The sequence below is a fragment of the Streptomyces sp. NPDC030165 genome (assembly GCF_055573595.1).
The window spans coordinates 173015-228613 of record NZ_JBVIBD010000007.1; the positions used below are offsets into that span (position 1 = coordinate 173015).

The window sequence follows — 55599 nt, forward strand, 5'->3', positions numbered from 1 at the left end:
CATGTCGGGTTGTCCCCTCATGTTTCTTGCGGGTTCATTGCGTGTGTTGCGTCTGTCGCGTGCGCTGAGGCGTTGCGGGTGTTGCAGGGAGTGCGGGTGACGGGTCCGGGTGCGGGTGGTTCCGCCTGACAGGAGCAACTCCTGCCCGCTGGGCGGGAAAGCACCGGTCCGTAAGGCGTTTGATTTCAGAGGGACTTGAGCATGCCCGCGTCGATGAGCCAGTCGGCTCCCGTGGCGCCCGGGAGGCGGCCGGACGCCAGGAGGAGGACCATGTCGGCGACCTCCTCCGGGGCGATGAACGCGCCGGTGGTCAGGCCCATCCGGCGGGGCACCGCGGCCAGTTTGGTCTCGATGTCCGGATCCGGCCGGGCCGCGCGGCGCGGGTTGCGCCAGGTGTCCGTCAGGACGGGGCCCGGTGAGACCGCGTTCACCCGGACGCCCTGCGGGCCGAACTCCTCGGAGAGGGCCTTGGTCAGGTTGGCCAGGGCGGCCTTCGCCGCGCCGTACTCGGTCAGGCGTGGTGACGGCAGCCGTCCGTTGACCGAGCCGATGTTGACGATGGCGCCCCGGTTCTCGATCAGGGCGGGCAGCGCGGCCCGTACGGCCCGTACGGCACTGAGGAAGTTGAGGTCGAAGCCGGCCTGCCAGTCCTCGTCCGTCAGGTCCAGGAATCCGGTGGCGGGGGTCGCGCGGCCGCCGACGTTGTTGACCAGGATGTCCAGCCCGCCGAAGGTCTCGACGGCGCTCCCGACCAGACGCGCCGGCCCGTCGGGCGTGGCCAGGTCGACCTCCACGGTGTGCGGGGTGGCCGCGCGCAGGGCGGGGCTGTCGCTCCGCGAGCCGCCCATCACCAGGGCGCCTTCGGCGGTGAGCGCCTGGGTGACGGCCAGGCCGATGCCGCGGCCGGCACCCGTGACGACGGCCCGTTTGCCCTTCAGCTGCAGGTCCATGACGGCTCCTCGTGGTGCGCGTGGGGTGGCTGTGCGGGAGGTCCCGCCGGTCGGCGGTGCCGGTCGATGGTTGTCACGGGCTCTCGACTGCGGCTCGAACGGGAGTGGGGGTCGGGGGTGTAAGGGGCGGGGCGAGCCGCGCGCGACCTGTTTTCGAGCCGCCGCGCCGAGGCTCGTCGCCATGACGGTTCGGGGTGCGGGAGGCCGGGTCGGGCCGGGGGTGCGGGCGGGCCGGGCCGTCGGGTCAGGCGACGGTGAGCCGGTTGGCGCCGGAGTCGAGCGTGATGTCGTAGCAGCCGGGGGTCGCCTCGAACGGCTCGGCGCTGCGCCAGTCGACCTCGGTGCGGGTGCCGACCCATTCGCCGTCCAGCGAGAGGCCGGTGAAGCCGGTGTCGCCGCGCAGGGTGGCGCGTACGGAGGGCGGGCGCACGATCGTCGTCTTGCGGACACCGCTGCCGAAGTGCACGGCCACGGTGCGGTCGGTGTGCGGGAGCACGAAACGCGCCTGGGTGAGGCCGCCGGTGACGCACAGCGAGAGCAGCGGCAGTCCGGTCAGGTCGGCGTCGATGTGCGCGGCCGGGCCGCGGACCTCGACGTGCCAGGCGACGAGCGGGCTGAGGGTCACGTGCGCCGTACGCCGGGCCAGGTCGAAGGGGTGTACGGGGCCGCGCCGGCGGATGGTGATCGTGCCCTTGCCGTCGTCCTCGACCAGCGAGTCCCGGCCGCCGAACTCGGTGCTGCACAGCTCCGGGGCGGCACCGGCCGAGACGTCGGCGACGTCCAGCGTGAGGTGCTGGACCTGAGGGACGAAGACGAGCCGGCCGGTGGGAGTGGTGCTGACCATCGGAGCTCCTTTCACCGCACCAGACGTCCGTCTGGGCAAAAATCGTGTGAGTCGAAGTTCTAGTCGCTAGATTCTCTAGCGACTTACGGGATCGACTGTACGGAGCAAATCGCTAGAATGTCAAGAGAAACCGGGGAGAGGATCGGACGTGACCATGGAGCAGGCGAGCGGTCAGCAGGCTGAGCAAGCACCCGACAACGAGCGGCGAGAGCAGCTCATAGAGGAGTTCGGCCTGGTCATGCAGGAGTTCCAGCGTTCGGCCGACACCCTCGACCAGCAGGTCGCGGACCGGCTCGGGCTCAACCGCACCGACCTGCGCTGCCTCGACCTGCTCTTCGGGCCCTCCCCCATGAGCCCCAGCGAGCTGGCCACCGCCGCCGGTCTGACCACGGGCGGCGTCACCACCGCCATCGACCGCCTCGAACGCTCCGGCTACGCCACCCGCGCCCGCGACACCGCCGACCGGCGCCGGGTCATCGTGGAGCCCACCGAGAAGGGCTACGCGATGGTCGCCGAGATCTTCACGCCCATCGCGCGCGAAGGGGCGGAGTACCTGCGCGGGCTCGGCGCGGACACCCTGGGCGAGATGGTCGCCTTCCTGCGCTTCGCCACGCGCCAGCAGCGGGACCACGCGGCACGCCTCGCCAAGGGGGACTGAGGCTTCCCGCACACGGACCGAGGCAGCAGCACCGAGGCCCCCGCACCACGTGCGGGGGCCTCGGTGCTGTTCGTGAGGGAGTCGCGGCTCAGTCCTCCTCCGGGCCCTCGTCAAGGCCCTCGATACGGATCGACCGCGTCGGACAGCTGCGCCGGGCGCGCAGGAGTTCACGTCCCAGCTCCGTGGCCGGGTGGGGATCGAGGACGACGACACAGCCGTCCTCGTCCTGGCCGAACACCTGCGGGAGCCGGTTGACGCAGAGGTTGCTGGTCACGCACGTCTCGTTGTTCGCGGTGACGGTCAGGCGGGCTTCAGGATCCGAAGAGACGGTCAGGCGCGCTTCGGGGTCCGGGGTGCCGGGCATGGCGGCCTCACCACTTCACGGGGATCTCGGCGTAGCCGGCGAGGAAGCCGCCTTCGGGGCGGACCAGTTGTTCGCCGGGGACGGCGAGGGTGAGGCCGGGGAAGCGGCGCAGCAGGCCCGCGGTGGCTTCTTGGAGTTCCATACGGGCCAGGGCCGCGCCGGCGCAGAAGTGGATGCCGGCGCCGAAGGTCAGGTGGTGGTTGTCCGCGCGCCGGATGTCCAGGGTGGTGGGGTCGTCGAAGACCTCCTCGTCCATGTTGCTCTCGACGGAGAGCAGGACGGTGCTGCCCTTGGGGACGACCGTGCCGTCGAGGAGGGTGATGTCCTCCAGGGCGTAGCGCAGGGAGCCGAGCGAGGTGCCCATGATCTGGTAGCGCAGGAGTTCCTCGACGGCGGAGGGCACCAGCGACAGGTCGGCCTTCAGCTCGTCGGCGACCGCGGGCCGGTGCAGCAGGACGGCCATGCCGGTGCCGATCTGGGAGGCCGTGGTGACGTAACCGGCGATCAGCAGGGTCTTGACCCAGTGCTGGAGCTGGTAGTCGGTGAGCTTGCCGGGGTCCTCGGCGTTGACCTTGATCAGGTCGCTGATCAGGTCGTCGCCGGGATCGGTCCGCTTGGCGGCGATCAGCTCGGACAGGTAGTCCCAGTACTGCACGCGGCAGCGCTCGACCTCCTCGTCGGGCAGCCGGCTCACGGACAGGTAGCCGTCGATCAGGGAGCGGAACTTGTCGCGGTCCTGCGGCGGCACGCCCAGCATGTGGCAGATGACGAGGATGGGCAGCGGGAAGGCGAACGCCTCCATGAGTTCGGCCTCGTTGCGGCCGTCCGCCTCCATGGCGTCCAGCAGGTCGCCGGTGATCTGCCGGACCACGGGGCGCAGGGCCTCCAGCCGGCGGTGGCTGAAGGCGCGCATGACGATGCCGCGCTCGACGAGGTAGCGCGGCGGGTCGTTGTCGATCTCGGGGTCGGCGAAGAGGTCGTTGCTGGCGGAGATCCGGGACACCGGGTGCCGGGCCCAGTTGCGGCTGAGCCGCTCGTCGGCGTAGAGCCTGCGGACGTCCTTGTAGCGGGTGACCAGCACCGCGGGGTCGCCGCTGGGCAGGCTGATGTTCAGCAGCGGGCCCTCCCGCATGGAGCGCCAGTCCGCCGGGACATCAGGCGCGGGGGCCCACGGGAAGGGGTAGCTGACCGGGCACTTGGAGCTCACCTGACACCTCTCTCGGCTGCGGGGGCTGTCGTACGCAGTCTTCGTACGGGCGCTGGTGCCGGGCTCAACGCCCGGTGGAGCCGGGCCGCCGGGGGTCCGGCGCGGGACGACCGCGGATCGAGCGGTTCTCCATCCGCCGGTGCGAGATTCCGTTGCACACGGGGCCAGGACAGGTCGGCGAAAGGGAGTACCGGTCATGACGGGCAGCGCTTCGGACCTCGGCACGGCGGCGGGCATCCTGCGTCTGGGCAACCGGTTCTGCGACGCGAAGGCGCTGCTCACCGCCGTACGCCTGGATCTGTTCACCGCCTTGGACGACGGTCCTGCCACGGCGGAGGAGCTGCGCGTACGGCTCGGTCTGCACGGGCGGGGCCTCGGCGACTTCCTCGCCCTGCTCACCGCGCTGGGCCTGCTGCACCGGCAGGCCGACGGGCGCTACCGCAACAGCGAGAGCGCCGCGCGCCACCTCGTCACCGGCCGTCCCGAAGCGGTCGGCGGCTTCCTGCACGGTGCCGACCTCAATCTGTACCCCGTGTACGGCAGGCTCACGGAGGCGCTGCGCACCGGGCGGCCGCAGGCGGCGGGAGACTACCTGGGGATGCTCCGGGACCCGGTCGCCACCGGGCACTTCGTCCGCATGATGGACGGTGTGACCGCGGGTCTGGGCGAGACGGTGCTGGCGGCGCTGGACGGGGTGGACTTCACCTCGGTGCTCGATGTGGGCGGCTGCCGCGGGCACCTGCTGGGCCAGTTGCTGACCGCGCGGCCCGGCCTGCGGGGGCACCTCTTCGACCTGCCGCAGCTGGAGCCGTTCTTCAGCGAGTACATGGCCGAGAAGGGCTTCACGGAGCGGGCCGTCTTCCACGGCGGCGACTTCTTCCAGGACCCGCTGCCCCCGGCGGACGTCCTGATCTACGGCCACGTCCTGCACGACTGGGACGCGGCGCAGCGGCAGCAGCTGCTGGACGCGGCGTTCAAGGCCGTGCGCCCGGGCGGCGCGCTGGTGATCTACGACCGGATGCTCGGCGAGCGGGCGGACGACACGGAGAACCTGGTCGCCTCCCTGAACATGCTGCTGCTGACCGAGGGCGGCGGGGAGTACACCCTCGCCGAGCTGGCCGGGCAGGTCCGCGCCGCGGGCTTCGCCGCGCCGGTCCACCGGCCGCTCGCCGACTTCGACACGCTCGCCGTCTGCCGCAGACCCTGACCCGGGCCGCACCCCCGCGCCCTCCTTCCGGCGCCGCGGACCATCGCACCGACACCTCAAGGAGACGTACGTATGAGCCGTTCCCTCTCGGACCAGCCGACCTCGGCCGAGTACCTGCCCGTCATGTTCGGCTTCGCCCTCTTCCAGATCGGCGGGGCCGTCTCCCGGCTCGGCATCCCCGACGCGCTCGGCGACGCGGCGAAGACCGCCGCGGAGCTGACCGGCCACACGGGCGCGGACCCCGACTTCCTGCACCGGCTGCTGCGGGCCGCCGTTCCGGTCGGGCTGCTGTCCCAGGACGAGCAGGGGCGCTTCGCGCTGACCCGGCTCGGCAGCATGTACCGCAGCGACTCGCCGCTGCACGGCGGCCCGCTGGACGCGATGCACGGCGCACCCGAGGTCTGGCAGGCGTGGGGCGCGCTGGAGCAGTGTGTACGGACCGGCAGGCCCGCCTTCGACCTGGTGCACGGGCGCGGTCTCTTCGAGCACCTGAGCCGGACGCCCGAGCACGCCGGGGTGTTCCACGCCGCCATGGCGGCCGGCAGCGCGGTGCAGGTGCCCGCCATCGTCGAGGGGGTGGACTTCACGCGCTTCCGGCACGTGACGGATGTGGGCGGCGGCAACGGCACGCACCTCGCCGGGATCCTGCGCGCCAACCCCGGCGTGCGCGGGACGGTGTTCGACACGTCCGACGGTGTCCTCGACGCGCCCCGCGTGCTGAAGGAGGCCGCTCTGGAGGACCGTTGCGACGTCGTGTCCGGGTCGTTCTTCGACTCGGTGCCGGCCGGCGCGGACGCGTACCTGCTCAAGAACATCCTGCACGACTGGGACGACGGCTCCTGCCGCCGCATCCTCGGCAACTGCCGGGAGGGGCTGGCGCCGCGTGGCCGGATCATCGTCTTCTCGTCGGTGCTGGCCGAGGGCCGGCACGACGAGGATCCGGGTGACGCACTGGGCGCCGCGCTGATGGACATCGAGATGATGACGGTCACCACGGGGCGGGAGCGCACCCGCAGGGAGTTCGAGGAGCTGTTCGCGAGCGCCGGCCTGAAGCTGGCCGGGCTGACGCCGCTGAAGTGCCCGTTCCTGTACTACGCGCTGGAGGCCGTGCCGGTCTGACGTTCGGCGCCGGTACGGCGTGGTGGCCCGGAGGCCCGTGCCCCCGGGCCACCACGAAGGCGGTCTCCGGCCGCGCTCTCACAGCGGCACGTTGCCGTGCTTGCGCTCCGGGAGGTCGGCGTGCTTCCCGCGCAGCGCGGTCAGCGCGTTCACCAGCACCGCCCGCGTCTCGCCGGGGTCGATGACGTCGTCGACGAGGCCGCGCTCCGCCGCGTGGTAGGAGTGCATCAGTTCCGACTGGTACTCCTTGACCAGGCGGGCCCGCGTCGCGTCCGGGTCGGCGGCGGCCGCGATCTCGCGCCGGAAGATGACGTTCGCCGCGCCGTCCGCGCCCATCACCGCGATCTCGTTGGTCGGCCAGGCGAAGGACAGGTCGGCGCCGATCGAGCGGGAGTCCATCACGATGTACGCGCCGCCGTACGCCTTGCGCAGCACGACGGACACCCGCGGGACGGTCGCGTTACAGTACGCGTACAGCAGCTTGGCGCCGTGCCGGATGACGCCGCCGTGCTCCTGGTCGAGGCCGGGTAGGAAGCCGGGTACGTCCACCAGGGTCACCAGGGGGATGTTGAACGCGTCGCAGGTGGAGACGAAGCGGGCCGCCTTCTCGGACGCGTTGATGTCCAGCACACCGGCCAGCACGGCGGGCTGGTTGGCGACAAAGCCCACGGTCTGTCCGCCCAGCCGCGCCAGGCCGCACACCACGTTGCGCGCCCAGCCCTCGTGCACCTCGAAGAACTCGCCGTCGTCGACGATCTCCCCGATGACCTCGCGCATGTCGTAGGCCTGGGCGGGGTCGGCGGGGACCAGGTCGGTCAGCGCGTCGGTGCGGCGTCCGGGCGGGTCGGCGGCCGGGGCGTCCGGCGGCAGTTCGCGGTTGTTGGCGGGCAGCAGGGACAGCAGGAAGCGGACGTCCTCGATGCAGTCGGCCTCGTCGTCGTACGCGAAGCCGGCGACCCCGGAGACACCCGCGTGCACCCCGGCGCCGCCCAGTCCGTCCTGGCTGATCTCCTCGCCGGTGACGGCCTTCACCACGTCCGGGCCGGTGAGGAACATCTGGGACGTGCCGCGGACCATGAACACGAAGTCGGTCAAGGCGGGGCTGTAGGCCGCGCCGCCCGCGCACGGGCCGAGCATCACGCTGATCTGCGGGATGACGCCGGAAGCCCGGGTGTTGCGCTGGAAGATGCCGCCGTACCCGGCCAGGGCGGTGACGCCTTCCTGGATGCGGGCCCCGGCCCCGTCGTTGAGGCCGACGAGCGGGGCCCCGGCGGACAGCGCGAGGTCCATGATCTTGTGGATCTTCGCGGCGTGCGCCTCGCCCAGCGCGCCGCCGAAGACGCGGAAGTCGTGCGCGTAGGCGAAGACGGTCCGGCCGTGCACCCGGCCCCAGCCGGTCACCACCCCGTCGCCGTACGGCCTGCGGTCCGCCATGCCGAAGGCGGTGCTGCGGTGCCGCCGCAGCGGCTCGATCTCCGTGAACGTCTCCGGGTCGAAGAGGAGTTCCAGCCGCTCCCGTACGGTGAGTTTGCCCTTGGCGTGCTGCCGCTCGGTGGCTCCCGGGTCGGGGCCCCGGCTCACCTCCGTCTTCAGGCGGCGCAGTTCCGCGGTGGACCGGTGCAGGTCGGGCGGGGGCGCGGCGGCGAGGAGTTCGTCGAAGGTCGTCATTGCGCGACCGTAGGAGCGGTGCCTCGAAGGGAGCTGAAGTCAGGCTGGAAAACGCCCCGAGGGCCGGTCAGTCCGCGCCCACGGCCTGCAGGTCCGGGACCGGGTCGCCGGAGAGCACCGCCCGGTGGAGCTGTTGGAGGGACGGTGACGGTTCCAGTCCCAGTTCGGTGACGAGGACGCCGCGCAGCCGCTGGTACGCCTCCAGGGCGCGCCAGGATCCGCTCGACCGGTGGAGGGCGAGCATGAGCTGGGCGCAGAACCGCTCGTGCATGGGGTGTCGTGCCGTCAGGACGCGTAGCTCCGGTACGACTTCGGCGTGCCGCCCGAGGTGCAGGTCGGCGTCGATACGGCGCTCCAGGGCGGCCATGCGGCTCTCCTCCAGGCGCAGCGCCTCCAGTTCGAGGATGCTGCCGGCCCGTACGTCGACGAGTGCGGGCCCCTGCCAGAGGGCGAGGGCGCGGGAGAGGAGCCGGGAGGCGGTGTGGTAGTCGGTGGCGTGGAAGGCCGCGCGTCCGTCGGCCACCAGCTGCTCGAACTCCTGGGCGTCGATCCGGCCGGGCCGTACCCGCAGCAGATAGCCGCCGAAGCGGGTGACGAGCACGTCCTTGGCGTCGACGGCGGGGTTGCCGGCCAGCGCGGCGGTGATCTTCCGGCGGAGCTGGAGGATGTAGGTCTGCAGCGTGGTGGAGGCGCTGCGCGGGATGCGCTCGCCCCAGATCTCCGTCATCAGGGTCGGTACGGTGACGACGTGGTCGGCCTGCAGCGCCAGCATGGCCAGGATCTGCCGGGGCTTGGCCGCGCTGGGTACCACCGGGACGCCGTCCTCGTATGCGGTCAGCGGGCCCAGTAACGTGATGTCCATTGCGCGCTCTCCCCTTCCGGTTCACTCGCACGGTCCCGACCCGGGGAAACGTCACCCGGAGCCAGTGATCAGGGTGGCACCGGCCGCGGCGGGCGCCCAGTGACCGGGGCACGAACCCAGGCATGAAAATTTCACGGTGGCCCGGTGACGCCGGCATGTGCCGGCCGCGCCGCGCCGGTCTCACCGACGGTCCGGCCGTATGCGGCGGAGTACGGCCGCGTTTTCGTGAACAACCGGTGGCGCGCGGATGGACCGGAGCTTCCCGGCCTTTTATCCGGCTGACCAAGTTTGCACAACCAAAGCACCATTACTCCTCATTCTTTCAGCCATGTTCTCATCGTCCGAGTAACGTATGCGCGGGACTCCGGTCCCGGCCATCTAGCGAGGAGGCACCGCGTGGTTGACCCTTTTCGGCGTACGGCAATCGGAGTCGCCCCCCTCGATGTGGAGATCAACGCGAGGAGATACCAGGCTTCTTTAGGCCAGGGGGCGGACGACCAGCCGATCCGATCCGCCCCGGGGGGAGAAATTCCAGCCATCCACGTGGCCAGAATCATCACCATCATTGTTCTGTGCGGCTATACGGCCGTTCCTCTCCTTGACGTTCTCCGGGACGATCCGCCCCTGGACCTTCTGCTGATGTGCATCGGCTCGGCGTCGGCACTGCTCTTCCTCCAGCTGCTGCACAGTTCCCCGCGGGCCCGGCGCTGGCCGTTGCCGTGCAGAACGCTGACCCTCACCGCGCAGTCCGTCCTGACGTTCCTGCCGTTCCTCTGGCTGGGCATCACCTGGGCGGGCATGGGCGGGCTCCTCGGCGCCTCGCTCCTGCTCATGCTGCCCTCGCCGCTGTCCTGGTTCCTGTTCGCGCTGGTGGCGGCGGTCATCGACGGCTACGCGTTCGCCCTCCGGCTGCCGGCCGTCACCGAGCTGTACACCCCGCTCACCACGCTGCTCACCGGCCTCGTCCTGTACGGCCTGACCCGGCTGACCGACCTCGTGTACGAGGTCCACTCGGCGCGTACGGCGCTGGCGCGCATGGCCGTCGCCCAGGAACGGATGCGCTTCTCCCGGGACGTGCACGACCTGCTGGGGTACAGCCTGTCCGCGATCACGCTCAAGTGCGAACTGATCCACCGCCTGGTGGTGACCAACCCGGCCCGCGCCCAGGAAGAGGTGACCGCCGTCCTGGGGGTCTCACGGCAGGCGCTGGCCGACGCCCGCCTGGTGGCCCGGAGTTACCGCGAGATGTCGCTGGCGGACGAGGCCGAGTCGGCCGCGACGGTGCTGGCCGCGGCGGACATCCGGGTCACCCTGGACATCTCCTGCGGCCGGCTCCACCCGGCCGTGGACACGGCACTGGCGACCACCCTGCGCGAGGGGGTCACCAACATCCTCCGGCACAGCAAGGCCCAGTCCTGCACCATCACGGCGGTCCGCAAGGACGACACCGTCTGGCTGACGCTCGTCAACGACGGGGTGGACAAGGGCCGGCCGGCCGGCCCGGACGGCAGCGGCCTGAACAACCTGCGCACCCGGCTCGGCGCCATCGGCGGCCGCGTCACCTCGGGTTTACGCCGGGACGGGCGGTTCCACCTGGAAGCACATAGTCCGGTCCGACCCGGCGCGATATGCCCGGAGCACAGATAATCTTCACCGCACGACCGGAAGAACCGCACGTTCGATCGGGGGACATCCATGCTGTCGGTGAGGATCCTGCTTGCCGAGGACGTGCACATGATCCGGGGGGCTCTCGTCGCCCTGCTGGAACTGGAACCGGACCTCGAAGTGGTCGCCTCACTGGACCGCGGCGACACCATCGTGGAGACCGCGCTGCGCACCCGCCCCGACGTGGCCGTCATCGACATCGACCTGCCGGGCGCCGACGGCATCACCGCCGCCGCCGAACTGCACGAACAGCTGCCCAGCTGCCGGGCGCTCATTCTCACCAGCCTCGGCCGCCCCGGCACCGTACGCCGGGCCCTCACCGCGCACGTCGCCGGCTTCCTGCTGAAGGACGCCCCGCCCAGCCACCTCGCCCGGTCCGTCCGGTCGGTGGCCGCGGGCGAGCGGGTCGTCGACCCCCAACTGGCTCTGACCGCCTGGGAGGCGGCGGACTCGCCGCTGTCGCCCCGGGAGACCGAGGTGCTCCGGCTGGCGGCACGCGGCGCCGGCGTGGCCGACATCGCACGGTCGCTGTGCCTGACCCGGGGGACGGTCAGCAACTACCTCACGGCGATCGTCACGAAACTCAACGCCCGCAACCGGATCGACGCCATCCGCGCCGCCGAGGAGGCGGGCTGGATACCGTGACGGCGGCAGCGGCCGGGGCGGCCGGACCGTCACCACCGCGCCGCGCTCTCGGCGAGCGGCCAGGCGTCCAGCGCGGAGAGCGTTGCGGCCAGGTCCACCACGCCGGTCCCCGGCCCGTGGCACACCGGGAAGCAGCGCGGCCCGGCCGCCCCGCCGATACGGCGTACGAACGGGGTGAGTACGGCCCGTGGCGCGATCTCGACCACGTGGGTCGGCGCCTCCTGGGCGAGCATCCGCCGGACCGCCTCGGCGAACCGTACGGGTGAGGTGACCTGCTCGGCCCAGTAACCGGCGCCCAGCGGCTCCGTCCAGCGGCGGCCGTACACCGTCGAGTAGTACCCCGTCCGGGGGCGGTCCGAGCGGAGTCCGGCCGCCAGGGCCCGCAGCCCCGGGACCGCCGGGGCCATGAGCGGCGAGTGGTAGGCGTGCCCGGCGGTCAGGAACCGGCCGGCGACGCCTTCCGCCGACAGGGCGTCGCGCGCCCGGGCCAGGGCGTCGAGCCGGCCGGAGAGCACGGTGGCCCGGGCCGCGTTGACCGCGCCGACGTACACCCCCGGCTCCCCGGCGGCCGCCAGAGCCTCGTCGGGGCCCGCGCAGACGGCCAGCATGCCGCCCCCGTCCGGCAGCCGCCGCGTGCACGCGCCGTACAGCGCGACGAGCCGCGCCGCCTCGGCCAGCGGAAGCGCCTCGGCGATCACCGCCGCCGTCAGCTCCCCCACCCCGTGGCCGACCACCGCGACCGGCCGTACCCCGGCGTCCGTCAGGGTCCGGGCCAGGGCGTAACCGACGGCGAACACCACCGGCGGGGTCAGCTCCGCATGGTGAAGGGCCGGGCCGCCGCGGTGGATCAGGCCGACGACCGAGCGGCCGACGTGCGGCCGCAGCGCCTCGTCCGCCCGGGCCAGGGACGTCCGGTACAAGGCGGAGTCGCGGTGGAGGCCGGTCACAGCGCCGGGGTGCCGGGCGCCCTGCCCGCCGATCACGAACGCCGGGCGGGCCCGCCGGTCCGCGTCCCAGCGGGCCCGGCGCGCGGTGAGCTGGTGCGCCAGGTCGCCGACGGAGGGGTACACCCAGATGTCCTCCGGGTCGATCAGCGGGCCGAAGCCCTCCTCGATCTCGCCGAACAGGCCCAGCATCGCCACCGAGTCCAGCCCGCATTCCGTGAGCGGTGTCTGCGGGCCGATCTCCCGGGACGCGTAGCCGGAGATGCGCCGGATGAGCCAGTGCAGCAGGTCCGGCTCGTACGGTTCGCCGCGCGGTGGTGCCTCCACGTGTGCCCCCTTCGCTTCCCGCTCCCCACGGGCCTCACCCGGCCAGGGCGGCGGGTCCGGTGCTGAGGTCGCCGTCCAGCCGCTGGTGCAGCGGGCGGATCCGGCCGCGCAGGAACAGGTCGCGCATCGCCGAGCGCTCGACCTTGCCGCTGGTCGTGCGGCGCACCGTGCCCGGCCGGACCAGCAGCACCCCGCCGACCCGGACGTCGAACTCCTCGGTGAGACAGCGCTCGACCTGGGTGGCGAGGGATTCGAGGTTCACGTCGAAGCTGCTGCGGGTGCGCAGTTCCTGGACGACCACGACGCGCTCCCGCTCCCCCGGTACGCCGAACGCCGTGCCGGGCCCGAAGAGCGCGCTGACGCGTTGCACCGTGCGCTCGACGTCCTGCGGGTAGAGGTTGCGTCCGGCCACGACGATGACGTCCTTGAGCCGTCCGGTGACGTAGAGCCGGCCGTCGCGGACCGCGCCGAGGTCCCCGGTGCGCAGGTGGCCGCCCTCGCCGTCCGCCGTGACGGCCTGGAAGGTGCGGGCCGTCTGGCCCGGGTCGCGCCAGTAGCCGCGGGCCACGCCCGCGCCGCGTACCCAGATCTCGCCGATCCGGCCTTCCGGCAGTACGGTCCCGGTGTCCGGGGCGACGATCCGTACGTCGCAGCCCGCGGCGGTCCCGCAGGACGCCAGCCGGCGCGTCGGCCGGCCCGGTACCGGGTCGCGCCACAGGTTCCGCTCCAGTGCTTCGGCGTCCACGGTGCACCCGTCGTCCGGCCCGGTGTCCCGGCCGCCGGAGACGAACAGGGTGGCCTCGGCCAGCCCGTAGCAGGCCGAGAACGCGTCGGCGCGGAACCCGGCGGGGGCGAAGCGCTCGGTGAAGTCCCGCAGCGTGGCGGGCCGTACCGGCTCGCCACCGGAGACGGCGGTCCGCCAGCCGCTGAGGTCGAGTTCCGCCGCCTGCTCGTCGGTGACCCGGCTCACGCACAGGCCGTAGGCGAAGTCGGGGGCGCCGCTGACGGTGATGCCGTACCGGTCGATGGCCTGGAGCCAGCGGACCGGGTAGCGGACGAACGTTTCGGCAGGCAGCATCACCGAGGTGCTGCCCAGCCACAGCGGGTGCAGCAACTGGCCGACCAGGCCCAGGTCGTGGTGGAGGGGCAGCCAGCCGCCCAGCCGGGTCCCCGGCTCGGTGCCCAGCGCCTCGTGCATCGCCCGCTGGTTGGCCAGCAGGTTGGCGTGGGTGACCACCACGCCACGCGGGCGGCCGGTGGAGCCCGAGGTGTACTGGAGATAGGCGACCGTGTCGGACGACAGCGCCGGCGGCGTCCACGGGTCGGCGGCGGGCACCACGTCGGCGGGCAGGCAGAGTGTGCCGCCGTGCCCGCACTCCGCCAGCATCCGCGACATCTCGGGGGCCAGCGCGGCATCGGTGAGCGCCACGCACGGCGCGGTGTCCCGGACGATCCCGGCGATGCGTTCCGTGTGGTGGGCCCGGCCGCCGCCCGGCGGGGCCGGCACGGCGACGGCGCCGGCGTACAGGCAGGCCAGGAAGCTGACGGCGAAGCGGTGGCGGGACCGGTGCAGGAGCAGGACCCGCTCGCCCGCCGCGCCGTGGCTCTGCAGCCAGCCGGCGAGCCGGCGGGCGGCGGTGTCCAGGCTCCGGTAGGTGACCGTCTCCGGCTGCGACTGCTGCGCGCCGTCCGGCAGCAGGAGCAGTGCCTCCCGGCCCGGGTACGCCTCGGACCGGGCCAGCATGACGTCGGTGAAGGTGCGGTGTGCGGTCAATGCGTCGTCCCCCTCGCGGGTGTTGCCTCGGTGCTGTCCTCGTACGCGAACCGGCCGTGCGGGGGCGCGCATGCTCCTTCCTGGCCCGTGGCGCGGAGCGGGCCGCGCCGGCCGGTGGTGGAACGACGGCAGCTCATGGCGTGGACCAGGACACCGGGGACCGGCGGCGGGACCGCGCCCGGCCCCAGGAGGCGCGGCGCGGGGCCCCGGGGGCGCGGGCGGCGCCCGGGTGGGCGGGCGGCACCCCGGCGGGCTGCCCCGGGGCGCTCAGCAACGCCAGCAACACAGCGGTCAGGGCGGCCAGTTCGGCGTCGTCCGGGTGACCGCGGAGCACGGTGAAGAGCGCGCGTTCCGGCATGCCGCCAGTCTGTTGCCGGCGGCTCGAACGGCGGTGGAACTCCGCCTGCGGAACGCTTGAGCCGGTCCGCCCGCCTGGGTTCGGGCGGCTTCCGGGCCGCTTCCGTTCCGGCCTCGCTTTCCGCCTCAGGTCCGCCTCCCGACGGTCCGTACGCGCTCGAAGGCGAGGCCGGAGGCCAGGTGGTCCAGTGGCCGGCAGCAGTCGAGGAAGCGGGCACCGTTTGCCGCGGCGTCGCACGACCGGGCGCTGTTCCACCAGATGAGGCCGAGGTAGGCGCGCGGTTCGAGGGTGCACCGCAGCAGCAGGCAGCCCCTGCATCCGGGGTCGTACAGGAACTGGCCCGCCAGCGCACCGAACTGCGCCTCGAAGTCGGCCGCGGGGCCGGAGAGCGTGACCCGCACCAGCAGCGCGTGCGCGTCCTCGTCAGCGGTGGGCCCGTCCCCCAGGAGCCCGACGGCGACCGCCTGCCCGGGCTCGATGCCGGCCAGCCGGCCGAGCCGGTCCAGGCGCGCGCAGGCGGCGTCCGTGTGGAACGCGCCGAACAGGTCCTCAGGCGACCGCCAGAAGGCCAGGTGGAGGTAGGTGCCGCTACGGTCCAGCGACCGCAGGGCGACCTGGCCCTCCAGCCCTCTCAGCCGGCCCCACGCCCGTACCTGCCGGGCGAGTTCGCTCTCGAACCCGGCCGCACTCCGCTCGTCGGCGAGCGCGAACCGCTGTACGGAGGCGGTCTGCCGGCCCCGGTCTCCGCGTAAGCCGGCGAGGGGCGGCGTGCGTCCCTCCCCTCCTGGGACGTTCCGCATCACTGCTCATCTTCCCTTCGCAACCTGACGGCCACCGCGCCCGGGCCCCACCGCGAGAGTTCTTCGAGGTCCGGTCGAGCGCCGCTTGCCAGGCTGCCGCGCCCGACCCGAGCCGAAGGGACCCGATGCCATGCCACGTACCGACCGCTCCCCCGGACCGCGACCGGCCGGCGTACTGCGCAGCCTGCTGCGTCCGGTGGTGCGCGCCCTCGTCATGTTCGGCTGGATGTGGCTTCCGGGCGTGCCACCCCAGGAGTTGTTCGGCGCCGCCTGGCCGTACCGGCACGAGGATCCCGCGCGGCCGGTGCGCGCCGGCAAGTCCAGCAGGGCCGACTTGAGCGGCCCTTGACCGCCGGAGGAGGGCGGGCGCGGGGGCCGGAAGCCGTGTGACGGGTGCGTCACGGCAGCGAGGGGGAGGCGACGAGATGACCGTGGTGACCAGCGCCACCGGCCCGGGTCGGGTGGCGGAGGCCGGCCGCGTCCGGGCCGCGGAGACCACACAGGCCGCCGAGGCTGACGTGCGGGAGCGCGTCGCCCGGCTGGAGCGCGGTTTCGGGGACCTGGACGATCCGGGCAATCCCCTGGGCGCCGAGCAGTTCGTCCGGGCTGACGCCGAGCGGCGGCTGCTGCCGGCGGCCGAGGCGCTGCTCGACGGCTTCCGGCTCAACGCGGAGATCGTGCCGGCGGAACTGGGCGGCCGGCTGCGGCGGCTGGACGTGCTGGCGCGGGTGCTGCGGGCGGTGTTCCGTCGGGACGCGGCGCTGGGGCTGGCCTGCGGGACGGGTTCGTTCCTGGCCGCGGCGGCCGTGTGGTCGGGGGGCTCGGCGCGGCAGCAGCGTCGCACCGCGGACCTGCTGCTCTCCGGTGGCCGGATGGCCGGTGCCTATCCGCAGCCGGCCGAGGGCAACGCGTTCCTGCACAACGGTCTCACCGCGGTCCCGGACGGCACCGGACATCTCCTGGGCGGCCGGAAGGAAGCGCTCAACAATGCCGCGCGCGCGGCTTCCCTGCTGATCTTCGCGCGCGTGGACGAGGCCGGTGGAGGCGGCCACCGCGCGTTCCTGATCGACACCCCGCCGGCGGACGCCGCCGGGTTCCGGCTGCTGCCCCGGCGGGCCACCACGGGCGTACGCGGCTGTCTCGTCCACGGCCTGGAGTTCGACCGGTACCGGGTGACGGCGGACCAGCTGCTCGGCACCGAGGCCGACGGGACCGCCGGGACGGAGCCGGCCACGCGTGCCTTCCCCGTCATCCGCAGCACCGGCCCCTCGATGGCGCTGGGTTGCGCCGACACCGCGCTGCGCACGGCGGTCGCCTTCTCCCGCGCCCACCGGGCGCACAGCCGCGCTTCACCGCGGGCGCCACGTACCCGGCAGGCGCTCCTGGACGCGTTCAGCGACCTGCTGCTGTGTGACGCGCTGGCGCTGGTGGCCACCCGGGCGGCGCATCTGCTGCCACGGGAGAGCGGCACGCTGAGCGCGGTGGTGAAGTACCTCCTGCCGATGTTCCTGACCGAGACCGCCTACGACCTGTCCGTCGTCCTCGGGGCGGAGTCGTACGCGCGACAGGGCGCGTACGCCGTCTTCCAGAAGGCGCTGCGGGACCTGCCGATGATCGGTCTCGGCCCGGTGGGCAGCGCGGCGAGCCGGACGGCCGTCGCGGCGCATCTGCTCCGGCTGCCCACGCTGCGCCCCCCGGCCCGCGGGCCCGCCGAAGCCGCGCTCTTCCAGCCGTCCGAACCGCGGCTGCCCGCGCTGCGGCCGCCGGAGCTGGCCCTGCCGGCGGACGGGGATTCCCTGGTGGGCGGCCTGGAGGAGACCATCGAGCGGGCCCGCGCGGCAGGCGGCGGCGAACTGGAGCGGGCTCTCGCCGGATACGCCACGGCGCTCGGCCACGAGCTGGACCGGCTGCGGCGCGACTGCTCGCTGCCGGTCCGGTCCGACGCCCGCCCGCAGACCCGGGTGTACGCACTGGTGGACCGGTACGCCCTGATCGCCGCGGGCGCCGCCTGCCTGGGCGTGTGGCGGCACCGCACCGCACCGGACGACGGCCTGCCGGCCGGACCGGCCTGGGCGGTCATGGCGCTGGCGCGGGTGCTGCGCAGACTCGACCCGGCGACGCCCCGCCCTCCCGAGTCCGGCGAGGAACTGCTGCTCACCGAACTGCTGCACCGCTACGACGACGCCCGCAGCTTCGACCTGTACGCGACCCCGCTCGGCCGATGACGAGGAGAAGGCGATGCACCACCCGTCCCGAACGCCTCCACCGGTCCCCGTACGTCCCCGCGGCGGGCTGCCCGACGCCGCCTGGCAGCCGGTGCGCCACGAGGTCCGCTCCACGGGAGCGTCGGTGGTCTACGCGGCGGTCGCCGACTGGCTCCCCGCCGACCTCGGTGACCGGCGGCTGGCGGCGGCGCTGGGCCGGGACCACGCGCGGCTCCAGCGGATGACCAAGCCGCAGGCCCGGCGCCGGTTCGTGGCGTCCCGGCTGCTGCTGAAGTCGGCGGCCGGCGCGGTCCTCGGCGCCGCCCCGGAGGAGCTGGACCTGGCGTACAAGCCCGGCGGCCGCCCGTACCTGCGCGGCATCGACCAGCTCGACGTGAGCCTGAGCCACACCGAGGAACTCCTGGTGGTCGGGCTGACCCGGCACAGCCGCATCGGCGTGGACGTGGAGCGCGCCGACCGGCGGATGCTGGACCTGGGCACCGAGCGCCAGGTGTGCACGCCGTACGAGCTGGCGGCGCTGCGCCGGGTGGCGGAGGACCGGCGCAACGGCGAACTGGTGCGGCTGTGGACGCTGAAGGAGGCGTACAGCAAGGCGATCGGGCAGGGGCTGCGCTTCCGGTTCACCGAGTTCGGCTTCGGTGCCCGGGGCGGGCAGGTCCGGCTGCTGCGTCCGGACGGCTCGCCCGGTGTCGGCGGGGAGTGGAGTTTCCGAAGCTGGCAGGTGTCCGGCCGGTTCACGGTGAGCGCGGCCGTGCACGATCCCGGCTTCGGCGACCAGGCGCTCCTCGACGGCGCGTCGACCGGGCCGCTGCCGCTTCCCGACCGCGGTTCCAGCGCTTGTTGAGCGCCGTTCCAGGGGCTGCGGTGACGCTCGTTCCGTCTCACCTGCCGGCATCGCACGGAAAGGAGATACGGTGCGTCGTTTTCTCGCTGCGCGATGGCCCGACGACGGTTCGGCACGCAAACTGCTGTGCTTCCACCACGCCGGCGCGGGGGCCATGGCCTTCGCCGGGTGGCAGCAGCGGGTCGGGCCGGGTGTGACGGTACTGCCGGTGCGGCTGCCCGGCCGGGAGTCGCTGCGGCGCGAGGCCCCGCTCACCGAGGCGGCGGCACTCGTCCGGGCGCTCACGGACGATCTGGCGCCGCTGCTGGACGGGCCGTACGCCTTCTACGGGCACAGCCTGGGCGCCCTGGTGGCCTACCGGTTCGCCCGGCACCTGCTGGAGACCGGGCACCGGGGGCCGGAACTGCTGGCGGTCGGCGCCTGCCCGGCGCCGCAGCTGTCCCACCGGCTGCTGACGGGCGCGGCGGAGCGCGGCCCCACCGACGAGGAGCTGGTGGGCCTGCTCGTGGACGGCGCGAGCGTGCCCGAGGCGATGCTCGCCCGCCGCGAGTGGCTGCGCGCGACGCTCGCCACACTCCGCGCCGACCTGCGGCTGGCGGCCGGTCTGCGCGAGGCGGCGCCGACCGCCCTGCCCTGTCCGCTGTGGGCGTTCGCAGGGGCGGACGACCCGCTGGTCAATCTCGCGCAGGTCCGTGCGTGGGAGCACTGCACGAGCGCACCGTTCCGCCTGAGGACCGTGTCCGGCGGACATTTCTTCGTCCGCGGCCGGGAGGCGCCGCGGGCCGTGGGAGAGGCGCTGCACGCGGTCATGCCCGTGCCCCGCACTGGTTGAAAGGCTCGTCTACAGAAGGGGATTCCGCGGATGGACATCAGCGTACTGGGGCCGTTCAGAGCGGTTCAGTCGGGAGTGTCGGTGACACCCACCGCCGTCAAGCCCCGCAAGGTGCTCGCCCTGCTCGCACTGCAAGCCAACCAACTGGTCTCCACCTCCTCACTGGTGGAGGAGGTCTGGGGGGAGTCGCCGCCGCGCAGTGTGCAGACCACCCTGCAGACCTACATCCTCCAACTGCGCACCCTCATCTCCGCCGCCCTGGGCGAGGACCGCGCGGGTCTTCCGAACGGCGCGAAGAGCATTCTGGTCACCGAACCCGGCGGCTATCTCCTGGACACCCTGGGCGGGCTGGTCGACGTCCAGGAGTACGAAGCGCTGGCCACGGCCGGCCACCGGGCACTGGAACAGGGGGACTGGGGCGGCGCGGCCGGCTGTCTGGGCCGGGCGCTCGCGCTGTGGAACGGCCGGGCCCTGGTCGACGTGCAGTGCGGCCCGCTGCTGGAGGTGGAGGTGACGCGCCTGGAGGAGTCGCGGATGAGCGTCCTGCACGCGCGGATCGAGGCGGACCTGAAGCTGGGCCGCCACCATGAGGTGATCGGCGAGCTGTCCGGTCTGGCCGCCCGCTACCCGCTGCACGAAGGCGTCCACGGGCAGCTGATGGTGGCGCTGTACCGCGCGGGGCGCCGCGGTGACGCCCTCAACACCTACCGGCAGTTGCGCGCCGCGCTGGGCCAGCACCTCGGTCTCGACCCGTCGCCGGGCATCGAGGACCTCCAGCAGGCGGTGCTCGACTCCTCCCCCCTGCTCGGTCTGGACGGCTCGCTGCCGCCCGGACGCCTGGTCCGGGCGGGCTGACACCTGCCCGCGCCACCCGGGGCTCCCGCCCCTGTCCGGTCTTCCCGTCACCGTGTCCCCGGCCCTCGCCGGTATCTGCGAAAGGAACAAGGACGATGAGCGACATCACGCTGGCCGAACTCAACGAACTGCTGCTGGAATGCGTCGGAGCGCCGGAGGAGGGCATGAGCCTGGACGGTGACGACGCCCTCGACACGCCGTTCCTGGAGTTCGGTTACGACTCCCTGGCGCTGCTCCAGGTCACCGGCGTCATCGAGCGCCGCCACGGCATCGCGCTGAACGACGACGCGGTGGCCGAGGCGGAGACGCCGCGCCTGCTGCTGAACCTCATCAAGGAGGCGCCGCGCGCCGGAGCGGCCCGGTGAGCGCCCCCGCCTCCCACTCCCCCGACCCGCCCGCCCCCGCCACCGCTTTCGGCGGCCGCCGGGTGGTGGTCACGGGCGGGACCCGTGGCATCGGCCGGGCGATCGCGCTGGCCTTCGCCCGGGCCGGTGCCCGCCTCGCCGTCGTGCACCGCAGCGACGGTGAGGCGCCCCGGCGGCTCGCCGAGGAGCTGACCGCCCTCGCGGGCACGCCGCCCGTCATGGTGCGGGCGGACGTCACGCAGGCGGCCGGTGCCCGGGCGGTGGCGGACGCGGTACGCGAGCGCTTCGGTGGCGTCGACGTGCTGGTCAACAACGTCGGCGTGGACGGTCACGCGAAGTTCGAGGACCTCGCCGAGGCGGAGTGGCGACGGGTCCTGGACCACAACACCACCTCGGTCTACCAGGTCACCCACGCGCTGGTGGGGCAGCTCGCGGAGGGTGCGTCGGTGGTCAACGTCGGCGCCTCCGTGGGGCTGCGCGGGCGTCCCCTGGGCGTGCACTACAGCACGTCCAAGGCGGCCCTGGTCGGTTTCACCCGGGCGCTCGCCAAGGAGCTGGGCGGCCGGGGCGTCCGGGTCAACACGGTGGCCCCCGGCGTGACCGCGGCCGGGCCCGGCACGGGCCCGCCGCCCCCGGTCGCCGAGCGGATCGCCGCGATGACGGCGCTCGGCCGGCTCGGCCGTCCCGAGGACGTGGCCGGGGCGGTGCTGTTTCTCGCCGGTGACGCGGCCGCCTACGTCACCGGTGTCACCCTCGACGTCGACGGAGGAATCTGATGCCCTACGCCGCCATCACCTATCGCGTCAAGCCGGGTCACGAGGAGGAGATCGCGGAGATATTCGCGGGCTTCCAGCGGGTGGACCGGCCGGAGTTCGCCGGGGAGTCCGGCGAGCAGGCCGGCCGGCTGCTGGGCACGGCCGTCTTCCTCAAGGACGACGTGCTGGTACGGGTCATCCACTACGAGGGTGACTTCTCGGCCGTCGGGCGGCACATGGCCGCGCAGAAGGGCGTGCACGTCCTGGAGGAGAAGCTGGCCCCGTACCTGGCCGAGGGCCGGGACACCCGTTCCGCGCAGGACTTCGCCGCGTACTTCCGCGACGCGACGATGCGCTCGATCGCGCAGCTGACCGTGGACACGCACCCCGCCGCGACGCGGGCGTCATGACCGGTGTGCTCGGCGTCGTGGCGCTGCTCGGCGGCGGCATCACCGCGGGGGTGCTGTTCGCCGTGGCGTTGAGCGTGGTGCCCGCGCTCTTCGCCATGGACACGGGCACGTACGTGTACGCGCACCGGCTGCTGGGCCGGAACTGGGATCCGACCATGCCGGCCGTCGTGCTCGGCAGCGCGCTCGTCAACGGGGTGCTCGCCGCCTTGACGGGCGGTGCGGCCCGGGCGCTGTTCGCCCTCGCCGTCGTCCTGCTGGTGGGGGTGTCGGCCGTGTCCCACCTGTGCAACGTGCCCATCAACCGGCGGGTGAAGGCCGTCACCGACCCGGCGGCGCTGCCGGCGGACTGGCAGGACCCCCGGCCGTTGTGGCGCCGCTGGCACCTGCTGCGTACGGTGCTCGCCGTGCTGGCCCTGGTGGTGACGGCCGCCGCTGTCACGGCGGCCTGAATCCCGGTACGGCTCCGGGGCCCCCCCGCCCCCGGTGCCCCCGGGGGGAGGAGGAAGCCCTGAGCAGGGGGAGAGGTTCCGTTTCCCGCTGTTCGGTTTCCAGGCTACGGGGGAAACTCTCCCCCCCCCCCCCCCCCCCCCCCCCCCCCCCCCCCCCCCCCCCCCCCCCCCCCCCCCCCCCCCCCCCCCCCCCCCCCCCCCCCCTCCGCCGTATGTCCGAAGGACCCGTCAGCCCTTCTCCTCCAGGTCCCCCTCGGTCTCCAGGAACGCCTCCCGGAGCGCCGTCAGGGTCTCCTTGTCCGGCTCGGCCCACATGCCGCGCGACTCCGCCTCCAGGAGGCGTTCCGCGATGCCGTGCAGGGCCCAGGGGTTGGCCTCCTGGAGGAACGCGCGGTTCTCCGGGTCGAGGACGTACGTCTGCGCCAGCTTGTCGTACATCCAGTCGGCGACGACGCCGGTCGTGGCGTCGTACCCGAACAGGTAGTCGACGGTCGCGGCGAGTTCGAAGGCGCCCTTGTAGCCGTGGCGGCGCATCGCCTCGATCCAGCGCGGGTTGACCACGCGGGCGCGGAAGACGCGGGAGGTCTCCTCGACCAGCGTGCGGGTGCGCACCGTCTCCGGGCGCGTCGAGTCGCCGATGTACGCCTCGGGCGCGGTGCCCTTGAGCGCGCGGACGGTCGCGACCATGCCGCCGTGGTACTGGAAGTAGTCGTCCGAGTCGGCGATGTCGTGCTCGCGGGTGTCGGTGTTCTTCGCCGCCACCGCGATCCGCTTGTACGCGGTCTCCATCTCCTCGCGCGCCGGGCAGCCCTCCAGGCCGCGCCCGTACGCGTACCCGCCCCACACCGTGTAGACCTCGGCGAGGTCCGCGTCGGTGCGCCAGTCGCGGGAGTCGATCAGCTGGAGCAGGCCCGCGCCGTACGTGCCGGGGCGGGAGCCGAAGATGCGGGTGGTGGCGCGCCGCTCGTCGCCGTGCGCGGCCAGGTCGGCCTGGGCGTGGGCGCGGACGTAGTTGACGTCGGCGGGCTCGTCCAGGGAGGCGGCGAGCCGTACGGCATCGTCCAGCAGGCCGATGACGTGCGGGAACGCGTCACGGAAGAAGCCGGAGATACGCAGCGTCACATCGACGCGCGGGCGGCCCAGTTCGTCGGCCGGGATCGGCTCCAGGCCGGTCACGCGACGCGAGGCGTCGTCCCAGACGGGCCGGATGCCGAGCAGCGCGAGCGCTTCGGCCACGTCGTCGCCCGAGGTGCGCATCGCGCTCGTACCCCACAGGGACAGGCCCACCGAGGTCGGCCAGTCGCCGTGGTCGGTGCGGTAGCGCTCCAGAAGGCTGTCGGCGAGGGCCTGGCCGGTCTCCCAGGCCAGCTTGCTCGGCACGGCCTTGGGGTCGACGGAGTAGAAGTTGCGGCCGGTCGGCAGGACGTTGACCAGGCCGCGCAGCGGCGATCCGGACGGGCCCGCCGGGACGAAGCCACCGGCCAGGGCGTGCACGGCGTGGTCGATCTCGTCGGTGGTGGCGGCCAGGCGCGGTACGACCTCGCGGGCCGCGAAGGCGAGGATCGCCGCGACCGGCTCGCGCTGGTCCTCCGGCAGCTCCGCGGTGACCCGCTCGACGGCGGCCAGATCCCAGTCCGCGTCGTCCATGGCCTGCACCAGGCCGCGGGCGCGCTCCTCGACCGCGTCGGCGGTGGTACGGGTCGCGGCCGACTCGTCCAGGCCCAGCGCCTCGCGCAGGCCCGGCAGCGAGGACGTGCCGCCCCAGATCTGGCGGGCGCGCAGGATGGCGAGTACGAGGTTGACGCGGGCCTCACCGGCGGGCGCGCCGCCGAGGACGTGCAGCCCGTCGCGGATCTGCGCGTCCTTGACCTCGCACAGCCAGCCGTCGACGTGCAGCAGGAAGTCGTCGAAGCCCTCGTCGTCCGGGCGCTCCTCCAGGCCGAGGTCGTGGTGGAGCTTGGCGGCCTGGATCAGCGTCCAGATCTGGGCGCGGATGGCGGGCAGCTTGGCCGGGTCCATGGCGGAGATCGCCGCGTACTCGTCGAGCAGCTGCTCCAGGCGCGCGATGTCGCCGTACGACTCGGCGCGGGCCATCGGCGGCACGAGGTGGTCGACGAGCGTGGCGTGCACCCGGCGCTTGGCCTGGGTGCCCTCGCCCGGGTCGTTGACCAGGAAGGGGTAGATCAGCGGCAGGTCGCCGAGGGCCGCGTCCGGGCCGCAGGCGGCGGACAGGCCGGCGTTCTTGCCGGGCAGCCACTCCAGGTTGCCGTGCTTGCCGAGGTGGACCATGGCGTCGGCGCCGAAACCGCCGTCCTCCTGGGAGGCGGCGATCCAGCGGTAGGCGGCCAGGTAGTGGTGCGACGGCGGCAGATCGGGGTCGTGGTAGATCGCGATCGGGTTCTCGCCGAAGCCACGCGGCGGCTGGATGAGGATGAGCAGGTTGCCGCGGCGCAGCGCCGCCAGCACGATGTCGCCGTCCGGATTCCGGCTCCGGTCGACGAACATCTCGCCGGGCGGCGGTCCCCAGTGCTCCTCGACCTGCTCGCGCAGCTCCTGCGGAAGCGTGCCGTACCAGCGCTTGTAATCGGCGGCGGGGATGCGGACGGGGTTGCGGGCCAGCTGCTCCTCGGTGAGCCACTCCTGGTCGTGGCCGCCGGCCTCGATCAGCGCGTAGATCAGCTCGTCGCCGACGCCGGACTCCAGGCCCGGTACGGCCTCGTCACCGAAGTCGTACCCCTCCTCCTGGAGACGGCGCAGCAGCGCCACCGCACTCGCCGGGGTGTCCAGGCCCACCGCGTTGCCGATACGCGAGTGCTTGGTCGGGTACGCGGACAGCACCAGCGCCAGGCGCTTGTCGGCGGGCGCGATGTGGCGCAGCCGGGCGTGGCGTACGGCGATGCCGGCGACCCGGGCGGCGCGCTCGGGGTCGGCGACGTACACCGGCAGGCCGTCCTCGTCGGTCTCCTTGAAGGAGAACGGGACGGTGATCAGCCGGCCGTCGAACTCCGGCACCGCGATCTGGCTGGCGGCGTCCAGCGGGGACAGGCCCTCGTCGTTCTCCTCCCAGGCGCTGCGCGGCCCGGTCAGGCACAGGGCCTGGAGGATCGGCACGTCCAGCGCGGCCAGCGCGCCCGCGTCCCAGGACTCGTCGTCACCGCCGGCCGACGCCTCGGCGGGCTTGGTACCGCCCGCCGCCAGCACGGTCGTCACGATCGCGTCGGCGGCCCGCAGCTCTTCGATCAGCTCCGGCTCGGGCGCCCGCAGCGAGGCCACGAACAGCGGCATCGGGCGCCCGCCGGCCTCCTCGATCCGCTCGCACAGCGACTCGATGAAGCCGGTGTTGCCGCTCATGTGATGGGCGCGGTAGTAGAGCACGGCGACCAGCGGGCCGGTCGCGGCGCCCGTGTCGTCCGTACGGGCCACGACCTCCGCACCGGTACGCGCCTCCGCCGCCAGGTGCTTCGAGCGCTCCAGGTGGCCCCAGGAGGGCGCGGCGGCCGGCGGCTCGAAGCCGTGGCCGGTCAGCAGCACGGTGTCGGACAGGAAGCGGGCGAGCTGGTCCAGGTTGGCCGGGCCGCCGTGCGCCAGGTAGGCGTGAGCCTCGGCCGCGATGCCGATGGGGACGGTGGACGCCTCCATGAGCTGCGCGTCCGGCGCCTGTTCGCCGGTGAGCACCACGACGGGGCGGGGCTGGCCGGCGGCGAGGAGCTGGTCCAGGCCCTCCTGCCAGGCGCGCAGACCGCCGAGGAGCCGGACGACGACCAGGTCGGCGCCGTCCAGGAGCGCGGGCAGCTCCGCGAGGTCGAGCCGGGCGGGGTTGGCGAGCCGGTACGGCACGGGACCGGCGGCCGCGCGGGCGCTGAGCAGGTCGGTGTCGGACGTCGACAGCAGCAGGATCATTGCGGCGTCTGGCCTTCCTCGGGGTCCGCGCCCCGGGCGGTGTTCACGGACGGCGGGAGTTCCTGACTCGCCCGGCGGTGGCCGGGCTCACAGTGGCGGGACCGCGCCGGATTTCCACCGGGCTTCCTCCCTTGGCGCCGTCGCTGGCGTCCGATGGGCCAGCTGACCCACCGACCTGCATAGTAAGGGCTCCGCCCGAACGGCGGGCGGCGGACCGTCCAGCCATCGTCGGTATGCTCGCCGCCATGCCGCCCACCCCCGCGATACCCCCGCACCGGGACGAATCCCTCGTACGGGACAGCGGTGCCGCCTGCGTACGGGACCGCGGCGACGCCTGCCCCGGAGCGCTGCGGCTGCACTCCGCCGTCGACGGCGCCCTGGCCCGACTCCGGCTCCCCGCAGGTCTGCTGACGCCCCCTCAGTGCGAGATGCTGGCCGACGCCGCGGACCGCCTCGGCGACGGCCACCTCTCCCTCACCTCCCGCGGCAACGTGGAGCTGCGCGGCCTCGCCGAAGACAGCGCCGCCCCCCTCGCCGACCTGCTGCGCGCCGCCGGCCTGCTCCCCTCCGACCGCCACGAACGCGTACGCAACATCGTCGCCTCCCCGCTCGCCGGACTCGACGGACAGGGCGCGGACGGCGGCGCCGCCGTCCAGGAATGGGCCCGTGAACTGGACCTTCTCCTGTGCGCCAGCGACACGGCCCCCGCCCTGTCCGGCCGCTTCCTCTTCGCACTGGACGACGGCCGCGGCGACATGGCCGCGCTCGGCGGCGATGTGACGTTGATCGCAGAAGCCGGCGGCACGGCGCTGCTGCGCGTCGGCGACGACACCGAGGCACTGCGGCTCCCCGGCCCCGACGCGCCCCGCGCGGCCCTCGCCGCCGCGGAGGCGTTCCTCACCGTCGCCCAGGAGGCGGGCAACGGCTCCTGGCGCGTACGGGAACTCCCGCCCGGGTACGACGCCGCGGCCGTACGCGGCCTCCTCCGTACGCGCCTCCAGGAGCCGGACGCGCAGCCGTACCCGACGGCCCCGGTGCCCTCGGCAACAGCACCCGCCCCACCCCGCCCTGGAGTGACCGCCTCCCCCGACGGCACCCGCGCCCTCTCCCTCCTCGCGCCCCTCGGCCGCCTCACCACCGCGCAGCTCCGGCAACTGGCCGCCGGTGTCCCCACCGGCTCCGCCGAACTGCGTATGACACCCTGGCGCGGCGTGGTCGTCCCCGGCCTGTCTCCCGAGACGGCCGGAGCCCGGCTGCGCGAACTGGCCACGGCCGGTCTGGTCACCGACCCCGCCTCCCCCTGGTACGGACTCGGCGCCTGCACCGGCCGCCCCGGCTGCGCCAAGTCCCTGTCCGACGTACGGGCGGACGCCGTGGCCACCCTGCGCGAGGGCGGCACCGGGCTGCCGGTCCACTGGTCGGGCTGCGCCCGCCGCTGCGGCCACCCGCACGGCGCATGGGTCGATGTCGTGGCCACCGGCGACGGCTACGACGTATCCGTACGGGGCACCCGGGACGAGGCCGCCACCGCGACCACCATCCCCCTGACCGACACCGACCGCCTCGCCGACGCCGTCGCGTCGGCCCGCGCGGCCGACCGCACAACGACATGACCGAGGGCAACGAAGCACAGTGAGCGAGTTCGACTACGAGAAGGACGGCGCGGAGATCTACCGCCAGTCCTTCGCCACCATCCGCGCCGAGGCGGACCTCGCGGACCTGCCCGACGACGTCAGCAGGGTCGCGGTCCGGATGATCCACGCCTGCGGCATGACCGACCTCGTACGCGACCTGGCGTACTCCCCCGAGGTCGTCGCCCGCGCGAGCGAGGCCCTGCGCGGCGGCGCCCCCATCCTCTGCGACGCGAACATGGTCGCCAGCGGCGTCACCCGCAAGCGGCTGCCCGCCGGCAACGACGTGATCTGCACCCTCGCCGACCCGTCCGTACCGGACCTGGCCAAGCGCATGGGCACCACCCGCAGCGCCGCCGCCCTCGAACTGTGGCGCGACCGCCTGGACGGCGCGGTGGTCGCCGTCGGCAACGCCCCCACCGCCCTCTTCCGCCTCCTGGAGATGATCGAGGAGGGCGCGCCCCGCCCGGCCGCCGTCATCGGCATCCCGGTCGGCTTCATCGGCGCGGCCGAGTCCAAGGACGCACTGGCCCAGCACCCCTCCGGCCTGGAACACCTGGTGGTACGCGGACGCCGCGGCGGCAGCGCCATGGCCGCGGCCGCGATCAACGCGATAGCGAGCGTGGAAGAGTGACCGAGCAGCACACCACCGGCCGCACAGCCGAGCAGTCCTCCCCTGGCACCCGCGGCCGCCTGTACGGCGTCGGCCTCGGCCCCGGCGACCCGAACCTGATGACCCTGCGCGCCGTCGAGGTCATCGCGTCCGCCGACGTCATCGCGTACCACAGCGCCCGCCACGGCCGCTCGATCGCCCGCTCCATCGCCGAGCGCCACATCCGCCCGGACCACCACGAAGAACCCCTGATCTACCCGGTCACCACGGAGTCCACGGACCACCCCGACGGCTACCGGGGCGCCCTCAACGACTTCTACACCGAAGCCGCCGCCCGCCTCGCCGCGCACCTCGACGCGGGCCGCACCGTCGCCGTGCTCGCCGAGGGCGACCCGCTCTTCTACGGCTCGTACCAGCACATGCACCAGCGCCTGGCCGACCGGTACGAGACCGAGGTCATTCCCGGCGTCACCTCTGTCAGCGCGGCAGCGGCCCGCCTCGGCAAGCCGCTCTGCGAGGCGGACGAAGTCCTCACCATCCTCCCCGGCACCCTGCCCACCGAGGAACTGACCGCCCGCCTGGCCGCCACCGACGCCGCCGTCGTCATGAAGCTCGGCCGCACCTTCCCCTCCGTACACCAGGCCCTCACCGACTCCGGCCGCCTCCCCGAGGCCGACTACGTCGAACGCGCCACCATGCCCGGCGAACGCACGGCGCCCCTGTCGGAGGTGGACCCGTCCACCGTCCCCTACTTCTCCGTCGCCGTCGTCCCCAGCCGTATCGCCACCCCGCCCCCCGCTCCGGTCACCGGCTCGGTCGTGGTCGTCGGCACCGGCCCGGCCGGCCCCCTCTGGCTCACCCCCGAATCGCGCGGCGCCCTCGCCTCCGCCACCGACCTCGTCGGCTACACCACCTACCTGGACCGCGTGCCGGTACGCCCCGGCCAGGCCCGCCACGCCTCCGACAACAAGGTCGAGTCCGAACGCGCCGAACTCGCCCTCGACCTGGCCCGCCGCGGCCGCCGGGTCGCGGTCGTCTCCGGCGGCGACCCCGGCATCTTCGCCATGGCCACCGCCGTCCTCGAAGTCGCCGCCCAGCCCCCGTACGCATCCGTCCCCGTACAGGTCCTCCCCGGCGTCACCGCCGCCAACGCGGCAGCGGCCCGCGCCGGCGCGCCCCTCGGCCACGACTACGCGGTCATCTCCCTCTCCGACCGCCTCAAGCCCTGGGAAGTCATCGCCGACCGCCTCCACGCCGCCGCCTCCGCCGACCTGGCGATGGCCCTCTACAACCCCGGCTCCCGCACCCGCACCTGGCAGGTCGCCAAGGCCCGCGAACTCCTCCTGGAACACCGCTCCCCGGACACCCCGGTCGTCCTGGCCCGCGACGTCGGCGGCCCGACAGAGTCCGTACGCGTCGTCCCCCTCGCCGACCTGGACCCCGAGGAAGTCGACATGCGCACGATCCTGCTGATCGGCTCGTCGCAGACGGAGTCGGTACGCCGCACCGGCGACGACCGGGACACGGTGTGGACGCCACGGCGGTATCCGGAGAAGTGACGGTGTGACGGGTGGGCCGGGATGGTGATCGCGGCCCACCCCGCCGGGTCAGGCGCGGCTGGCCTCCTTCAGCCCGTCTATGAAGGTGCTCCACGCCTCGCGGGTGAATATCAGGGTCGGTCCGCCCGTGTCCTTGCTGTCGCGTACGCGCAGCGTTCCGGTGACCGCGCCGGCCACTTCTACACAGTTTCCGTCCCCGCCGTTGCTGTGACTGCTCTTCCGCCATGCTCCGATGCCTGAGTTCATGCCGTACTGCCCTCCAACAACCGCTTGATGTACGCGACCGAATCACACGGTGCCAGTGCCAGGTCCCACAACTGTTCGTAGGACAGGCGGTACTGCGCCACCTCCGCCGCGTCCTCGATCAGTTCCCCCGACTTGTTGCCTTCAAGGTAGGCAACAGCACTTCCGTCCGCCATCCACAGCAATGACAGCGAGCCCCCGAGCAGGTCATGCACTCCGGCGGCAAGGGGAAGCACTTGCAGGACGATGTTCGCCACGTGCTCCCTCCGTTACGTCCCCGTCCCCTGGCTGCTCCAGGGACGCGACGGCGGCAGCATCACCGCGACCGTCAGTGGCTGGATGCTCGCCGCCGCCATGGTCCGTCTCGTACTGGACGAGGATGGAGTGGCCCGGGGGCGGTTCCTCGCGTGCGGGGACGAGATCTCGTACATGCTCGCCCGTCCCCACGAACGCCCGCCCCGGCCCACCTTCCACCGGCGTCCGGGCGCGGAACGCGCCGCCCGCGTACCGCCCGACCTGCTTCAGCACCCGGTCGCCCGCTTCGTGGCCCAGCTCGCCGCCCCCTCCGCCGAACTGGTGCGGACCGGTGACGACTTCGTACTCGTGGACGTCGCGACCGGCTCCCAGGCGTGGACCGGGCCGCCCGGCCACGGCACCGGCCGGACCGTGCACCAGAGCGGGCCGCTCCGCCTGTGGGACCAGGTGGAGGAAGCACTGACGGCCTGGCAGGACGCGGGGCGGCCCGGTATCACCGCCTTCGGCATGAGCGCCACCCCGGACGAGCAGGTCGTCCGGCTGGGCGGCCGGGGCGGTCCGAGCTGGCGGCTGCCGGGTTGAGCGCCTCGCTCATCCCAGCGTGGCACGCACCCACGCGACCGCCTCGGCAGGTGCGGCGGCAACGGGGACGCCGGGAGGGGCGGGGGGACGCCGTACCACCACCACCGGCACCCCCGCCTCCCGCGCTGCCGTGAGTTTCGGGGCGGTGGCCGTTGCGCCGCTGTCCTTCGTCACGAGGACGTCGATGCGGTGGCGGCGGAGGAGGGCGCGTTCGTCTTCGAGGGTGAAGGGGCCTCGGGCGAGGAGCACGTCCATGTGGGGCGGGAACGGCGGCTCGGGGGCGTCCACGGAGCGGGCGAGGAACCAGAGATCGGTGAGGTGGGCGAAGGTGGCGAGGCCCATGCGGCCGGTGGTGAGGAAGACGCGGTGGCCGAGGGCGGGGAGGGCGGCTGCGGCCTCGGCGAGGGAGGCGACCGTGTGCCAGTCGTCGTCCGGGCCGGGGACCCAGCCGGGCCTGCGGAGGGCGAGCAGGGGAACATGGGCGGTGGCGGCCGCCTGCGCCGCGTTGAAACTGATCGTGCCGGCGAAGGGATGGGTGGCGTCGATGAGCGCGTCCACCGCGTGCTCGCGCAGCCAGTGTGCGAGGCCGTCCGGGCCTCCGAACCCGCCGATGCGGACCTCCCCGGCCGGCAGCCGGGGGGCCGCCACCCGGCCGGCGAGGGATGTGGTGACGCGCAGGCCGGGGAGCCGGTCCGCCAGGTCGGCGGCCAGCCGGCGGGCCTCGGTCGTGCCGCCGAGGATCAGGATGTGGGGGGCACGGACACGGGCGGCGGGGTCGGTCATGGCGGGCGGCTTTCTCCATGGCTGAGGCGGGTTCGGAGAGGAACGGTACGGGAGGCGCGGGAAGTGGCACCGGTGGCCGTACGGCGCAGCTCGCGCACACCGGGCTGCGGCACGGCTGGACGACCGGCGCCTGCGCCACCGCGGCGGCGACGGCCGCGTACACGGCACTGCTGACCGGGGACTTCCCCGACCCGGTGACGATCACGCTGCCCAAGGGGCAGACGCCCGCGTTCGCGTTGGCTGCCGAGGAGCTGGCGGCGGACGGCGGCAGGGCGATGGCGGCGGTCGTCAAGGACGCGGGTGACGATCCGGATGTGACGCACGGGGCGCTGGTCCGGGCGACGGTGCGGCGCCTTCCGGCGGGCAGTGGGGTGGTGTTCAAGGCGGGGCAGGGGGTCGGTACGGTCACCCGCCCCGGGCTGCCGTTGGACGTCGGCGAGCCGGCGGTCAATCCCGTGCCGCGGCAGATGATGCGGGAGCACGTGGCGGAGGTCGCGCGGCGGTACGGGGGCGGTGGGGACGTCGAGGTCGAGCTGTCGGTCGATCATGGTGAGGAGATCGCGCGGAGTACGTGGAATCCGCGGCTGGGGATCTTGGGCGGACTGTCGATCCTGGGAACGACCGGGATCGTGGTGCCGTACTCGTGCTCGGCGTGGATCGACTCCATCCGGCGCGGCGTGGACGTGGCGCGCGCGGCCGGGCGTACGCACGTGGCCGGGTGCACCGGCTCGACCTCGGAGAAGGTCGTGGTCGCCGAGCACGACCTGCCCGAGGACGCGCTGCTGGACATGGGGGACTTCGCGGGCGCGGTGCTGAAGTACGTACGGCGGCATCCCGTGCCCCGGCTGACGGTCTGCGGCGGCTTCGCGAAGCTGTCCAAGCTGGCGGCCGGCCACCTGGACCTGCACTCGGCGCGGTCGCAGGTGGACAAGGGTTTCCTGGCGGAACTCGCGCGGCAGGGCGGCGCGGACGGGGCGCTGGCGGCCGAGGTCGCCGGGGCCAACACGGGGCTGGCCGCCCTCCAGCTGTGCGCGGCGCGCGGCGTACCGCTCGGTGACCTGGTCGCCGCGACGGCCCGCGACGAGGCGCTGGCGGTGCTGCGGGGTGCGCCGGTCGCGGTGGATGTGATCTGCATCGACCGGGCGGGGGGTGTGGTGGGGCGGGCCGAACCCCGGGGGCCGCGGGACGGCGGGTGAGGCAGGACGGCGGGTGACGCGGGCCGTTACGAGACGGCGGGGCCCGTTACGAGGCAGCCGGGCCGGGTGGCGCCTCGAACGGTACATCCTTCGCGTACGCCACGATTTCGATCTCGTCGCCGAGGGCCCACTCCGCGACGCGCGAAGCCATCGCGGCCGGGACGCCCTCGGTCTCGCCGGGCGCCGGCGGCACGTCGTACGTGCCGTGCGCGTCGTGCGGCAGGACGACGCGGTACTGCCGTTCCAGGGCGGTACGGGCGGTCGCCAGGACGCACATCTCGGACATCACGCCGCAGACGACGAGGGACCGTACGCCGGACCCGGTGAGCAGGTCGCCCAGCGACGTCCCGGCGAAGCCGTCGTCCTCCGTCTTGCGGATCACGGCCTCGCGGGGGCCGGGGGCGACGGGCAGGTGCAGCTCCCAGCCCTTGGTCCCCGGCTCGTCGCAGGTGCCGGGCGCACCGTCGTTCTGGAGGTGGACGACCAGCGCGCCGGCGGACCGTGCCCGGTCGACCAGGTCCTCGATGCGCTGCTGGACGGCGGCCGCGTGCGGTGCGGCGCCCTCGCCCTCGAAGAAGGCCGACTGGACGTCGACGACGAGGAGGGCCTCGGCGGGCTGCGGAGTCGTATCCGTGTCCATCCGGCCGATACTGCTGCTCCCGCCGCTTCCGATCAACCGCCTACCCGGCCCGCCCCGGCCGCTCCCGCTCCGTCGAGTACAGGTGGCTGTCGCGGAACTGTGAGGCGCCCAGCGTGCGGCCGACCATGATGACCGCCGTGCGGACCACGCCCGCCGCCTTCACCTGGTCCGCGATGTCGCCGAGAGTTCCGCGCAGGACGAGTTCGTCGGGGCGGGAGGCCATCGCGACGACCGCGGCGGGGCAGTCGGCGCCGTAGTGCGGCAGGAGTTCGCCGACGACCCGGTCCACGTAGCGGGCCGCGAGGTGCAGGACCAGGAGGGCGCGGCTGCGGCCCAGGGTCGCCAGGTCCTCGCCCTCGGGCATGGGGGTGGCCTGCTGGGCGACGCGGGTGAGGATGACGGTCTGGCCGACGGTGGGGACGGTCAGTTCGCGCTTGAGCGCGGCCGCCGCGGCGGCGAACGCCGGGACGCCGGGTACGACCTCGTAGGGCACGCCTGCCGCGTCCAGGCGGCGCATCTGCTCGGCCACGGCACTGAAGACGGACGGGTCGCCGGAGTGCAGCCGGGCGACGTCCTGGCCGGCTTCGTGGGCACGGACCAGTTCGGCGGTGATCTGGTCGAGGTCGAGGTCTGCGGTGTCGATGAGGCGGGCGCCGGGCGGGCATTCGTCGAGCAGTTCGCGCGGCACCAGGCTGCCCGCGTACAGGCAGACCTCGCAGCGGGCCAGCGTACGGGCGCCGCGCAGCGTGATCAGGTCGGCGGCGCCCGGTCCGGCGCCGATGAAGTGGACGGTCACTGAGTTTCTCCAGGGACGGCAGGTACGGCAGGGGGAGCAGAGGCGTCAGGGGCGTCGGGGTTGGTGGGTGCGGCGGTGCCGGGGGGTGCGGCGGCCGGGGGCTTGGTGACCGACCACTGCGTGACCGGCATCGCCTGCCGCCAGCCGGTGAAGCCGCCCACCGGTACGGCGTGGGCGACCGCGAGCCGTACGAGGTCGCCGCCGTGCCGCCGGTACCACTCGGCGAGCAGCGCCTCGGACTCCAGCGTGACGGTGTTGGCGACCAGCCGGCCGCCCGGCGGCAGCGCCGCCCAGCACGCCTCCAGGAGGCCGGGCGCGGTCAGGCCGCCGCCGATGAACACCGCGTGCGGGGCCGGGAGTCCGGCGAGTGCTCCGGGCGCGCGGCCGGTGACCACGCGCAGGGCCGGTACGCCGAGTGCGTCCGCGTTGCGGGTGATGCGTGCGGCCCGTACGGCGTCCCGCTCGACGGCGACGGCGTGGCAGGTGCGGTGTGTACGCATCCACTCGATGCCGATGGAGCCGGAGCCGCCGCCGATGTCCCACAGCAGTTCGCCGGGCGCGGGGGCCAGCGCGGCGAGCGTGGCGGCGCGGACGTGACGTTTGGTCAGCTGGCCGTCGTGCTCGTACGCGTCGTCGGGCAGGCCGGGGGCGGCGGCGAGCCGGAGAGCGTCCGGGGCGCGGACGCAGTCCAGCGCGATGACGTTGAGCGGGTCGATGGTGTGGAGCGGGCCGGTGCCGCCGTCGGCCGGCGGGGGCGGCCAGTCCGCGGCCGCCGTCCCCTCGGTCTGCCGTTCGCGCGGGCCGCCGAGCTGCTCCAGTACGCGCATCCGGGTCGGCCCGAAGCCGCGCTCGCGCAGCAGCCCGGCGACCTGGGCGGGGGTTTCGGTGCCCGCGGAGAGGACGAGGAGGCGGCGGCCGTCGTGCAGGGCGGCCGTCAGGCCCGCGAGGGGACGGCCCACGAGGGTGACGACCTCGGTCTCCTCGACGGGCCAGCCGAGCCGGGCGCACGCGTACGAGACGGAGGACGGGTGCGGCAGCACGCGCGGCGGCTCGGTCCCCGCCTCGGCGAGCACTTCGGTCAGCGTCCGCCCGATGCCGTGGAACATCGGATCGCCGCTGGCCAGGACGCACACCTCACGCCCGGCGTGGGCGGCGAGCAGCCCCGGTACGGCGGGCCGCAGCGGCGACGGCCACGGGACCCGCTCGCCCGCGCACTCGGCGGGCAGCAGGGCGAGCTGCCGCGCGCCGCCGACGAGCGTCCCGGCGCCGCGCAACGCCTCCTGGGAGGCGGCCGGCAGCCCGTCCCAGCCGTCGGCGCCGATGCCGACGACGGTGACGCGGGCGGCGGCGGGGACACGCGGCGCGGGGGGGTCCGGCGCGGGCGTCGCGGGCGGCGGGGCGGGGCTCACTGCCGGTTACCTCATGGCTTCGGGTCGGCCGCCGTACGGGTGGCACGACGGGGTCCGGTTTCGGGGTCCGGTCGGACGCGGGAAGTCAACCGGGTCAACCGGGAGCAGACACCCGGTCGGTGCGTTTCCAGAGTAAGAGGCGGCCCCCGGCCGCTTCACCGGCGGGCTCGTACGCCTGGATGCGCAGGTATCCGCACAAGCCCTGCCGTTTTCGTTTCGCGGCCGCATAATTGGCTACTCCTAGTAATCGTGGTTTCACTGAACGATGTTCTTCGGTGGAAGCGCGACATGGGCACCGAGGGAAGGCGCTGCGATCATGGACACAGTGGAACGCGCGACGGCGGACGGCCAGATCAGGGACGCGGAGGCAGCACGGGACGAGCTCCAGGCCGCGCTGGCCGGCGTGGGGATCACCCTGCCGTCGCTGGGACTGGACGGCCCGTCGCTGGCGGCCGACGCACCACGGCCGCTGGTGGAGCTGGGCCGCTGCGCCCCCGACGTGGCACGGCGGCTGGCGGCCGCGCTGCGGTGTACGGGCCGGGATCGTTGACGACCCGGCAGGCGGCCCGGGAGACGGACCGGGCCGCCGCGCGGCTGCGCGGGCACACCCCTGTGACCTGCGGTGATGTGCCGTCCGACGGTAATGACAACGGTCACCGCTGCAGCCTTTGGATCTAGCGGCGAAGTGCGGTTTGCTTCCTTGCGCACGTCCTTTCGGACGCCCCAGGGAGGAGCGCGTTCCATGACCGAGCACGCCCACGCCACCGACGACGCGACCACCGACGACGGACAGCCGTCCGCCCGCCATGAGCACGGCCCCGGCTCCGGCCACGACCACTCCCATGGCCACGACCACGGCCACGACCGCTCCCACGGTCACGGCCACAGCCACTCCCACGCCCTCTCCCCCGACGCCGACCGCCGCTGGCTGCGGGCCGCGCTGGTGCTGATCACCGCGTTCATGGCCGTGGAGGTGGTGATCGGGTTCCTCGCGCGCTCCCTGGCGCTGATCTCCGACGCGGCCCACATGCTCACCGACGCCGCCTCGATCGTGCTGGCCCTGGTCGCGATGCGGCTGGCCGCGCGCCCGGCGCGCGGCGGCTACACGTACGGGCTCAAGCGCGCCGAGATCCTGTCCGCGCAGGCCAACGGCATCACGCTGCTCGTGCTGTCCCTCTGGCTCGGGTACGAGGCCATCGCCCGCCTGGTGTCACCGCCCGAGGTGACCGGCGGCCTGGTCCTGGTCACCGCGCTCGCCGGGATCGTCGTCAACCTCGCGGCCGCCTGGTGCATTTCCCGGGCCAACCGCAGCAGTCTGAACGTCGAGGGCGCCTACCAGCACATCCTGACCGACCTGTTCGGTTTCATCGCCACCGCCGTCGCCGGCGCGGTGGTGATGGTCACCGGCTTCGCGCGGGCCGACGCCATCGCCTCGCTCGTCGTGGTCGTCCTGATGCTGCGGGCCGGTATCGGGCTGGTCCGCGAGTCGGGGCGGATCTTCATGGAGGCCGCGCCGAGCGGTGTGGACCCGGATGCGCTGGGGGACCACCTCGTCGAGGTGGACCAGGTGGTGGAGGTCCACGACCTGCACATCTGGGAGATCACGTCCGGCGAACCGGCCCTGTCCGCGCACATCCTGGTGGCCCCGGGCGGCGACTGCCACGCCGTACGCCGCGGCCTGCACGAGCTGCTGAGCCTGAAGTACGGCATCACCCACGCCACCCTCCAGGTCGACCACGTGGGCGAGCAGCCGCTGCCCGGCGAGGTGCTGCACATAGCGGCGGGTCCGGACGACGCGGCACTCGCGCCCGCGCACTGCGAGGACACGCACGGGCCGGTGCACCGGCCGGGACCGCACGATCACTGAGACGGGCGGCTCCCGGTCGTCCGTGCGTTCCGGCGGCGGGCTCAGAACGTGATGACCGTCTTTCCCTGCGCATGCCCCGTACGGCTGGTCTCCAGCGCCTCCGGGGCCTCCCCCAGGGTGGTCTCCTCCCCGAGGATCACGGTCAGCCGGCCCGCGTCGAGCTGCCCGGCGAGGATCTCCAGCAGTTGCGGCGAGGGCCGGTTCTGGAAGTTGAAGCCACGCAGGTTGTGGTCGGTCAGGACGTCGGCGTCGGCGGCCCCGACGGTGGAGACGGCCGTACCGCCGTCCCGTACGGTCCGGGTCATCTCGCCGAACGACGCCGGGCCGCCGACCAGGTCGAGCAGGACGTCCACGCCGTCCGGGTGGGCGGCCAGCACCTGGTCGGCCACCGGGCCCAGCGTGTGGTCCACCGTCTCGGCGGCGCCCAGGCCGAGCATCAGGTCCGCCAGGCCCGGCCGCGCGGTGACGATCACCTCCGCGCCCCGGCCGGCCGCGAGCTGGGTGGCGAAGGTGCCGACGCCGCCGGTCCCGCCGACGATCAGGACCCGCTTGCCCTCGCCGATCCGGGTCTCCTCCACCAGGTTGTACGCCGTCGTGCCGGCCGTGGGGACGGCGGCGGACGTCGCGTACGTGACGTTGCGGGCCGCGCCGGCCAGCGCCTTCTCCTCGGCCGCCGCGAACTCGCCGTACGAGCCGCCGCCCCGCCCCGGCCGCTGGAACTGGCCGAACACCGAGTCACCGACCGTGAAGCGGCGTACGCCGGTGCCGACGGCGACCACCTCGCCCGCGCCGTCCGATCCCAGGACGAGCGGGAAGGAGTGCTGCGTCGCGTCCTTGAGGAGGCCGTCGGCGATCTTCCAGTCAAGCGGGTTGATCCCGGCCGCGGACATCCGCACCAGGACTTCGCCGGGTCCGGGATCGGGCTCCGACAGTTCCATGAGCTGGGGTTGCTCGCCGAATGCGGTGACTGCTACGGCCTTCATCGTCGCGTTCCCTTCCGCCCGAACGATCCACCCTCCCGACCGATGGCAGGGCAAGGGCCACCGTCAACGTGGCGCCTGTCGCGGCCCGCCTTCGGGTGAAACGACGCCAGGTGACGACAGCCCTCAGGATCGTAAGCACGCGAACCGGGCGTATCCGGCAGGACGAGGGGCGGTGCCCCGGAAGCAACTCGTACGGCCCCCCGCCGAACCGGTGCCGCCCGGCCCCCGCGGCGCGCCGCGTTTGCCCCGCGGCCCGGCCGGTTACCCGTCCTCGGTATGAGCGGCAGCAGCGGCGGCGCGGACGACGTACACATCATCAAGGCGGGGCGGCGCACGGTCAGGATCAGCCGGCCCGGCAAGGTCCTCTTCCCGGACGACGGAATCACCAAGGCCGCCCTGGCCGACCACTACAAGGCGGTCGCCCGGCGCGCGGTGCCGCACCTGCGCGACCGGCCCCTGATGATGGAGCGCCACCCCGACGGCATCGGCGGCAAGCCCCTGATGCAGAAGAACGCCCCGGACCACTTTCCCGAGTGGGTCCGCCGTTCCGAGCAGTCCAAGGAGGGCGGCACCGTCACCCACGTCGTGTGCGACGACGCTGCGACCCTGGTCTACCTCGCGGACCAGGCCAGTGTCACCGTCCACCGCTGGCTCTCCCGGGAGCACCGCCCCGACCACCCGGACCTGGTCATCTTCGACCTGGACCCGTCCGAGGGCGCCGGCTTCGAGGACGTACGGTGGGCCGCCCACCGGGTCTGCGAACTGTGGGACGAACTGAAGCTGCCCGCCCGCCTGATGACCACCGGTTCGCGCGGCCTGCACGTCATCGCCCCGCTGGACGGCAATTCCGGCTTCGACGCGGTACGCGACTTCGCGCACCTGGCCGCCGAACGGCTCGCCCGGCACCACCCGGACCGGCTCACCACCGAGCAGCGCAAGGCCGAGCGCAAGGGCCGCGTCTATCTGGACGTGCAGCGCAACGCGTACGCGCAGACCGCGGTCGCGCCCTATTCCGTACGGGCCGAGCCGGGCGCGCCGGTGGCCACGCCGATCTCCCGCGACGAGCTGGACGACCCCGGGCTGACGGCCCAGCGGTGGTCGGTGGCCACCATCCCGGACCGCCTGGCCGAGGACGACCCGTGGGCCGGGCTGTCCTGGCGCGGCCGGTCGGTACGGGCGGCGCGGGAACGGCTGGAGGGGCTGGAGGAGTAGGGCTGGACGAATAGGGGCAGGGCCGGGAGCGGTGGGCGGGGTGGCTGGGCGGGCGCCCGTTTGCCCGCATAAGGCGACCGCCCCGGGGCCCCGGGCTTCAATGGACCAATGATCCGGTTCGAGTCCGTCACCAAGCGCTACCCCGACGGCACCACCGCCGTCGACGACCTGTCCTTCGAGGTCGCCGAGGGCGAGCTGGTGACGCTGGTCGGGCCGTCCGGCTGCGGCAAGACCACGACGATGAAGATGGTCAACCGGCTCATCGACCCGACCGGCGGCCGCATCGTCGTCGAGGACACGGACATCGCGACGGCCGACCCCGTACGTCTGCGCCGCCGCATCGGCTACGTCATCCAGCAGACCGGTCTCTTCCCGCACCGCACCGTCCTCGACAACACCGCCACCGTCCCGCACCTGCTCGGCCGGCCGCGCAAGAAGGCCCGCGCCCGCGCCGCCGAACTCCTGGAGCTGGTGGGCCTGGACCCCGCCGTCCACGGGCCGCGCTACCCGGACCAGCTCTCCGGCGGCGAACGGCAGCGCGTCGGCGTGGCCCGCGCGCTGGCCGCCGACCCGCCCGTCCTGCTCATGGACGAGCCGTTCGGCGCGGTCGACCCGGTCGTCCGCGACCGGCTCCAGAAGGAGTTCCTGCGGCTCCAGGCGTCCCTGCACAAGACGGTGCTGCTGGTCACCCACGACATCGAGGAGGCCATCCGGCTGGGCGACCGGATCGCGGTCTACGGGCAGGGCCGCATCGAGCAGTACGACACCCCGGCGAGCGTGCTGGGCGCGCCGGCCTCCCCGTACGTGGCCGAGTTCGTCGGCAGCGACCGGGCCCTGAAGCAGCTCGCGGTCACCGGCATCGACCCCGGCGACCTGGAGCACCCGCCCTTCGCCCGCCTCGGCGAACCGGCCGACGGCGCGGCGCGACAGCTGCGCGCGGAGGGCGCGCGCTGGGCCGTGGTCCTGGACGAGGAGGGCGGGCTGCACGGGTGGGTGGGCACGGAGGAGATGTCCGGCGCGCGGGGGAACGTTTCGGCGCACGCCCGCCGGATGGAGGCGTGGGTCCCGGTGACCGGCTCGCTCAAGGACGCCTTCAGCGAGATGCTCAAGTACGACGCGGGCTGGATCGCCGTCGTGGACGGCAGCCGCTTCCTGGGCGTCCTGACCCCGGCCGGACTGCACGAGGCGCTACGGCGCACGATCGGATCGGACGAGCAGGGGGTGCCGCGGGAGGAGGCGGAGGTGGACTCGGTGCCTACGGAGTGAGGGCCACAGCCCGTGCGCCCCGACAGCGGCCCTCCTACAGCAGCCCCTTCTTCCGCAGGTAGTCCCGCGCCACGTCCTCCGGCAGCCGCCGCCAGCTGTCCACCCGCTGGTTCAGCTCGGCCAGGTCCTCCGTCGTCAGGACGGAGTTGAGTTTGCCGAGGGCCGCGGCGACCCGCGCACTGCCCGCGCGGGCCCGGTTGACCACCGGAACGACGTAGTCCGCGTTCTGGAGCTTCTTGTCGTCCTCCAGGAAGACCAGCCCGAACTGCTCGACCGTCGCGTCCGTGCTGGTCGTCAGCACCATCTGGTCCTGCCCGTTCTGCACGGCCTGCTTGGCGGGCGTGGTGCCCACCCCCTTCGGGTCGACGGCCGTGATGTCGATCCCGTACGTACGCTTCAGGCCCGGCGCGCAGAACGGCCGCCGTACGCACTCGTCGCCCGCCGCCAGCCGTACCGGCAGACCGGCGCGCCCCAGGTCGCTGAGGGTCTTCAGGCGGTGCTGCCGCGCGTACGAGGCGGCCACGGCGAACGCGTTCTGGTCGACGGCCCGGCCCGGCGGCAGCACGGTCAGACCGCGGGGTGCGGCCAGGGCGCGCAGTACCTTCATCGTCGTGCCGAGGTCCGGCGAGGCGACCGGGTCGGCGTCGGCGCCCTTGGTCCTGGCGTTCAGCCAGTCGGCGAAGGTCGCCGCGTACTCGGGTACGACGTCGATCTGGCCGCCCTCCAGGGACGGCTCGTACAGCTCACGGTTGCCGACGGTGAGGATGTCCGTCTCGTACCCGGCCTTGCCGAGCAGCACCGCGTACATCTGGGCCAGCAGCTCACTCTCGGTGAAGCCGGCCGAGCCGATCGAGAGGTGGCGGCTGTCGCCGGGTGCGGCGGTGACCTGGCCGCGGTTCTCCAGGGAGGGGCCGGTGGCGCAGCCGGTGAGGACCAGCGCCAGCAGTACGGCCGGGTGGGCACTCCGGGCCGCGAGGCGGGCGCCCCGGACCGTGAGGCGGGCACCCGGGAACCCGAGTCGGGCACCCCGGCGCGTACGCCGGAGCCCGGCCGCCGGTGCACCACCCCGCCCGTTCACCGCGCCCTCCCCCGCGCCCGGGCCGGACCCAGCCGCTGCACCGCCTCGAACACCGCCTCCATCAGCAGCGCGAACACCGCCACGATCACCGCCCCCGCGACCACCTGCGGCGTACTCGCCAGGTTGAACCCCGCCGTGATGATCCGGCCGAGCCCGCCCCCGCCGACCAGCGCGGCCAGCGTCGCCGTGGCGACCAGCTGCACCGCCGCGATCCGTACCCCGGTCAGCACCAGCGGCAGCGCCAGCGGCACCTCCACCCGCCACACCAGCTGCCCGCCGGACATCCCCATCCCGCGAGCCGCCTCCACCACGTCGCGGTCCACCTCCCGCATCCCGACGTACGCGTTGGTCAGCAGCGGCGGCAGCGCGAACAGGACGAGCGCGATGAACGTCGGCCAGTCCCCGTGCCGCCCGAGCGGGGTGAGCAGGAGCAGCACCAGCACCGCGAAGGTGGGCACGGCACGCCCCACGTTGGCGAGGTTGACGGCCAGCGCGCCGCCGCGTCCGAGGTGGCCGAGCGTGACGGCGACGGGCAGCGCGATCAGGCAGGCGGCGAGCAGACAGCCGACGGTCAGCAGCAGGTGTTCCGTGAGGCGGTGCCAGATACCGTTCTCACCGGCCCAGTTCGTGCCCGTACTGAGCCAGGCCCAGACGTTCCCGAGGGTGTTCACGCGCGCCGCCACGGCGTCAGCAGCCGCTCCAGACCGAGCAGCAGCAGGTCGAAGGCGACGGCGATGACGACGCACAGGACGGACGCCGTCAGCACCTGCGCCTTGAAGAACGAGTTCATGCCCGCGTAGATCAGATTGCCCAGCCCGCCGTGGCCGACGATCGCACCGATCGTCGTCAGCGCGACGGCGGAGACGGTCGCGATCCGCAGCCCGGCCATCGCGGCGGGCACCGCCAGCGGCAGCTCGACGGCCAGCAGCTGCCGCAGCGGCCCGTACCCCATGCCGCGCGCCGCCTCCTTCGCCTCCTCCGGTACGCCGGCCAGGCCCGCCAGGATGTTCCGTACGAGGAGGGTGAGGGAGTACAGCGCCAGCCCCACGACGACCAGGGTGGACGACAGCCCGTACAGCGGCAGCAGCAGCGAGAACATCGCCAGCGACGGAATGGTGTAGAGCACGGTGGTGACGCCCAGCACCGGCCCCGCCGTCCACCGCCACCGCCGCGCGATCAGCGCCAGCGGCAGCGCGATCACCAGGGCGAGCAGCACGGAGACCACGGTCAGGTGCAGGTGCTGGAGCGCCGCGTCGAGGAGGATGTGGCGGCGGGTGGCCAGGTAGTCACCACAGATCCAGTCGTTGCGGGCCAGGCAGTCGTCCGGAGGGGCAGTCACGGTAGAAGTCCACCGCGGTGGGGGGTGGGTGTCTTGCGGGGTGGGCCGGATGGATGAGGTTACGGGGAAGCGGAGGCGGACGGGGAGGACGGGGCGGGCGAGGCGGCCGGGGCCGGCGACGGCGTCGCCCCCGCCCCCGGCCGCTTCGGCGGCGCGTGCGCGGCCTCCACGTCCTGCGGGAACGTCAGCTGGCGGGCCTGCCACTCCAGGGCCGGCGCGACCTCCCGCCGCCACGTCGAGAACTGGTGGCTGCCGCGCGGCAGGATGATGGAGTCGACGGTCATCGGAGGCTTCACCGCCGCGATGAACCGCAGGGTGTCGCGGTAGTTCGGCTCGCCCAGGCGGCTGCTGGCCACCAGCGCCGAGACCCGCGGTACGGGCAGGTGCTTCAGGCGCCACAGCAGATCGTGCTCGCGCTCCCGCCGCTCGGCAGCCGCGCCGCCGCCGAACAGGTTCCCGGTCGTCAGGTCGTCCTTGACGGCGTAATCGCCGGAGAGCGAGACCGCGGACGTGTAGACACCGGGGCTGCGCAGGGCCAGCAGCAGCGAGCACGTACCGCCGGACGAATACCCGAAAGCGCCCCAGGCGCTCGGGTCATGCCCCACCCGGTAGGCCGCCTTGACGGCCTCCGGCAGGTCCTGGGTGAAGAACGTCTCGGCCTGCGGCCCGCCCGGCACGTCCACGCACTCGGTGTCCCGCGGCGGCGCGATCGTCGGCCGGACCATCACCAGCACGGTCGGCTGCATCCGGCCTTCCGCGATCAGCCCGCCCGCGGTCTGCGGGATCCGCAGATGCTGCGCGAGGTTCATGATGCCGCCCGGGTAACCGCTGATCACGACGGAGACGGGGAAGCGCTGGCGGCGGTACTGGTGCTGGAAGTACTGCGGCGGCAGGTAGACGAAGGCCGGATTCACGACGCGGGTACGGCGCCCGACGATCCGTACGGACTCCACCTTGCCGACCTCGCCGGGCGCGCCCTCCGGCAGGCCGGTCACCCGGTCCAGGCCTTGCGGGCCCGCGGGCTGGACCAGACCGCCCCGGAGACTGCCGGCGTCGGCGTACCGCGGGCCGCCGCCCTTGCTCACCGCGACCGGAGCGTCGTCGGTGTGGCCCAGCAGCTCGTCCCAACTGCTGTAGAACTCGAAGCTGGAGTTCACCGCCAGGGCCAGCGAACACAGGACCGCCACCTGCGTGACGAGGATGGAACCGATCCTGCCCAGTACGGGGAGCACGCCGCGCGGGGACAGCCGCGGCCAGAACCACACCGTGAGGGCCACACAGGCCACGGCCAGCGTGATCACCGTGATTTCGAGCGACCGACTGGTCAGCCCCATGCGCCCACCTCTCCCGTCACCCGTACGAGGGCCGTCCGGTCCTCCGGACCGCCGCCAGGGTCAACGGGCGTACGGGCTTTGGGTCACCACACGAGCTACACCCCGCCCCTTCGCACACCCGCCCGCCGCACATACGCTCTCCACACACGCCCCCCACCAGCAACCACCCGCACACCCCCACCAGCACCCCCACACCACGCCAAGCCGCAAAACACCCAAACGGGGCGTGCCGCGAGACGCGCGGGGTCCCACGATGGGACCGTCCCGGACGGCTACCCTTACGTGTCCGGCCTGGTCAGGGACATGTCCGCGCTTCTCGGACATTCGCCGCACCCCACACACGCTAGAGAGGTTCGCCGATGGGCATTCGGAGTCTGCTACGCAACGCTTTCGGTCGCTCCAAGGCGGCCCGCGAGGAATCGAACGAGGCGGCGAGCGGCACTCGGACGCCGGAAACAGCGACGATCCCGGAGGCCCGCGAAGAGGCCACCCCGGAACCCGCCGCCCCCCGCGACCCCGCCGTCCCCACCGCCCGCACCGCCCCCGCCGACCCCACTGACCCACCGGCCGCGTCCGTCCCCGCCCAGGCGACGTCGCCGTCCGCCGCCCCCTCGTCCGACACCTCGTCACCCTCCGAGGACTCGGCCTCCGCTCTCGTGTCCCAGGCCTTCGACACGCAGAAGCCGACGCGGGAGGCGGAGGCACCCGTCGTGGAGGCGCGGGAGGCCGATGCGTCGGTCGCGGCGTCGCCTGTCGTGGAGGCGAAGGCTGAGGCGGAGCCGACGCCCGAGCCGGTGGCTGCGGCGAAGGCGGCGCCGGTAGTTGAGCCGGTGGCTGAGGCGAAGGCGGAGCCGACGCCCGAGCCGGTGGTTGAGCCGGAACCGGCGGTTGAGCCGAAGTCGGCGGTTGAACCGAAGCCCGAGGCCGAGGCCAAGCCTGACCCCACCTCCGAGCCCGAGCCCGAAGCCAAGCCGGAAACCACCCCGGAGCCGGCCGCCAAAGCCGAGGCGGAGCCCTCCCCCTCCCCTTCCTCTCCCTCCCTCACCAAGGTCGAGACCCAGGCCCCCGCCCTCGTCAGCCTCTACAAGGCCGCCCGGGTCTCCCTGGAGAAGCAGGGGCTGGCCACCCAGCGGGCCGCGGTCTACCTCGTCCTCGACCGCTCGGGCTCGATGCGCAACTACTACAAGGACGGCACGGTCCAGCACCTGGCCGAACAGGCCCTCGGCCTGTCCGCCAACCTCGACGACGACGGCACCGTACCGGTGGTCTTCTTCTCCACCGACGTCGACGGCACCGCCGAACTCGACCTGGCCACCTACGAGGGCCGCATCGAAGAGTTGCACGCGGGCCTCGGCCACATGGGCCGTACGAACTACCACTGGGCGATCAACGCCGTGATCGAGCACTACGAGAAGTCCGGCGCGAGCGACCCCGCCTTCGTCATCTTCCAGACCGACGGCGCCCCCACCTCCAAGCCGGCCGCCGAGAAGGCGCTCTGCGAGGCCGCGAAGCTGCCCATCTTCTGGCAGTTCGTCGGCTTCGGCGACCCGGACGCCAAGGGCTTCGACTTCCTGCGCAAGCTGGACGACCTGGCCGTACCGGAGAAGCGCGTCGTGGACAACGCGGGCTTCTTCCACGCCGGCCGCGACCCCCGCTCCCTCGCCGACGCCGACCTCTACCAGCAGCTCATGGTCGAGTTCCCCGCCTGGCTCCAGGAAGCCCGCGCCGCCGGCATCCTCCCCGCCTGACACCCGGTCTCGCCCCGCTCCCACCCCTTGCCCCACCCACCGGCCGCGGCCGGGCCACCCGGCCCACCGCGGCCGCCGGCATTTCCTGACACCACATTGGTTGAACACTTCATCACGACAGCGGTCCGGTCTGCCCTCACCGGCCTCGTCCTCACTGTCAGTGCCATGTGTAAGAGTGTTACGGCGTTGACCACACGGGGCGGGGGGAAACCGCTATGCCATTGACCGAAGAAATTGCCGGTATGTACGCTCACGACGGCGACCCGGCGGCACTGATCGGCGAATTCCGCCGCACGAGCGTCCTGGTGCCCGTATCCGACGACGGACTCATGTCGGCCGAATGGGGCGGAATACGCTGGCTCTACGCATTCACGGACGAGGAAGCGCTCAACCGCTTCGCCCTCGCCAGGGGAAGCGCACCGGAAACCCGTTGGCCGTACGTCTCCGCACTCGGCGCCCGCCTGCTCGACGTCGTCGTCCCGGCCGTCGGGGGACCGGCCGGTGTCGCCCTGGACGCCGGCAGCGAGCAGGGGATGCTGTTCCCGCCGGCGCCCGGGATCGTGCCGGATTCCGTAGCCGTACACACCGACGAGGACGCGCAGACGTCGCCGCCCGGCACCACGTCCACCACCCGCCCGGGCGGTGAACGGATATGAGCGCGGGAGACGGCTACAAGCTCGACCAGCAGGCGCTTCAGCAAGTCAGCAAAGGCATCAACGACACCATCTCGGAGCTGAAAGAGCTGGGTTTCGACAGCCAGGCGCAACTCGGCCACGGCTTCGAGAAGATCCAGTTGACCGGAATGGAAGCCGGACATGCCGAACTGGCCTCGACTTTCGAGACGTTCTGCGAACGCTGGACGTGGGGAGTCCGCGCTCTGGTGCACGAAGCCAATTCCTTCGCCCGCCGCCTGGACCTGTCGGCCGGTCTTTACCACGAACAGGAACGGTACGTTTCCGACCAGCTCAAGATCACGGCGAATGCGGCGCTGGGCAACCCCGCGCTGTCCTCGGAGGAGATCAAGAAGAAGTCCTGGGAGCAGATCCGCGACGACAACCCGATCACCCAGGTCAGGGACGCCGACTACGACATCGACTCAGACGCTACGAAGGAGTCGGCCGAGCGGATCCGCACGTCGTGGGAGCAGACGAAGCAGGACTGGTCCACGTCCAAGTGGGCGGGCGACGCCGATCACAACCTGGCCATGAAGGCCATGGGCATCGGCCGGCAGCAGCCCAAGAGCACCCAGGACGACGGCGGTGAGGGCTGATGGGCGTCCTCGACGGACTGGGCAACGTCGTCGACACAGTGGCCGACAAGGCCGGGGACATCGTCGACGGCGCCAAGGAGAAGCTGGGCGAGGGCGTCGAGTTCGTCGCCGACAAGACCGCCGACGCACTGGACGGGGTCGGCGCGGACGGAGTGGCCGACAAGGTCCGCTCAGCGGGCGAGGACATCGCCGACAACCTCGGTGCCCACGTCGACGAGCGGAACCTGGGCGAGTCCGACGACCCCAAGGAACTGGTCCACGGTGACGCCTCCGCGATCAACGAGTCCGCCGCGCACCTGAAGGACTTCTACGCCGCCTTCGAACGGGTCGGGCAGGGCCTGCGCAAGCTGGACTCGGGCGGCTGGGAGGGCAAGGCCGCGGACAGCTTCCACGAGGAGTTCGACGCCCACCCGAAGCAGTGGATGCAGGCCGCGGACGCCTGCGAAGCGGCGGGCAAGGCCCTGCACGCGTACGGGGAGACGGTCTCCTGGGCCCAGAGCAAGGCCGAGACGGCCATCCACAAGTACAAGGCCGCGCAAGACGCCACCAAAAAGGCCGTTGACGCCTATCAGGCCCAGGTGGACTCGTACAACACCAAGGTCGACGCGTACAACGCCGCCCTGGACAAGAACGCCGACCCGGGCCGGAAGCCCCAGAAACCGGGCGCCTTCACCGACCCCGGTGCGGAAGGACGCAAGGCCGCCCAGGAGCTGCTCAAGAACGCCCGCCACCAGCGGGACGAGGCCGCGGAGCGTGCCCAGCACGCCATCAGCCAGGCGCTGGCCCACGCGCCGCGGGAGCCCAAGTTCACCCAGCAGTTCCTCTCCGACGTGTCGGACGGCGCGATGTCCGGCGGCATCCAGCTCATGCACCTGGCAGGCGGCGCGCTCCGGGCCGGGGCCGAAACGGTGAAGCTGGTCCGTACGGTCAACCCACTGGACGTCTACAACATCACCCACCCCTTCCAGTACATGTCCAACCTCTCCACCACGCTCATGGGCCTCACCACCACCGTGGCCCACCCCGAGCGGCTGCCCAAGGCCCTGCTGGGTACGGGCTGGGGCAGCGACCCGGCGGACGCGGCAGGCTCCCTGATCGTCAACCTCGTCGGCGGCAAGGGAGCGGGCGGCCTGGCCAAGGGTGCCGCCAAGGCCGGGGCGAAAGGCCTCGCCAAGGACACCGCGCGCTCCGCCGTCAAGGACGGCGGCAAATCCGCCCTGCGCGACCGCGCCCGCCGCGCCTGGTGCAAGACCTTCGGCAGCGACCCGATCGACATGGCCACCGGCCGCATGATCCTGCCGCAGACCGACATCACCCTGCCCGGCAGCTTCCCGCTCACCTTCACCCGTACGTTCGAGTCGTCCTATCGAACCGGCCGCTGGTTCGGCCCCACGTGGATGAGCACCGTCGACCAGCGCCTGGAAATCGACGCCGAGGGCGTCGTCCTCGTCGGCGAGGAAGGCAATCTGCTCGCCTACCCGCACCCGGCCGTCGGCGTCCCCACCATGCCGGCCGAGGGCGAGGGCCACCCGCTCGAACGCACCCCGGACGGCGATTACTTCCTCGCCGACCCGGTCAGCGGCACCCGCTGGTACTTCACCACGTACACCGACGACATCGCCGTCCTCGACGAAATATCCGACCGCCGCGGCAACCGCCACACCTTCGACTACGACGAGACCGGCACACCCACCGCCATCACCCACAGCGCCGGATACCGCCTGCTGCTCACCACAGAAGCAGGCCGCATCACCGCCCTCCACCTGGCGGGAGCGGCCCCCGGCGGAGGCGACCAGCTCATCCGGCGCTACGGCTACGACGAGTCCGGCAACCTCACCACCGTCACCAACTCCTCCGGCCTGCCACTGCGCTTCACCTACGACGACGCCGACCGGATCACGTCGTGGACGGACACCAACAACAGCTCGTACCGCTACGCCTACGACGACCGGCACCGCTGCGTCTGGCAGAGCGGCACGGAAGGGCATCTGCGCGCCCACTTCGACTGGGGCGACCCCGACACCGACACCGGGCTGCGGACCAACCTCCACCACAACTCCCACGGCCAGGTGACCCGCCACCTGGTCAACGACCGCCACCAGATCGTCGCCACCACCGACCCCACCGGCGCCACCACCCGTACGGTCCGCGACACGAAACACCGCGTCCTGTCCGTGACCGACCCGCTCGGCCGCACGACTCGCTTCACGTACGACGACGAAGGCCGCCCCACCGAGATCACCCTCCCCGACGGCAGCCGCACCACGTCCACGTACAACGACCTCGGCCTGCCGCTCACCACCACCGGACCGGACGGCACCACCTGGTCCCACACCTACGACCTCGGCGGCAACCGCACCTCCACCACGGACCCCGCAGGCACCACCACTCACTACGCCTATGACCCCCGAGGCCACCTCTCCTCCGTCACCGACGCCCTCGGCAACACCACCCGCCTCTACTGCGACGCAGCAGGGCTGCCGCTCTCCACCACCGACCCGCTCGGCGCCCGCACCCACTACCGCCGCGACGCCTTCGGCCGCATCACCTCCGTCACGGAACCCCTCGGCGAAACCACCCACCTCGTCTGGACCGTCGAGGGCCGACTCGCCACCCGCATCGACCCCACCGGCGCCGCCGAACACTGGACGTACGACGGCGAAGGCAACCGCACCTCACACACCGACGCCATCGGCCAGGTCACCCGCTTCGAATACACCCACTTCGACCTGCTGGCCGCCCGCACCGACCCGGACGGCACCCGCCACACCTTCACCCACGACACCGAGCTGCGCCTCACCCAGGTCACCAACCCCCAGGGCCTGACCTGGAACTACGCGTACGACTCCGCAGGCCGCCTGGTCTCCGAGACCGACTTCGACGACCGTGTCCTGACCTACACCCACGACGCCGCCGGCCAACTGGCCACCCGCACGGACGCACTCGGCCAGACCACCACCTACCACCACACCCCCCTCGGCCACCTCGCCGAGAAGAACGCCGCGGGCCTCGTCACCACCTACGCGTACGACACCGCCGGCCGCCTCCTCCGCACCGCCAACCCCGACGCGAGCATCACCTACACCCGGGACACCCTCGGCCGCGTCACCACCGAAACCGTCAACGGCCGCACGCTCTCCTTCACCTACGACGCCCTCGGCCGCCGCACCTCGCGCACCACGCCCACCGGCGCCACCACCACCTACACCTACGACGCCGCCGGCAACCGCACCCGCATGTCGGCCTCCGGCCACCCGCTCACCTTCGACCACGACGCCACCGGCCGCGAAACCGCCCGCCACCTCTCCGACGCCCTCACCCTCACCCAATCCTGGGACCCCACCGGCCGTCTGGCCTCCCAGTCCCTCACAACCGCAGGCACCGCGCCGCAGGGCCCCCTCCTCACCCGCACCTACACCTACCGCCCCGACGGCAACCTCACCGGCATCGACGACTCCGCCCGCGGCCACCGCACCTTCGACCTCGACCGCGCGGGCCGCGTCACGGCCGTCAACGCCGCCGACTGGTCGGAGACCTACGCCTACGACGAGTCCGGCAACCAGACCCACGCCACCTGGCCCACCGAACACGCCGGTGCGTCCGCCCAAGGCCCCCGCTCCTACACCGGCACCCGCATCAACCGCGCCGGCTCCGTCCGCTACGAACACGACGCCCTCGGCCGCGTCACCCTCCGCCAGAAGACCCGCCTCTCCCGCAAACCGGACACCTGGCACTACACCTGGAACGCGGAAGACCGCCTCACGGCCGTCATCACCCCCGACGGCACCCCCTGGCGCTACACCTACGACCCCCTCGGCCGCCGCACCGCCAAACACCGCCTGACCCCCGACGGCTCCACCGTCCTCGAATCCACCCACTTCACCTGGGACGGCCCCACCCTCACCGAACAATCCACCACAACCCCAGCCTCTCCCCAATCCCTAACCCTCACCTGGGACCATGAGGGCCTGACCCCCCTGACCCAAACCGAACGAAAGCTCTCCACGCCCGGCCTGTCCTCCGCGCCACAACAGGTGATCGATGAGCGCTTCTTCAGCATCGTCACGGACTTGGTGGGGACTCCGACGGAGTTGGTCTCCGAGTCGGGGGAGGTGGCTTGGCAGACCAGATCCACTCTCTGGGGCACCACTACGTGGAACGCCGACGCCACGGCATACACTCCTCTGCGCTTCCCGGGGCAGTATTTCGACCTGGAGACGCAGCTCCACTACAACTACTTCCGCCACTATGATCCGGAAAACAACAGGTACCTCTCACAAGATCCTCTGGGACTGGCACCTTCCCCGAACGCCAGCACCTACGTTCGCAACCCTTGCCTCAGCGCAGACCCATTGGGGCTTTCCCCTTGCTCGGGTGAGCCGGTCAAGCTTTACCGCTCCCCACACGCAGGGAACAGGCACTTGGAATCGAACGGCTTGGATCCGTCCCTGCATCCGGACACTCCCGAGGGAGGAGCCGGAACTGCCTATCTGGGAGACAGTGAGAGGGTGGCGCAAAAATATGCGGACCAAGGCGTATACGAGGACGGATATCACGAGTACGTAATGAAACCCGAATTCAGAGACCACTTCCCAGAGGATGCCAACCCACCCTATCGCCGAACTCACGACAATAAACCAGACGAGTTTCAGTGGCTGATCCCCAGGGAAGAGATACCGAAATTCAACTCACTGATCTCCGAAGTGAACTGGATCAACTACTATGCCGGAATCTCCTGGAGAGACTGACCACCAAAGGAAACCAGTGATGGCATACTCTACAGGCACCGACAGCTCGCTCCCGGACGCACTGACCCCCGGGAAGGTATGCAGGGGGCGCGTGCGCTCGGTGACCGACTTCGGCGTGTTCGTTGACCTCGACGGGGTCACAGGATTCGTAACCGTACCCAACATTACGTGGGATCGAATTGAGCACCCGTCACAAGCAGTACAGGTGGGCGAGGAAGTCGTAGCTGTAGTGCTCAGTGTCGACCCAGAGCGTCAGCAACCCTCCGTATCCATCAAAGATCTTCAGCCTGACCCGTTCATCAGCTTTGCGCGGCACCATATCGGCACCACGCTGACCGGCGTAATCACCAGGATTTCACCGGTCGGAATCTTCGTTCTCCTGGAGAAACCTATCATCGGCTTCATTCCCACATCCGAAGCCCCCCTCGACCAGGCACTCAGAGTCAACGATGAACTAACAGTGAAGGTCGCCAGTATTAGCATCACGGATCGCCAAGTCATACTTTCGCCAAATTGATATAGGCAATCAAGCAGCCACCTCGGGTGATCACCGAGCGGACATTCAGGAACTCGGGCAGCAGTCGGTGCGCGGCGGACACAGGAAACCTTCTGACGAGCGCAGGAACGGTCCTGCGCCTACGCTGGACCAATGCTGCGGCTCCCCGCATAGCCGGGGTGGCCGTTGACCGTTCAGCGGTGGAGGCGGGTCCTCATGAGCCAGAGCCAGAGTCGGACGCAGGGGCCGGGGCAGAGGCCGGAGGCGGGGGCGGCGGACGGGGTGGGGGGACCTGACCCCCGGCGGTGGTGGGGGCTTGTTGTTATTGGTGTGGCGCAGTTGATGGTGGTGTTGGATGCCACGATTGTGAATATTGCGTTGCCGTCTGCGCAGCGGGAGCTGCACATGTCGGATGCGAATCGGCAGTGGGTGATCACTGCGTACACGCTCGCGTTCGGTGGGTTGTTGTTGCTGGGTGGGCGGATCGCCGACCTGGTGGGGCGGAAGCGGGCGTTTGTCACGGGGCTGGTGGGGTTCGCGGTGGCGTCTGCGCTGGGTGGGGCGGCGTCGGGGCAGGGGTTGTTGTTCGGGGCGCGGGCTTTGCAGGGGGCGTTCGCTGCGATGTTGGCTCCGTCCGCGTTGTCGTTGTTGACGACGACGTTCACGGATGGGAAGGAGCGGGGGAAGGCGTTCGGGATTTTCGGCGCCATTGCGGGTGGCGGGTCGGCGATCGGGCTGATTGCGGGTGGATTGCTGACGGAGTATCTGGACTGGCGGTGGTGTCTGTATGTGAATGTGCCGATCGCGGTGGCAGCGATCGCTGGGGCTTGGGTGTTCTTGCATGATCGGCGGGGGCATCGCGAGGTTCGGCTGGATGTGCCGGGGGTGGTGTTGGGGTGTGGTGGGCTGGTCGCGATTGTTTACGGGTGCAGTGAGGCGCAGCCTCGGGGGTGGGGTGATGGGCTGGTTGTGGGGTTGTTGGTGGGTGGGGTGGTGTTGTTGGCCCTTTTTGCTTGGTGGCAGGGGCGGGCGCGTTCGCCACTGTTGCCGTTGCACATCGTGCGGGACCGGAATCGTGCGGGTGCGTTTTTGACCATGGCGTTGGCGGTCATCGCCATGTTCGGGATGTTTTTGTTCATGACGTATTACTTGCAGGTGGTGTTGGGGTATTCGCCGGTCAAGACGGGGTTGGCGTTTCTTCCGGTGACGGTGATGATCATCATTGGGTCGACACAGATATCGGCTCGGCTGCTGCATCATCTGCCGCCGCGTGTGCTGATGGTGCCGGGCGCGGTGTGCGCGGCGGCGGGCTTGTCCTGGCTGACGACGTTGACCGCTGAGCCCGCGTACGTGTCGCATGTACTGCCGTCCGAGCTGCTGATCGGCCTCGGGTTGGGGCTGATCTTCATGCCGGTGATGTCCACGGCCACGTCGGGGGTGGCGCCGCAGGACTCGGGAGTGACGTCCGCGACCGTCAACACGGCTCAGCAGGTGGGGGGTTCGATCGGTACGGCGTTGCTGAACACCATCGCCACGTCGACGAGCGCGACGTACATCGGGAGTCACCTGGCCTCGGCGGCGCGGGAGTCCGGCGGCCGTCTCACGCCCGCGGTGCGGGAGGGGGTCGTCAAGGACGGTGTCGTGCACGGCTTCACGGTGGCGATCGGGTGGGGTGCGGGGATCATGCTGCTGGCGGCGGTGGTCGCGGGGGTGATGGTGAATGGGAGGGCGCCCAAGCATGGGGGCGGAAGCCCGTCCGGACCCGGGTCCGGGGCCGCAGGGTCGGCTTCCGAGGGGGCGGGGGCGCCCGTGCGGTGAGGCCGCTCCGCTGGAGGGGGCCCGCAAAGAACTCCCGGAAGAATCTCGGGCGTCGGTGTCGAGATCTGGTGACGGGCTCCGTCCTCGTAGTGAACGCGGCCACAATGGGCCGCATCCGCACCGAGGAGACTCACCATGGCCAAGTACCTGCTGCTGAAGCACTACCGCGGCGCCCCGGCTCCGGTCAACGACGTGCCCATGGACCGGTGGACGCCGCAGGAGATCTCGGACCACGTGCAGTACATGCAGGACTTCGCGGACCGGCTGGAGAAGACCGGCGAGTTCGTCGACGGGCAGGCGCTCGCCTCCGAGGGGGCGTGGGTCCGCTACGACGGTGAGGGGCGTCCGCCGGTCACGGACGGGCCGTTCGCCGAGACCAAGGATCTGATCGCCGGCTGGATGATCATCGACGTGGACGGTTACGAGCGCGCCGTCGAGCTGGCCGGGGAGCTGTCGGCCGCTCCCGGGGCGGGCGGAAAGCCGATCCACGAGTGGCTGGAGGTGCGCCCGTTCCTGGCCGCGCCGCCCACCGTCACGGAGTGACCTCGGACGTGACCTCGGAATTGGATGAGGCGCTGCTCCGGGACCTGGTGCCGAGCGTGCTGACCGTCCTCGGCCGCCGCGGAGCCGACTTCGCGGCGGCCGAGGACGCCGTACAGGACGCGCTGGTCGAGGCGGTCCGTACCTGGCCGGACGGGATGCCACG

Annotated in this window: 54 protein-coding genes and 1 riboswitch (2 of these 55 only partly in view); of the genes, 31 read left to right on the top strand and 23 right to left on the bottom strand. The window is 72.5% G+C overall.

The window, feature by feature from the left end; genetic code table 11:
• From ACZ4Z1_RS15745 to ACZ4Z1_RS15755, 3 genes are all read right to left on the bottom strand, one after another.
• Positions 1–3, bottom strand: partial view of an FAD-dependent oxidoreductase gene (locus tag ACZ4Z1_RS15745; protein ID WP_468487152.1) — the start only. The gene continues 1377 nt to the left of window position 1, outside the view; 3 of the gene's 1380 nt are visible here — the first part of the coding sequence; it begins with the start codon at positions 1–3; its stop codon lies off the left edge, out of view.
• Between the two features lie 182 nt (positions 4–185).
• On the bottom strand, positions 186–950 hold the full coding sequence (locus tag ACZ4Z1_RS15750; RefSeq protein ID WP_468487153.1) for an SDR family NAD(P)-dependent oxidoreductase: 765 nt from the start codon (positions 948–950) through the stop codon (positions 186–188).
• 244 nt (positions 951–1194) lie between these two features.
• Positions 1195–1794 carry a hypothetical protein gene (locus ACZ4Z1_RS15755; protein WP_468487154.1) on the bottom strand — a complete coding sequence of 200 codons (600 nt, stop codon included), beginning with the start codon at positions 1792–1794 and terminating at the stop codon, positions 1195–1197.
• Between the two features lie 154 nt (positions 1795–1948).
• Here ACZ4Z1_RS15755 and ACZ4Z1_RS15760 point away from each other — a divergent pair, with 154 nt between their 5' ends.
• A complete protein-coding gene (locus tag ACZ4Z1_RS15760) occupies positions 1949–2452 on the top strand; it encodes a MarR family winged helix-turn-helix transcriptional regulator (RefSeq protein WP_468487323.1) in 504 nt (167 codons plus the stop codon).
• An 88-nt stretch (positions 2453–2540) separates the two neighbouring features.
• Here ACZ4Z1_RS15760 and ACZ4Z1_RS15765 read toward each other — a convergent pair whose 3' ends face one another.
• Both ACZ4Z1_RS15765 and ACZ4Z1_RS15770 read right to left on the bottom strand, forming a co-directional pair.
• Positions 2541–2816 (bottom strand): ferredoxin, encoded by a 276-nt coding sequence (locus ACZ4Z1_RS15765; protein ID WP_468487155.1) that lies wholly within the window; start codon positions 2814–2816, stop codon positions 2541–2543.
• A gap of 7 nt (positions 2817–2823) precedes the next feature.
• Entirely contained in the window at positions 2824–4023 is a 1200-nt protein-coding gene (locus tag ACZ4Z1_RS15770) for a cytochrome P450 (protein WP_468487156.1), read from the bottom strand.
• Positions 4024–4219: 196 nt separating this feature from the next.
• On the opposite strand from ACZ4Z1_RS15770, the gene ACZ4Z1_RS15775 reads away from it, so the two are divergent.
• Positions 4220–5230, top strand: a complete 1011-nt coding sequence (locus tag ACZ4Z1_RS15775; RefSeq protein WP_468487157.1) for a methyltransferase — start codon at positions 4220–4222, stop codon at positions 5228–5230.
• Positions 5231–5302: 72 nt separating this feature from the next.
• Positions 5303–6349: a methyltransferase gene (locus tag ACZ4Z1_RS15780; RefSeq protein WP_468487158.1), complete on the top strand. Its 1047-nt coding sequence runs from the start codon at positions 5303–5305 to the stop codon at positions 6347–6349.
• 78 nt (positions 6350–6427) lie between these two features.
• Here ACZ4Z1_RS15780 and ACZ4Z1_RS15785 read toward each other — a convergent pair whose 3' ends face one another.
• The gene (locus ACZ4Z1_RS15785) at positions 6428–8017 is read right to left on the bottom strand and encodes an acyl-CoA carboxylase subunit beta (RefSeq protein ID WP_468487159.1); all 1590 of its coding nucleotides are present in this window, start codon (positions 8015–8017) and stop codon (positions 6428–6430) included.
• 67 nt (positions 8018–8084) lie between these two features.
• Complete coding sequence (locus tag ACZ4Z1_RS15790; RefSeq protein WP_468487160.1) at positions 8085–8879, bottom strand: AfsR/SARP family transcriptional regulator; 795 nt, start codon at positions 8877–8879, stop codon at positions 8085–8087.
• A gap of 543 nt (positions 8880–9422) precedes the next feature.
• Here ACZ4Z1_RS15790 and ACZ4Z1_RS15795 point away from each other — a divergent pair.
• Together ACZ4Z1_RS15795 and ACZ4Z1_RS15800 are read left to right on the top strand one after the other, a co-directional pair.
• Positions 9423–10526 (top strand): sensor histidine kinase, encoded by a 1104-nt coding sequence (locus ACZ4Z1_RS15795; protein WP_468487161.1) that lies wholly within the window; start codon positions 9423–9425, stop codon positions 10524–10526.
• A 48-nt stretch (positions 10527–10574) separates the two neighbouring features.
• Complete coding sequence (locus ACZ4Z1_RS15800; protein WP_468487162.1) at positions 10575–11189, top strand: response regulator transcription factor; 615 nt, start codon at positions 10575–10577, stop codon at positions 11187–11189.
• 29 nt (positions 11190–11218) lie between these two features.
• Here ACZ4Z1_RS15800 and ACZ4Z1_RS15805 read toward each other — a convergent pair whose 3' ends face one another.
• The 4 genes from ACZ4Z1_RS15805 to ACZ4Z1_RS15820 form a co-directional block, all read right to left on the bottom strand.
• Positions 11219–12460, bottom strand: coding sequence for an acyltransferase domain-containing protein (locus tag ACZ4Z1_RS15805; RefSeq protein ID WP_468487163.1), 1242 nt, complete (start codon positions 12458–12460; stop codon positions 11219–11221).
• A 34-nt stretch (positions 12461–12494) separates the two neighbouring features.
• Entirely contained in the window at positions 12495–14306 is a 1812-nt protein-coding gene (locus ACZ4Z1_RS15810) for a fatty acyl-AMP ligase (protein WP_468487164.1), read from the bottom strand.
• A 61-nt stretch (positions 14307–14367) separates the two neighbouring features.
• Complete coding sequence (locus tag ACZ4Z1_RS15815; RefSeq protein WP_468487165.1) at positions 14368–14592, bottom strand: acyl-CoA carboxylase epsilon subunit; 225 nt, start codon at positions 14590–14592, stop codon at positions 14368–14370.
• Between the two features lie 125 nt (positions 14593–14717).
• Complete coding sequence (locus ACZ4Z1_RS15820) at positions 14718–15392, bottom strand: antibiotic biosynthesis monooxygenase (protein ID WP_468487166.1); 675 nt, start codon at positions 15390–15392, stop codon at positions 14718–14720.
• Positions 15393–15522: 130 nt separating this feature from the next.
• Between ACZ4Z1_RS15820 and ACZ4Z1_RS15825 the strand changes: the two genes are divergently transcribed.
• The 9 genes from ACZ4Z1_RS15825 to ACZ4Z1_RS15865 all read left to right on the top strand — a co-directional run bounded on the left by ACZ4Z1_RS15825 (position 15523) and on the right by ACZ4Z1_RS15865 (position 22127).
• Positions 15523–15741 (top strand): hypothetical protein, encoded by a 219-nt coding sequence (locus ACZ4Z1_RS15825; RefSeq protein WP_468487167.1) that lies wholly within the window; start codon positions 15523–15525, stop codon positions 15739–15741.
• Positions 15742–15817: 76 nt separating this feature from the next.
• Positions 15818–17617 carry an acyl-CoA dehydrogenase family protein gene (locus tag ACZ4Z1_RS15830; RefSeq protein ID WP_468487168.1) on the top strand — a complete coding sequence of 600 codons (1800 nt, stop codon included), beginning with the start codon at positions 15818–15820 and terminating at the stop codon, positions 17615–17617.
• Between the two features lie 13 nt (positions 17618–17630).
• The gene (locus ACZ4Z1_RS15835; RefSeq protein ID WP_468487169.1) at positions 17631–18461 is read left to right on the top strand and encodes a 4'-phosphopantetheinyl transferase family protein; all 831 of its coding nucleotides are present in this window, start codon (positions 17631–17633) and stop codon (positions 18459–18461) included.
• 70 nt (positions 18462–18531) lie between these two features.
• Positions 18532–19293: a thioesterase II family protein gene (locus ACZ4Z1_RS15840; protein ID WP_468487170.1), complete on the top strand. Its 762-nt coding sequence runs from the start codon at positions 18532–18534 to the stop codon at positions 19291–19293.
• A 30-nt stretch (positions 19294–19323) separates the two neighbouring features.
• Positions 19324–20148: an AfsR/SARP family transcriptional regulator gene (locus ACZ4Z1_RS15845; protein ID WP_468487171.1), complete on the top strand. Its 825-nt coding sequence runs from the start codon at positions 19324–19326 to the stop codon at positions 20146–20148.
• Between the two features lie 95 nt (positions 20149–20243).
• Complete coding sequence (locus tag ACZ4Z1_RS15850; protein ID WP_468487172.1) at positions 20244–20513, top strand: acyl carrier protein; 270 nt, start codon at positions 20244–20246, stop codon at positions 20511–20513.
• Entirely contained in the window at positions 20510–21289 is a 780-nt protein-coding gene (locus ACZ4Z1_RS15855) for an SDR family NAD(P)-dependent oxidoreductase (RefSeq protein WP_468487173.1), read from the top strand. Before ACZ4Z1_RS15850 ends, ACZ4Z1_RS15855 begins: the two co-directional genes overlap by 4 nt.
• Positions 21289–21678, top strand: coding sequence for a SchA/CurD-like domain-containing protein (locus ACZ4Z1_RS15860; RefSeq protein WP_468487174.1), 390 nt, complete (start codon positions 21289–21291; stop codon positions 21676–21678). The genes ACZ4Z1_RS15855 and ACZ4Z1_RS15860 overlap by 1 nt, the downstream gene beginning before the upstream one ends.
• Positions 21675–22127, top strand: coding sequence for an anthrone oxygenase family protein (locus ACZ4Z1_RS15865; RefSeq protein WP_468487175.1), 453 nt, complete (start codon positions 21675–21677; stop codon positions 22125–22127). The genes ACZ4Z1_RS15860 and ACZ4Z1_RS15865 overlap by 4 nt, the downstream gene beginning before the upstream one ends.
• A gap of 228 nt (positions 22128–22355) precedes the next feature.
• On the opposite strand, the gene cobN is transcribed toward ACZ4Z1_RS15865, so the two are convergent.
• Positions 22356–26027, bottom strand: a complete 3672-nt coding sequence (cobN, locus tag ACZ4Z1_RS15870) for a cobaltochelatase subunit CobN (protein ID WP_468487176.1) — start codon at positions 26025–26027, stop codon at positions 22356–22358.
• A 38-nt stretch (positions 26028–26065) separates the two neighbouring features.
• A riboswitch (cobalamin riboswitch) is annotated at positions 26066–26213 on the bottom strand.
• 47 nt (positions 26214–26260) lie between these two features.
• Here cobN and cobG point away from each other — a divergent pair.
• Genes cobG through ACZ4Z1_RS15885 form a run of 3 tightly spaced genes read left to right on the top strand, consistent with a single transcriptional unit; the run spans position 26261 to position 29830 of the window.
• Positions 26261–27640: a precorrin-3B synthase gene (gene cobG, locus ACZ4Z1_RS15875; RefSeq protein WP_468487177.1), complete on the top strand. Its 1380-nt coding sequence runs from the start codon at positions 26261–26263 to the stop codon at positions 27638–27640.
• A 19-nt stretch (positions 27641–27659) separates the two neighbouring features.
• Complete coding sequence (locus tag ACZ4Z1_RS15880; RefSeq protein WP_468487178.1) at positions 27660–28292, top strand: precorrin-8X methylmutase; 633 nt, start codon at positions 27660–27662, stop codon at positions 28290–28292.
• Positions 28289–29830, top strand: coding sequence for a precorrin-2 C(20)-methyltransferase (locus ACZ4Z1_RS15885; RefSeq protein ID WP_468487179.1), 1542 nt, complete (start codon positions 28289–28291; stop codon positions 29828–29830). The genes ACZ4Z1_RS15880 and ACZ4Z1_RS15885 overlap by 4 nt, the downstream gene beginning before the upstream one ends.
• 48 nt (positions 29831–29878) lie before the next feature.
• On the opposite strand, the gene ACZ4Z1_RS15890 is transcribed toward ACZ4Z1_RS15885, so the two are convergent.
• Together ACZ4Z1_RS15890 and ACZ4Z1_RS15895 are read right to left on the bottom strand one after the other, a co-directional pair.
• Positions 29879–30076, bottom strand: coding sequence for a DUF397 domain-containing protein (locus ACZ4Z1_RS15890; RefSeq protein WP_468487180.1), 198 nt, complete (start codon positions 30074–30076; stop codon positions 29879–29881).
• Positions 30073–30330 carry a Scr1 family TA system antitoxin-like transcriptional regulator gene (locus ACZ4Z1_RS15895; protein ID WP_468487181.1) on the bottom strand — a complete coding sequence of 86 codons (258 nt, stop codon included), beginning with the start codon at positions 30328–30330 and terminating at the stop codon, positions 30073–30075. Before ACZ4Z1_RS15895 ends, ACZ4Z1_RS15890 begins: the two co-directional genes overlap by 4 nt.
• Here ACZ4Z1_RS15895 and ACZ4Z1_RS15900 point away from each other — a divergent pair.
• On the top strand, positions 30320–30910 hold the full coding sequence (locus ACZ4Z1_RS15900; RefSeq protein WP_468487182.1) for a hypothetical protein: 591 nt from the start codon (positions 30320–30322) through the stop codon (positions 30908–30910). The two genes, ACZ4Z1_RS15895 and ACZ4Z1_RS15900, sit on opposite strands and share 11 nt — an antisense overlap.
• A gap of 9 nt (positions 30911–30919) precedes the next feature.
• On the opposite strand, the gene ACZ4Z1_RS15905 is transcribed toward ACZ4Z1_RS15900, so the two are convergent.
• Complete coding sequence (locus ACZ4Z1_RS15905; protein ID WP_468487183.1) at positions 30920–31693, bottom strand: cobalt-precorrin-6A reductase; 774 nt, start codon at positions 31691–31693, stop codon at positions 30920–30922.
• Between the two features lie 17 nt (positions 31694–31710).
• On the opposite strand from ACZ4Z1_RS15905, the gene ACZ4Z1_RS15910 reads away from it, so the two are divergent.
• On the top strand, positions 31711–32889 hold the full coding sequence (locus ACZ4Z1_RS15910; RefSeq protein WP_468487184.1) for a cobalt-precorrin-5B (C(1))-methyltransferase: 1179 nt from the start codon (positions 31711–31713) through the stop codon (positions 32887–32889).
• 46 nt (positions 32890–32935) lie between these two features.
• On the opposite strand, the gene ACZ4Z1_RS15915 is transcribed toward ACZ4Z1_RS15910, so the two are convergent.
• From ACZ4Z1_RS15915 to cbiE, 3 genes are read right to left on the bottom strand one after another with little or no spacing between them, the layout of a single operon-like run.
• Positions 32936–33529: a cysteine hydrolase family protein gene (locus ACZ4Z1_RS15915; protein WP_468487185.1), complete on the bottom strand. Its 594-nt coding sequence runs from the start codon at positions 33527–33529 to the stop codon at positions 32936–32938.
• A gap of 40 nt (positions 33530–33569) precedes the next feature.
• Positions 33570–34325, bottom strand: coding sequence for a precorrin-4 C(11)-methyltransferase (gene cobM, locus ACZ4Z1_RS15920; protein ID WP_468487186.1), 756 nt, complete (start codon positions 34323–34325; stop codon positions 33570–33572).
• Positions 34322–35734: a precorrin-6y C5,15-methyltransferase (decarboxylating) subunit CbiE gene (gene cbiE, locus ACZ4Z1_RS15925; protein WP_468487187.1), complete on the bottom strand. Its 1413-nt coding sequence runs from the start codon at positions 35732–35734 to the stop codon at positions 34322–34324. The genes cobM and cbiE overlap by 4 nt, the downstream gene beginning before the upstream one ends.
• A gap of 316 nt (positions 35735–36050) precedes the next feature.
• Between cbiE and ACZ4Z1_RS15930 the strand changes: the two genes are divergently transcribed.
• Together ACZ4Z1_RS15930 and ACZ4Z1_RS15935 are read left to right on the top strand one after the other, a co-directional pair.
• Positions 36051–36284 (top strand): hypothetical protein, encoded by a 234-nt coding sequence (locus ACZ4Z1_RS15930; RefSeq protein WP_468487188.1) that lies wholly within the window; start codon positions 36051–36053, stop codon positions 36282–36284.
• A 192-nt stretch (positions 36285–36476) separates the two neighbouring features.
• On the top strand, positions 36477–37601 hold the full coding sequence (locus tag ACZ4Z1_RS15935; protein ID WP_468487189.1) for a cation diffusion facilitator family transporter: 1125 nt from the start codon (positions 36477–36479) through the stop codon (positions 37599–37601).
• Between the two features lie 41 nt (positions 37602–37642).
• Here the strand turns inward: ACZ4Z1_RS15935 and ACZ4Z1_RS15940 are convergent, their stop codons facing one another.
• Entirely contained in the window at positions 37643–38584 is a 942-nt protein-coding gene (locus ACZ4Z1_RS15940; protein ID WP_468487190.1) for an NADP-dependent oxidoreductase, read from the bottom strand.
• Positions 38585–38860: 276 nt separating this feature from the next.
• On the opposite strand from ACZ4Z1_RS15940, the gene ligD reads away from it, so the two are divergent.
• A complete protein-coding gene (ligD, locus tag ACZ4Z1_RS15945) occupies positions 38861–39796 on the top strand; it encodes a non-homologous end-joining DNA ligase (protein ID WP_468487191.1) in 936 nt (311 codons plus the stop codon).
• Positions 39797–39904: 108 nt separating this feature from the next.
• On the top strand, positions 39905–41062 hold the full coding sequence (locus ACZ4Z1_RS15950) for an ABC transporter ATP-binding protein (protein WP_468487192.1): 1158 nt from the start codon (positions 39905–39907) through the stop codon (positions 41060–41062).
• A 34-nt stretch (positions 41063–41096) separates the two neighbouring features.
• Here ACZ4Z1_RS15950 and ACZ4Z1_RS15955 read toward each other — a convergent pair whose 3' ends face one another.
• From ACZ4Z1_RS15955 to ACZ4Z1_RS15970, 4 genes are all read right to left on the bottom strand, one after another.
• Positions 41097–42008, bottom strand: coding sequence for an ABC transporter substrate-binding protein (locus tag ACZ4Z1_RS15955; protein ID WP_468487324.1), 912 nt, complete (start codon positions 42006–42008; stop codon positions 41097–41099).
• 128 nt (positions 42009–42136) lie between these two features.
• Positions 42137–42811: an ABC transporter permease gene (locus ACZ4Z1_RS15960; RefSeq protein ID WP_468487193.1), complete on the bottom strand. Its 675-nt coding sequence runs from the start codon at positions 42809–42811 to the stop codon at positions 42137–42139.
• Positions 42808–43479 carry an ABC transporter permease gene (locus ACZ4Z1_RS15965; protein ID WP_468487194.1) on the bottom strand — a complete coding sequence of 224 codons (672 nt, stop codon included), beginning with the start codon at positions 43477–43479 and terminating at the stop codon, positions 42808–42810. The genes ACZ4Z1_RS15960 and ACZ4Z1_RS15965 overlap by 4 nt, the downstream gene beginning before the upstream one ends.
• 59 nt (positions 43480–43538) lie before the next feature.
• Positions 43539–44813, bottom strand: coding sequence for an alpha/beta hydrolase (locus ACZ4Z1_RS15970; RefSeq protein WP_468487195.1), 1275 nt, complete (start codon positions 44811–44813; stop codon positions 43539–43541).
• Positions 44814–45172: 359 nt separating this feature from the next.
• Between ACZ4Z1_RS15970 and ACZ4Z1_RS15975 the strand changes: the two genes are divergently transcribed.
• The 8 genes from ACZ4Z1_RS15975 to ACZ4Z1_RS16010 all read left to right on the top strand — a co-directional run.
• On the top strand, positions 45173–46561 hold the full coding sequence (locus ACZ4Z1_RS15975; protein WP_468487196.1) for a vWA domain-containing protein: 1389 nt from the start codon (positions 45173–45175) through the stop codon (positions 46559–46561).
• A 242-nt stretch (positions 46562–46803) separates the two neighbouring features.
• Positions 46804–47217 carry an SseB family protein gene (locus ACZ4Z1_RS15980; protein WP_468487197.1) on the top strand — a complete coding sequence of 138 codons (414 nt, stop codon included), beginning with the start codon at positions 46804–46806 and terminating at the stop codon, positions 47215–47217.
• Complete coding sequence (locus tag ACZ4Z1_RS15985; protein WP_468487198.1) at positions 47214–47831, top strand: hypothetical protein; 618 nt, start codon at positions 47214–47216, stop codon at positions 47829–47831. The genes ACZ4Z1_RS15980 and ACZ4Z1_RS15985 overlap by 4 nt, the downstream gene beginning before the upstream one ends.
• Positions 47831–52579, top strand: coding sequence for a putative T7SS-secreted protein (locus ACZ4Z1_RS15990; RefSeq protein ID WP_468487199.1), 4749 nt, complete (start codon positions 47831–47833; stop codon positions 52577–52579). Before ACZ4Z1_RS15985 ends, ACZ4Z1_RS15990 begins: the two co-directional genes overlap by 1 nt.
• A 19-nt stretch (positions 52580–52598) precedes the next feature.
• Positions 52599–53096 carry a S1 RNA-binding domain-containing protein gene (locus ACZ4Z1_RS15995; RefSeq protein ID WP_468487200.1) on the top strand — a complete coding sequence of 166 codons (498 nt, stop codon included), beginning with the start codon at positions 52599–52601 and terminating at the stop codon, positions 53094–53096.
• Between the two features lie 195 nt (positions 53097–53291).
• Positions 53292–54893, top strand: coding sequence for an MFS transporter (locus tag ACZ4Z1_RS16000; RefSeq protein ID WP_468487201.1), 1602 nt, complete (start codon positions 53292–53294; stop codon positions 54891–54893).
• A gap of 135 nt (positions 54894–55028) precedes the next feature.
• Positions 55029–55436 (top strand): YciI family protein, encoded by a 408-nt coding sequence (locus tag ACZ4Z1_RS16005; protein ID WP_468487202.1) that lies wholly within the window; start codon positions 55029–55031, stop codon positions 55434–55436.
• A gap of 20 nt (positions 55437–55456) precedes the next feature.
• On the top strand, positions 55457–55599 hold the 5' end (the start) of the coding sequence (locus ACZ4Z1_RS16010; protein WP_468487325.1) for an RNA polymerase sigma factor. It continues 1003 nt past the right edge of the window; 143 of the gene's 1146 nt are visible here — the first part of the coding sequence; its start codon is at positions 55457–55459; the stop codon falls past the right edge of the window.

Excerpts from the sequence above, each read along its gene's own strand:
- ACZ4Z1_RS15905 (WP_468487183.1), bottom strand. The coding sequence starts at position 31,693 with ATGACCGACCCCGCCGCCCGTGTCCGTGCCCCCCACATCCTGATCCTC.
- ACZ4Z1_RS15850 (WP_468487172.1), top strand. The coding sequence starts at position 20,244 with ATGAGCGACATCACGCTGGCCGAACTCAACGAACTGCTGCTGGAATGC.
- ACZ4Z1_RS15780 (WP_468487158.1), top strand. The coding sequence starts at position 5,303 with ATGAGCCGTTCCCTCTCGGACCAGCCGACCTCGGCCGAGTACCTGCCC.
- ACZ4Z1_RS15845 (WP_468487171.1), top strand. The coding sequence starts at position 19,324 with ATGGACATCAGCGTACTGGGGCCGTTCAGAGCGGTTCAGTCGGGAGTG.
- ACZ4Z1_RS15750 (WP_468487153.1), bottom strand. The coding sequence starts at position 950 with ATGGACCTGCAGCTGAAGGGCAAACGGGCCGTCGTCACGGGTGCCGGC.
- ACZ4Z1_RS16005 (WP_468487202.1), top strand. The coding sequence starts at position 55,029 with ATGGCCAAGTACCTGCTGCTGAAGCACTACCGCGGCGCCCCGGCTCCG.
- ACZ4Z1_RS15900 (WP_468487182.1), top strand. The coding sequence starts at position 30,320 with ATGTTCGCCACGTGCTCCCTCCGTTACGTCCCCGTCCCCTGGCTGCTC.
- ACZ4Z1_RS15890 (WP_468487180.1), bottom strand. The coding sequence starts at position 30,076 with ATGAACTCAGGCATCGGAGCATGGCGGAAGAGCAGTCACAGCAACGGC.
- cobN (WP_468487176.1), bottom strand. The coding sequence starts at position 26,027 with ATGATCCTGCTGCTGTCGACGTCCGACACCGACCTGCTCAGCGCCCGC.
- ACZ4Z1_RS15910 (WP_468487184.1), top strand. The coding sequence starts at position 31,711 with ATGGCTGAGGCGGGTTCGGAGAGGAACGGTACGGGAGGCGCGGGAAGT.
- ACZ4Z1_RS15760 (WP_468487323.1), top strand. The coding sequence starts at position 1,949 with ATGGAGCAGGCGAGCGGTCAGCAGGCTGAGCAAGCACCCGACAACGAG.
- ligD (WP_468487191.1), top strand. The coding sequence starts at position 38,861 with ATGAGCGGCAGCAGCGGCGGCGCGGACGACGTACACATCATCAAGGCG.
- ACZ4Z1_RS15990 (WP_468487199.1), top strand. The coding sequence starts at position 47,831 with ATGGGCGTCCTCGACGGACTGGGCAACGTCGTCGACACAGTGGCCGAC.
- ACZ4Z1_RS15975 (WP_468487196.1), top strand. The coding sequence starts at position 45,173 with ATGGGCATTCGGAGTCTGCTACGCAACGCTTTCGGTCGCTCCAAGGCG.
- cobG (WP_468487177.1), top strand. The coding sequence starts at position 26,261 with ATGCTCGCCGCCATGCCGCCCACCCCCGCGATACCCCCGCACCGGGAC.
- ACZ4Z1_RS15820 (WP_468487166.1), bottom strand. The coding sequence starts at position 15,392 with ATGCGGAACGTCCCAGGAGGGGAGGGACGCACGCCGCCCCTCGCCGGC.
- ACZ4Z1_RS15950 (WP_468487192.1), top strand. The coding sequence starts at position 39,905 with ATGATCCGGTTCGAGTCCGTCACCAAGCGCTACCCCGACGGCACCACC.
- ACZ4Z1_RS15815 (WP_468487165.1), bottom strand. The coding sequence starts at position 14,592 with ATGCCGGAACGCGCGCTCTTCACCGTGCTCCGCGGTCACCCGGACGAC.
- ACZ4Z1_RS15915 (WP_468487185.1), bottom strand. The coding sequence starts at position 33,529 with ATGGACACGGATACGACTCCGCAGCCCGCCGAGGCCCTCCTCGTCGTC.
- ACZ4Z1_RS15930 (WP_468487188.1), top strand. The coding sequence starts at position 36,051 with ATGGACACAGTGGAACGCGCGACGGCGGACGGCCAGATCAGGGACGCG.
- ACZ4Z1_RS15755 (WP_468487154.1), bottom strand. The coding sequence starts at position 1,794 with ATGGTCAGCACCACTCCCACCGGCCGGCTCGTCTTCGTCCCTCAGGTC.
- ACZ4Z1_RS15825 (WP_468487167.1), top strand. The coding sequence starts at position 15,523 with ATGCCACGTACCGACCGCTCCCCCGGACCGCGACCGGCCGGCGTACTG.
- ACZ4Z1_RS15980 (WP_468487197.1), top strand. The coding sequence starts at position 46,804 with ATGTACGCTCACGACGGCGACCCGGCGGCACTGATCGGCGAATTCCGC.
- ACZ4Z1_RS15765 (WP_468487155.1), bottom strand. The coding sequence starts at position 2,816 with ATGCCCGGCACCCCGGACCCCGAAGCGCGCCTGACCGTCTCTTCGGAT.
- ACZ4Z1_RS15865 (WP_468487175.1), top strand. The coding sequence starts at position 21,675 with ATGACCGGTGTGCTCGGCGTCGTGGCGCTGCTCGGCGGCGGCATCACC.
- ACZ4Z1_RS15830 (WP_468487168.1), top strand. The coding sequence starts at position 15,818 with ATGACCGTGGTGACCAGCGCCACCGGCCCGGGTCGGGTGGCGGAGGCC.
- ACZ4Z1_RS15835 (WP_468487169.1), top strand. The coding sequence starts at position 17,631 with ATGCACCACCCGTCCCGAACGCCTCCACCGGTCCCCGTACGTCCCCGC.
- ACZ4Z1_RS15810 (WP_468487164.1), bottom strand. The coding sequence starts at position 14,306 with ATGCGCGCCCCCGCACGGCCGGTTCGCGTACGAGGACAGCACCGAGGC.
- ACZ4Z1_RS15995 (WP_468487200.1), top strand. The coding sequence starts at position 52,599 with ATGGCATACTCTACAGGCACCGACAGCTCGCTCCCGGACGCACTGACC.
- ACZ4Z1_RS15940 (WP_468487190.1), bottom strand. The coding sequence starts at position 38,584 with ATGAAGGCCGTAGCAGTCACCGCATTCGGCGAGCAACCCCAGCTCATG.
- ACZ4Z1_RS15775 (WP_468487157.1), top strand. The coding sequence starts at position 4,220 with ATGACGGGCAGCGCTTCGGACCTCGGCACGGCGGCGGGCATCCTGCGT.
- ACZ4Z1_RS15970 (WP_468487195.1), bottom strand. The coding sequence starts at position 44,813 with ATGGGGCTGACCAGTCGGTCGCTCGAAATCACGGTGATCACGCTGGCC.
- ACZ4Z1_RS15785 (WP_468487159.1), bottom strand. The coding sequence starts at position 8,017 with ATGACGACCTTCGACGAACTCCTCGCCGCCGCGCCCCCGCCCGACCTG.
- ACZ4Z1_RS15860 (WP_468487174.1), top strand. The coding sequence starts at position 21,289 with ATGCCCTACGCCGCCATCACCTATCGCGTCAAGCCGGGTCACGAGGAG.
- ACZ4Z1_RS15790 (WP_468487160.1), bottom strand. The coding sequence starts at position 8,879 with ATGGACATCACGTTACTGGGCCCGCTGACCGCATACGAGGACGGCGTC.
- ACZ4Z1_RS16000 (WP_468487201.1), top strand. The coding sequence starts at position 53,292 with ATGAGCCAGAGCCAGAGTCGGACGCAGGGGCCGGGGCAGAGGCCGGAG.
- ACZ4Z1_RS15800 (WP_468487162.1), top strand. The coding sequence starts at position 10,575 with ATGCTGTCGGTGAGGATCCTGCTTGCCGAGGACGTGCACATGATCCGG.
- ACZ4Z1_RS15935 (WP_468487189.1), top strand. The coding sequence starts at position 36,477 with ATGACCGAGCACGCCCACGCCACCGACGACGCGACCACCGACGACGGA.
- ACZ4Z1_RS15985 (WP_468487198.1), top strand. The coding sequence starts at position 47,214 with ATGAGCGCGGGAGACGGCTACAAGCTCGACCAGCAGGCGCTTCAGCAA.